Annotated in this window: 46 protein-coding genes, 1 tRNA gene and 2 pseudogenes (2 of these 49 cut by a window edge); 34 read left to right on the forward strand and 15 right to left on the reverse strand. The window is 43.7% G+C overall.

The features are described from left to right. Positions 1-1868 carry the 3' portion of an endonuclease gene (locus tag CO230_RS05705; RefSeq protein WP_228438202.1) on the forward strand. Its footprint begins 4 nt before the window's first position, so 1868 of the gene's 1872 nt are visible here — the last part of the coding sequence; its start codon lies beyond the left edge, outside the window; it ends in the stop codon at positions 1866-1868. Positions 1869-1871: 3 nt separating this feature from the next. Here the strand turns inward: CO230_RS05705 and CO230_RS05710 are convergent, their stop codons facing one another. The 3 genes from CO230_RS05710 to CO230_RS05720 form a co-directional block, all read right to left on the reverse strand. After that, on the reverse strand, positions 1872-3245 hold the full coding sequence (locus tag CO230_RS05710; protein WP_122027712.1) for a helix-hairpin-helix domain-containing protein: 1374 nt from the start codon (positions 3243-3245) through the stop codon (positions 1872-1874). 88 nt (positions 3246-3333) lie between these two features. Beyond that, positions 3334-3672 carry a MerR family transcriptional regulator gene (locus tag CO230_RS05715; protein ID WP_122027713.1) on the reverse strand — a complete coding sequence of 113 codons (339 nt, stop codon included), beginning with the start codon at positions 3670-3672 and terminating at the stop codon, positions 3334-3336. Positions 3673-3704: 32 nt separating this feature from the next. After that, a complete protein-coding gene (locus tag CO230_RS05720) occupies positions 3705-5012 on the reverse strand; it encodes a DEAD/DEAH box helicase (RefSeq protein WP_122027714.1) in 1308 nt (435 codons plus the stop codon). A 221-nt stretch (positions 5013-5233) separates the two neighbouring features. Here CO230_RS05720 and rpsA point away from each other — a divergent pair, with 221 nt between their 5' ends. Further along, the gene (gene rpsA / locus CO230_RS05725; protein ID WP_122027715.1) at positions 5234-7021 is read left to right on the forward strand and encodes a 30S ribosomal protein S1; all 1788 of its coding nucleotides are present in this window, start codon (positions 5234-5236) and stop codon (positions 7019-7021) included. 522 nt (positions 7022-7543) lie between these two features. Here the strand turns inward: rpsA and rplS are convergent. Further along, on the reverse strand, positions 7544-7897 hold the full coding sequence (gene rplS, locus CO230_RS05730; protein ID WP_122027716.1) for a 50S ribosomal protein L19: 354 nt from the start codon (positions 7895-7897) through the stop codon (positions 7544-7546). 461 nt (positions 7898-8358) lie between these two features. Here rplS and CO230_RS05735 point away from each other — a divergent pair, with 461 nt between their 5' ends. From CO230_RS05735 to argB, 8 genes are all read left to right on the forward strand, one after another. After that, the gene (locus CO230_RS05735) at positions 8359-9060 is read left to right on the forward strand and encodes a CoA transferase subunit A (protein ID WP_122027717.1); all 702 of its coding nucleotides are present in this window, start codon (positions 8359-8361) and stop codon (positions 9058-9060) included. Between the two features lie 133 nt (positions 9061-9193). Beyond that, positions 9194-9847, forward strand: a complete 654-nt coding sequence (locus CO230_RS05740) for a CoA transferase subunit B (RefSeq protein WP_122027718.1) — start codon at positions 9194-9196, stop codon at positions 9845-9847. Positions 9848-10007: 160 nt separating this feature from the next. Next, positions 10008-10631, forward strand: coding sequence for an N-acetyltransferase (locus CO230_RS05745; RefSeq protein ID WP_122027719.1), 624 nt, complete (start codon positions 10008-10010; stop codon positions 10629-10631). Beyond that, positions 10619-11809, forward strand: a complete 1191-nt coding sequence (argG, locus tag CO230_RS05750) for an argininosuccinate synthase (RefSeq protein WP_122027720.1) — start codon at positions 10619-10621, stop codon at positions 11807-11809. The genes CO230_RS05745 and argG overlap by 13 nt, the downstream gene beginning before the upstream one ends. Position 11810: 1 nt before the next feature. Next, a complete protein-coding gene (gene argC, locus CO230_RS05755; protein WP_122027721.1) occupies positions 11811-12785 on the forward strand; it encodes an N-acetyl-gamma-glutamyl-phosphate reductase in 975 nt (324 codons plus the stop codon). Position 12786: 1 nt separating this feature from the next. After that, the gene (locus CO230_RS05760; protein WP_122027722.1) at positions 12787-13926 is read left to right on the forward strand and encodes an aspartate aminotransferase family protein; all 1140 of its coding nucleotides are present in this window, start codon (positions 12787-12789) and stop codon (positions 13924-13926) included. A gap of 2 nt (positions 13927-13928) precedes the next feature. After that, the gene (locus tag CO230_RS05765; protein ID WP_122027723.1) at positions 13929-14882 is read left to right on the forward strand and encodes an acetylornithine carbamoyltransferase; all 954 of its coding nucleotides are present in this window, start codon (positions 13929-13931) and stop codon (positions 14880-14882) included. After that, a complete protein-coding gene (gene argB / locus CO230_RS05770; RefSeq protein WP_122027724.1) occupies positions 14882-15670 on the forward strand; it encodes an acetylglutamate kinase in 789 nt (262 codons plus the stop codon). Before CO230_RS05765 ends, argB begins: the two co-directional genes overlap by 1 nt. 57 nt (positions 15671-15727) lie before the next feature. Here argB and CO230_RS05775 read toward each other — a convergent pair whose 3' ends face one another. Next, complete coding sequence (locus tag CO230_RS05775; RefSeq protein WP_122027725.1) at positions 15728-17074, reverse strand: IS5 family transposase; 1347 nt, start codon at positions 17072-17074, stop codon at positions 15728-15730. 227 nt (positions 17075-17301) lie between these two features. Between CO230_RS05775 and CO230_RS05780 the strand changes: the two genes are divergently transcribed. From CO230_RS05780 to CO230_RS05795, 4 genes are read left to right on the forward strand one after another with little or no spacing between them, the layout of a single operon-like run. Beyond that, entirely contained in the window at positions 17302-18192 is an 891-nt protein-coding gene (locus CO230_RS05780) for a M20 family metallo-hydrolase (protein ID WP_317124761.1), read from the forward strand. A gap of 2 nt (positions 18193-18194) precedes the next feature. Continuing rightward, complete coding sequence (gene argH / locus CO230_RS05785; protein WP_122027727.1) at positions 18195-19508, forward strand: argininosuccinate lyase; 1314 nt, start codon at positions 18195-18197, stop codon at positions 19506-19508. A gap of 3 nt (positions 19509-19511) precedes the next feature. After that, positions 19512-19973, forward strand: a complete 462-nt coding sequence (locus tag CO230_RS05790) for an Lrp/AsnC family transcriptional regulator (RefSeq protein ID WP_122027728.1) — start codon at positions 19512-19514, stop codon at positions 19971-19973. Positions 19974-20020: 47 nt separating this feature from the next. Further along, complete coding sequence (locus tag CO230_RS05795; RefSeq protein WP_122027729.1) at positions 20021-20377, forward strand: cupin domain-containing protein; 357 nt, start codon at positions 20021-20023, stop codon at positions 20375-20377. Between the two features lie 40 nt (positions 20378-20417). On the opposite strand, the gene CO230_RS05800 is transcribed toward CO230_RS05795, so the two are convergent. Genes CO230_RS05800 through CO230_RS05810 form a run of 3 tightly spaced genes read right to left on the reverse strand, consistent with a single transcriptional unit; the run spans position 20418 to position 22798 of the window. Next, positions 20418-21026 (reverse strand): HAD family hydrolase, encoded by a 609-nt coding sequence (locus CO230_RS05800; RefSeq protein WP_228438203.1) that lies wholly within the window; start codon positions 21024-21026, stop codon positions 20418-20420. After that, positions 21026-22354: a Na+/H+ antiporter NhaC family protein gene (locus CO230_RS05805; RefSeq protein ID WP_122027731.1), complete on the reverse strand. Its 1329-nt coding sequence runs from the start codon at positions 22352-22354 to the stop codon at positions 21026-21028. Before CO230_RS05805 ends, CO230_RS05800 begins: the two co-directional genes overlap by 1 nt. A gap of 9 nt (positions 22355-22363) precedes the next feature. Further along, positions 22364-22798, reverse strand: coding sequence for a type I restriction enzyme HsdR N-terminal domain-containing protein (locus CO230_RS05810; protein WP_122027732.1), 435 nt, complete (start codon positions 22796-22798; stop codon positions 22364-22366). 4 nt (positions 22799-22802) lie between these two features. Here CO230_RS05810 and holA point away from each other — a divergent pair, with 4 nt between their 5' ends. The 10 genes and pseudogenes from holA (at position 22803) to CO230_RS05860 (ending at position 35574) form a co-directional block, all read left to right on the forward strand. Then, a complete protein-coding gene (gene holA, locus CO230_RS05815) occupies positions 22803-23840 on the forward strand; it encodes a DNA polymerase III subunit delta (protein WP_122027733.1) in 1038 nt (345 codons plus the stop codon). Positions 23841-23974: 134 nt separating this feature from the next. Next, entirely contained in the window at positions 23975-24916 is a 942-nt protein-coding gene (gene trxB / locus CO230_RS05820; protein WP_122027734.1) for a thioredoxin-disulfide reductase, read from the forward strand. 15 nt (positions 24917-24931) lie between these two features. After that, positions 24932-25294 carry a fluoride efflux transporter CrcB gene (crcB, locus tag CO230_RS05825; protein WP_122027735.1) on the forward strand — a complete coding sequence of 121 codons (363 nt, stop codon included), beginning with the start codon at positions 24932-24934 and terminating at the stop codon, positions 25292-25294. Positions 25295-25405: 111 nt separating this feature from the next. Next, positions 25406-25490: transfer RNA gene (locus CO230_RS05830), tRNA-Ser, on the forward strand. 592 nt (positions 25491-26082) lie between these two features. After that, complete coding sequence (locus CO230_RS05835) at positions 26083-27003, forward strand: helix-turn-helix transcriptional regulator (protein ID WP_122027736.1); 921 nt, start codon at positions 26083-26085, stop codon at positions 27001-27003. Positions 27004-27402: 399 nt separating this feature from the next. Further along, positions 27403-29853 (forward strand): annotated as a pseudogene (locus CO230_RS05840) (type I restriction-modification system subunit M); the annotation flags it as partial. Continuing rightward, positions 29847-31067 (forward strand): restriction endonuclease subunit S, encoded by a 1221-nt coding sequence (locus CO230_RS05845; protein WP_122027738.1) that lies wholly within the window; start codon positions 29847-29849, stop codon positions 31065-31067. The pseudogene CO230_RS05840 and the gene CO230_RS05845, both read left to right, overlap by 7 nt. Before the next feature lie 212 nt (positions 31068-31279). After that, complete coding sequence (locus CO230_RS05850) at positions 31280-31666, forward strand: GxxExxY protein (RefSeq protein WP_122027739.1); 387 nt, start codon at positions 31280-31282, stop codon at positions 31664-31666. A 162-nt stretch (positions 31667-31828) separates the two neighbouring features. Then, complete coding sequence (locus tag CO230_RS05855) at positions 31829-34879, forward strand: type I restriction endonuclease subunit R (protein WP_122028907.1); 3051 nt, start codon at positions 31829-31831, stop codon at positions 34877-34879. Further along, positions 34879-35574 (forward strand): M48 family metallopeptidase, encoded by a 696-nt coding sequence (locus CO230_RS05860; protein WP_122027740.1) that lies wholly within the window; start codon positions 34879-34881, stop codon positions 35572-35574. Before CO230_RS05855 ends, CO230_RS05860 begins: the two co-directional genes overlap by 1 nt. 161 nt (positions 35575-35735) lie before the next feature. Here CO230_RS05860 and CO230_RS05865 read toward each other — a convergent pair whose 3' ends face one another. From CO230_RS05865 to CO230_RS05885, 5 genes are all read right to left on the reverse strand, one after another. Next, the gene (locus CO230_RS05865; RefSeq protein WP_122027741.1) at positions 35736-36260 is read right to left on the reverse strand and encodes a DNA-3-methyladenine glycosylase; all 525 of its coding nucleotides are present in this window, start codon (positions 36258-36260) and stop codon (positions 35736-35738) included. A 627-nt stretch (positions 36261-36887) separates the two neighbouring features. Then, positions 36888-38693 carry a translational GTPase TypA gene (gene typA / locus CO230_RS05870; RefSeq protein ID WP_122027742.1) on the reverse strand — a complete coding sequence of 602 codons (1806 nt, stop codon included), beginning with the start codon at positions 38691-38693 and terminating at the stop codon, positions 36888-36890. A 159-nt stretch (positions 38694-38852) separates the two neighbouring features. Further along, complete coding sequence (locus CO230_RS05875; protein WP_122027743.1) at positions 38853-39089, reverse strand: YdcH family protein; 237 nt, start codon at positions 39087-39089, stop codon at positions 38853-38855. Between the two features lie 141 nt (positions 39090-39230). After that, on the reverse strand, positions 39231-40910 hold the full coding sequence (locus CO230_RS05880) for a M56 family metallopeptidase (RefSeq protein ID WP_122027744.1): 1680 nt from the start codon (positions 40908-40910) through the stop codon (positions 39231-39233). Beyond that, positions 40910-41275 (reverse strand): BlaI/MecI/CopY family transcriptional regulator, encoded by a 366-nt coding sequence (locus CO230_RS05885; protein ID WP_122027745.1) that lies wholly within the window; start codon positions 41273-41275, stop codon positions 40910-40912. Before CO230_RS05885 ends, CO230_RS05880 begins: the two co-directional genes overlap by 1 nt. Positions 41276-41512: 237 nt before the next feature. Here CO230_RS05885 and ychF point away from each other — a divergent pair, with 237 nt between their 5' ends. From ychF to CO230_RS05930, 9 genes and pseudogenes are all read left to right on the forward strand, one after another. Then, positions 41513-42604, forward strand: coding sequence for a redox-regulated ATPase YchF (ychF, locus tag CO230_RS05890; RefSeq protein ID WP_122028908.1), 1092 nt, complete (start codon positions 41513-41515; stop codon positions 42602-42604). Positions 42605-42787: 183 nt separating this feature from the next. After that, positions 42788-43534: pseudogene (locus CO230_RS05895) on the forward strand (SDR family oxidoreductase). A gap of 23 nt (positions 43535-43557) precedes the next feature. Continuing rightward, on the forward strand, positions 43558-44103 hold the full coding sequence (locus CO230_RS05900; RefSeq protein ID WP_122027746.1) for an NADPH-dependent FMN reductase: 546 nt from the start codon (positions 43558-43560) through the stop codon (positions 44101-44103). A gap of 131 nt (positions 44104-44234) precedes the next feature. Further along, positions 44235-46886 (forward strand): cation-translocating P-type ATPase, encoded by a 2652-nt coding sequence (locus CO230_RS05905; protein WP_122027747.1) that lies wholly within the window; start codon positions 44235-44237, stop codon positions 46884-46886. 196 nt (positions 46887-47082) lie between these two features. Beyond that, positions 47083-48141 carry an AI-2E family transporter gene (locus tag CO230_RS05910; protein ID WP_122027748.1) on the forward strand — a complete coding sequence of 353 codons (1059 nt, stop codon included), beginning with the start codon at positions 47083-47085 and terminating at the stop codon, positions 48139-48141. A 95-nt stretch (positions 48142-48236) separates the two neighbouring features. Next, positions 48237-49019: a TIGR00266 family protein gene (locus CO230_RS05915; protein ID WP_122027749.1), complete on the forward strand. Its 783-nt coding sequence runs from the start codon at positions 48237-48239 to the stop codon at positions 49017-49019. Positions 49020-49222: 203 nt separating this feature from the next. After that, positions 49223-51106: a DNA topoisomerase IV subunit B gene (locus tag CO230_RS05920; RefSeq protein ID WP_122027750.1), complete on the forward strand. Its 1884-nt coding sequence runs from the start codon at positions 49223-49225 to the stop codon at positions 51104-51106. Between the two features lie 3 nt (positions 51107-51109). Continuing rightward, complete coding sequence (locus tag CO230_RS05925) at positions 51110-51592, forward strand: hypothetical protein (RefSeq protein WP_162989990.1); 483 nt, start codon at positions 51110-51112, stop codon at positions 51590-51592. Between the two features lie 5 nt (positions 51593-51597). Then, a complete protein-coding gene (locus CO230_RS05930) occupies positions 51598-54201 on the forward strand; it encodes a DNA gyrase/topoisomerase IV subunit A (protein ID WP_122027752.1) in 2604 nt (867 codons plus the stop codon). 41 nt (positions 54202-54242) lie between these two features. On the opposite strand, the gene CO230_RS05935 is transcribed toward CO230_RS05930, so the two are convergent. Both CO230_RS05935 and CO230_RS05940 read right to left on the reverse strand, forming a co-directional pair. Then, a complete protein-coding gene (locus tag CO230_RS05935; RefSeq protein ID WP_122027753.1) occupies positions 54243-54518 on the reverse strand; it encodes a PDZ domain-containing protein in 276 nt (91 codons plus the stop codon). Between the two features lie 122 nt (positions 54519-54640). Continuing rightward, positions 54641-57202 (reverse strand): BamA/TamA family outer membrane protein, encoded by a 2562-nt coding sequence (locus tag CO230_RS05940; RefSeq protein WP_122027754.1) that lies wholly within the window; start codon positions 57200-57202, stop codon positions 54641-54643. On the opposite strand from CO230_RS05940, the gene CO230_RS05945 reads away from it, so the two are divergent. Then, positions 57188-57671 carry the 5' portion of an RNA methyltransferase gene (locus CO230_RS05945; RefSeq protein WP_122027755.1) on the forward strand. Its footprint extends 248 nt past the window's final position, so the window shows 484 of its 732 coding nt (coding positions 1-484); the start codon lies at positions 57188-57190; the stop codon falls past the right edge of the window. The genes CO230_RS05940 and CO230_RS05945 overlap by 15 nt on opposite strands.

The following is a 57671-nucleotide window of genomic DNA, read 5'->3' on the forward strand; positions in this document are numbered from 1 at the left end:
AGAGATTTTTACTGTATGCGCTTTTTATACCTTTTATAGGATTTGCACAGGCACCCGCCGGATATTATGATGCCGCTACCAGCCTTACCGGATATGCTCTAAAGACCAAACTTTCTGAAATAATTTCTACCAAATACATCAGTTGGCATTATGGCGACCTGCAACAGATGTACAACCTTACAGACCTTGACCGGTATTACGACCACGACGCGGAAAACCAGACGTATTTGTTGGATATTTATTCTGAAATACCTAATGGTCCGGATAACTACGAATACACATCCAACCAGATGATTGGTTCTGCAAATGCCGAAGGACTGGGCTGGAACCGCGAACACATGATGCCGCAAAGCACTTTTTACAGTAATTATCCCATGTATTCGGATCTGTTTTTCGTAATTCCTACCGATGCACGCATCAATCAACTCCGCAGCAACTATCCTTATGGCATGGCTGGTTCACCAAATTACTACACCTTTTCAAACGGTTCTAAAATCAGTAGGAACAGTACGCCGGGTTCGGGTTATACGGGCCGTGTATATGAGCCGATAGATGAGTTTAAAGGAGATATTGCCCGCAGCTTGCTTTATTTCGCGGTGCGTTATGAAGCTAAACTAAGTTCATTCAACTATTTTACGGGGACTACGGCTGCCAATGATATGAGTCCGCTTGACGGTACGAATGAGAGAGCTTTTGAAAACTGGTATTTGGCGTTATTGCTGCAATGGCACGAGCAAGATCCGGTGTCGCAAAGGGAAATTGACCGTAATAATGCGGTTTTTTCGCTACAGAAAAACCGGAATCCTTTTATAGACCATCCGGAATGGGTGCGCCAAATATGGAATCAAACCCTTGATGCTGTTGCGCCAGGTGCGCCGATGAATCTTACCGCCAATAAAGTGAGTGCCTATTTCGTAAATTTAAGTTGGGATTCGCCCTCGGACAGCGATGTTCTGGGTTTTAAAATCTATCAGAATGGCACGCTGATTAATACAACCAAAGATAGGAATGTCATTATTGATCGGTTATCGCCATCCACTACATATAATTTTACCGTTAAGACCTATGACGCCAGTTATTTGGAATCTGCGGAGAGCCTTGTGCTGCCAGTCACCACAATTGATCATGATGTATTTGCGAAAGACCTGATGATTACCAAATATCTGGAAGGTTCAGATGCCAGCAACGCTCTGGAAATTACCAATAAGACAGGACATACAGTTAACCTGAATAGGTATAGACTCAGCATACAGTTTTATAACAGTACCAATGCGAACTATTATTTCCCGGCACCTTACGAATTAGAAGGTGTTATCGCGCATAACGAAACATTGGTGATCCTTAACCCTTATGCTAAATTTACATGTATAACGAATGATGATGCACGTTTTGTAACGGCCGCGCCACAACTTACATTTACCGGAAGCCAGTATTTGGAACTCCGCTATCAATCTACCACAGTTGATGCGATTGGATTCAAAAATACGGACAATTATGCGACGCTTGCCAACAAGTCCTTATACAGAAATACTGCGGTGAATCATCCAAACGACACCTTTACTTCCACGGAATGGCAGGAATATCCTTTAGATTTTTGCGAGAATCTAGGCGTTTTAGCTGCCAGCCCAATAACACCCATTAAAACCAGATACAAGGTTTACCCAAATCCTGTAGAGAATGTACTGACAATTGAAGGTCATCATTTGAAGCGGATACACAAGGCTGTGATATACGATGCGTCTGGTAAAATGATCCGTCAAATCAACCAGCCTTTCACTTCAAAAAATACATTAAATATTGAAAATCTGGCACCTGGGATTTATTTACTTCAAATAAATGACGTTACACTGAAGTTCATAAAGAAATAAGTCTCATGATTCCTTAATATACCATTTCATGCGGGTTTCATATTCAGGCTTCAATTTCAGGAGTTTCCATATCTTTTTATCATTCGGGTTGGTGGTTCTGTAGAAAATAATTTTATCAGCCGAATATTTAAAGTAGGGGTGGTTCTTCAGCCATTCTTCCGGCGCGTCAGTTAGATGATATTTCTCGATTTTCGAGTTGTCGAGTCGTGCGATTTCTACAAGTTTCTGCGCAAGATCTTTATTGATGTCATAAGTATCTACAATTTGTTGCCGGTTCATAAACCCACCCAGTTTTTTACGGAAACTCAGCAGCATTGCCGCGCTTTTTTGATCGAAACCAAATTCAATAAGTTGCTTGTAAGTGATCTGATTAAGATCTATGGTCGAGAAATCTGTGGTATTCTGAGGTGTGGTTTGGCTGACAGCGGTTTTATTGACACTGGCTGAGTTTGGTGCGGGAACTTCTGTATTCAGTATAATAAATGGTTGTAGTTCCTCGAACTTTTCGGGTGAAATCACAAAGCATCTCTTAATATCTTCCAGCGATTTAAAGCTGCCTTTAAGTTGGCGCTCTCTGTAATTGACGATGACCTGAGCCTGTTTTTCTGAAAAACCCAATGCCCGCCAGCCTGCCGCATCCAATGCATTCGGATTGAATGGCTGATGCTTCAACTTCGGTTGTTGTTTAGAAGAGGTTGTAAATCTTGCCGTGTTATCCGCAGACTTTTCCGGCAAAAGCAGGTAAGGCTCCATTTGCCGATATTGGTCTTCGCTGATCATGTAGCATTCACTGAATTTTTCTTTACTAAGGAAACTGCCGCCCAAGAATTTCTTGTATTTTAATATTGATGCGGACTGCCGTGGTGTAAATCCCATACGCATAAAATCTTGCTGCGTAAAATCATCAGGATTGAATTTTCCCTGTATATGAAGTTTTTTAGCGGTGCCTTGCGACGTGCTGCTGTATGGTTGATAGTTGGCAAAAGAAGTAGAATAGCGGCCTCTGTTTTCCTCCGGTAGTAATATATAAGGTTCCAGCTCGCTGAATTTCTCGGCTGAAATGGCATAACATCTTTCGAGTTGCTGTTTAGATGAAAAGCTGCCGCCAACCATATTCTTGTATTTCAAAATAGTAGCTACCTGCCGCTCAGAGAATCCCAATTTCTGCCATTCCTCTGCCGATAGTGCATTCGGATTAAATTCTTCCAGTGATATATGCTCGCTTTCAACGTATTCAATATTATGGATGTCTTCCGGTGGTTGTTCCTGTTTCTCTTTTGCATTGAAATATAAAAAACCGGAACATAAAATTGCCCCGGATGTTGCTAAACCGAAAAAATAATTTTTAACCGCTGAAAACTGGATGGGTGAGCGCATAGGAAAATTTTGCTTAAAATTACCCTGATGTGCTGGCGCATAAACGTTTAAATCACCTGATTTATAATGTTAATTAACCCTTTTTTCTCTACTGTTTTTCAACTAGGGAGTCTTTCAGTTTCTGTAATTCGGCTTTTACAAACTCCAGCCTATTGATGATGGAAACCGTTTCGGAGATTTTGCCATTAGTCGCCAATGCTACTCGGGCGCCATCTAGTGTATAGCCTTTTTCTTTTACCAAATGATAGATGATCTGGAGGTTTTTGATGTCTTCCGGCGTAAAATAGCGGTTGCCTTTTTTGTTTTTTTTAGGTTTGATCACCGGAAACTCCTGTTCCCAATACCGGATGAGCGACGCGTTTACATCAAATGCCTTGGCAACTTCGCCGATGGAGTAATACAGTTTGTCTGGTAAGTTAAGTTTCATAAATAAAGCCGTTGTTTAAAATCCGATGGTTTTTAATAAGCGATTTCGATCTTTACTTTTTTGCCTTTCAGTTTTTCCGTATTTAAGGTCTGTAGCAAATTTCTCACTTTTTTCCCTTCTACCGCCACATACGAAGTGGTATCTTTAACTTCGATAAGGCCAATGTCTTCTTTATTCAAACCACCTTTTTTAATCAGATAGCCTACAATATCTACTTTATTGACTTTGTCTTTCTTTCCGGCACTGATATAAATAGTCTCGAATGGCGTTTTTCCCGGTATTTTATAATCACCAACCAGGGGTTCAATCGCTGTGTCAGCTTTAATGAACGGAAAGTGTTCATCCTCGGTCATGATGAGGTATGCAAAACCTTTCGCATTCATCCTGGCGGTTCGGCCGTTTCTGTGGATGAACGCATCTTCTTTCGGCGGTAACTGGTAATGAACGATGGATTCTACTTCCGGTACGTCCAAACCACGTGAAGCCAAATCGGTTGTAATTAAGATCCTGGCGGAATCATTCCGGAATTTCAGCAGCGCCCGCTCTCTCTCATCCTGCTCCATACCACCATGGAAGGTTTCGCGTGCGATGCCTTTTTCGCGTAACAGCTCCGAAATCCGGTCCACCGCGTCGCGGTGATTGCAGAAGATAAGCGTTCTTTTATTACCGATTTTACACAGAAGTCTAAATAATGTATCGAGTTTTTCTTCAGGTGTGGTTATTACTTTTTTGAGTTGGATATCCGGTTTTGTCTCCTGAAGTTTCAGGAAATTAATGGTTTTTTCGTCTTTCAAACCTACAAAATCCGGAATTTTTTCCATCGCAGTGGCAGAAGTAAGAATACGCTGCGCAGAAGTTGAAAGCGATTGGATGATGAAACCCATGTCTTCTTCAAAACCCAGTTCAAGCGCCTTGTCAAACTCATCTAAAACGACAGTTTTAACAGTTTTTGGCGCAAAGTTCCCGCTCCGGAGATGATAGGCGATCCTGCCCGGTGTTCCGATTAATACGGCAGGCGCTTGGATGAGGTTATTTACTTCAGTCCTTTTATCATGGCCGCCATAGCAAACTGATACTTTAAAATCGGTCCCCATCGATTTGAAAACCTGCTCTATCTGCAAGGCCAGTTCGCGTGCCGGTACCAGGATCATCGCTTGTATGCCCGATGCTCCCTTGTCAAGATTCCGTAAGACCGGAAAAAGAAAGGCCAATGTTTTCCCTGAACCTGTGGGGGATAAAAGTACCACATCGGTTTGGTTATCAGTAGCTTTATAGGCAGATTTCTGCATTTGGTTAAGTTCCTGAATCTGTAGTTTGTGGTAAATTTTGTCTAAATCCATACTGCAAAGGTAAATCAATTGGCGCGCGTTTTAAAATTACGGGCAAACTTTATAATTTATAGCTTTAAAATACTGATTATTAGGAAAATTTGCTTACTTTTGCCACACTTTTTGTGGAATCATTTGGCGAAGCTAAAACATTAACAACTAACTTCTTCCGTATTTTTCAGCTGCCACATTAAGCCAAAACTGAAAGAGAAGGAATACAAATTATTTATTTTATGTCAGAAACGACAGACAAAGCAGAGGTTCTTTTGAACCAAAACGTAGCACCGGAACAGTTTGATTGGGATTCTTTCGAATCAGGTCTTGATGCGGACGCCAGAAAAGAAAAGAGCGATCTGGAAGAGATCTACAACGGATCACTTAACAACCTGAGCGACAATGATGTACTTGTAGGGAAAGTGGTAAGACTTACCGACAAAGAAGCGATTGTTGACATCAACTTTAAGTCTGAAGGGGTAATCTCTCTTAATGAATTCCGTTACAACCAAGGCCTTAAAGTAGGTGACGAGGTAGAGGTAATGGTGGACAGAAGAGAAGACAAATCCGGACAGCTACAGCTTTCTCATAAAAAAGCCAGAACCCTGAAAGCTTGGGATAAAGTAAACGAACTTCACGAAACAGGTGAAATCGTTAACGGTTTCGTAAAATCAAGAACTAAAGGCGGTATGATCGTTGACGTACACGGTATCGAAGCGTTCTTGCCAGGTTCTCAGATCGATGTGAAGCCTATTAAAGATTACGATCAGTTCGTAGGTAAGACAATGGAGTTCAAGGTGGTGAAAATCAACCCAGAGTTCAAAAACGTTGTTGTATCTCACAAAGCGCTTATTGAGGCTGACCTTGAAGGCCAGAAGAGAGAAATCATCGGTCAATTAGAAAAAGGACAGGTTCTTGAAGGAACTGTTAAAAATATCACTTCTTACGGTGTATTCGTAGACCTTGGTGGTGTAGATGGATTGATCCACATTACAGACCTTTCTTGGTCTAGAGTAAACCACCCATCTGAAATCCTTTCAGACGGTGAGACTGTTAAAGTGGTAATTCTTGATTTCGATGACGAGAAAACAAGAATCCAATTAGGTATGAAGCAACTCGAGCCACACCCATGGGATGCGCTTTCTGCTGACCTTAAAGTTGGTGACAGAGTAAAAGGTAAAGTAGTGGTTCTTGCAGATTATGGTGCATTCGTAGAGGTTGCTCCTGGTGTAGAAGGACTGATCCACGTATCTGAAATGTCTTGGTCAACTCACTTGAGAAGTGCTGGTGATTTCGTGAAGGTAGGTGATGAAGTAGAAGCTGAAGTATTGACTTTAGACAGAGAAGACAGAAAGATCTCTTTAGGTATGAAGCAACTTAACCAAGATCCTTGGTCTAACATCGAAAGCAAATACCCAGTAGGTTCTCAGCACACAGGTACTGTAAGAAACTTCACCAACTTCGGTGTATTCGTAGAACTTGAAGAAGGTATCGACGGATTGATCTACATCTCAGACCTTTCTTGGACTAAGAAAATCAAGCATCCATCAGAATTCTGCAACGTTGGTGATAAACTGAACGTAGTAGTTCTTGAGTTGGATACTGCTGCCAGAAGACTTTCTTTAGGTCACAAGCAGCTTCTTGAAAATCCTTGGGATAAATTCGAGACTAAATATGCTGAAGGAACGGTACATGCAGGAAAAGCTACTGAAGTTTTCGACAAAGGAGCCCAAGTTCAGTTCGAAGATGCAGAAGTTGAGGCATTCTGCCCATCTAGATTGTTAGAGAAGGAAGACGGATCTAAGATCAAGAAAGGTGAAGACGCTCAGTTCAAAGTGATCGAATTCAACAAAGAATTCAAAAGAGTGGTAGTTTCTCACACTGGTATCTTCAGAGACGAGGAGAGAAAGAACGTAAAAGAGCAATCTAACAAGCCAGTAGGTTCTTCAAGCAACGAAGAAAAATCTACCCTGGGTGATTTAGATGTACTTGCTGAACTTAAAAAGAAAATGGAAGGCGGTAACTAAGCCAATCCATTCTTAATAAATGACGCCTCTGTAACAAGAGGCGTTTTTTTTGACCAAAAGTTGTCCTCAATGCATATTTACCTATACATCAGATGCCAGACTAATGGAGGAGAATAGAAATTCACTGTTGAAAGTTGCGCAGTAATTTTAAAGTTTTCGTTTGGTGTTGCTAACTACAACAACTAAAATGCGACCTGAATAATCAGAAATCGGCGGTTTTGATAGGGCGTTCATCATTCAGAAGTATGGACTTTCCACCAGAAGTCTCCAACGGTTAAGGCATTACACTAAACGAACCGATGGGAGAAGCTTTGGTCTGAATTTCTTTAATGTTAATAAACCGGATGGCGAAATACCTCTGTAGCCATTGGCAGCGTGCGTGCTCTTCTAAAACTTTACTCAGCAGTTACAGAGTAAAATAACTTCAATCATCAACTGCTTGTAACGTAAAGGCGTTTTTAACAACTAAAAAACCCATCAAAATTTTGATGGGTTTTCTTAATTATAATGAAATAGTCTGAATTATTTCTTGTAAGCAGCGTCTTTAATTCTCGCTTTTTTACCTCTAAGGTTACGGAAGTAGTAGATTCTCGCTCTGCGAACTTTACCTCTTCTGTCCACTTCAATTTTCTGAAGCGCAGGCATGTTGATTGGGAATACTCTTTCTACACCTACATCACCACTCATTTTTCTAATGGTAAAGGTTTTTGTAAGTCCGGTCCCTCTTAACTGAATCACAGTTCCTTTAAAGAACTGGGTTCTTGTTTTCGCGCCTTCCTTAATTTCGTAATACACAGTGATGGTGTCACCGGCTTTGAATTCTGGGAACTCTTTTTTAGCAATGTACTTGTCTTGTACGTACTTTAATAAATCCATTTTTTTAATAAAAAATTTTTGTCAAGCCAAACAACATTCACGTCCTTCGTCAGAGGTTGATTAACAGGCTGCAAAAATAAGATAAATAATATTATCAGCCAACAGTTTGCGAAAATTTTCTTCAGTCTTTGTTTAATTTGAGAGGGTAAACTGGCTTTGAGGCATATTTTCTGTTGACGTCCTTCGTGGAAGGGGCTTCCGCTTTGTCACCATGTACTTTTGGGCGTGTCCCTCATTCGGTCATTCCGGTCGCGCCGCCTGCGGCGGCGCGACCTCCATTCCCTTCTTCAGGCCGGGCTGTTCGCTATATCTTTTATAGTTGGCGGCGGCAAAGCCGCGCAACTATAAAAGGATGCCGCTTCCATCCCTCACGCAGCTCTACGCTGAAATCCAGCCAATTACTCCAACACCCAAATTTCAAAAATAAATCCTAAATTTAGTAACGAAAAATCAAAGATAAAATGATCGACAAAAGAGTAAATAACGCCCAAGAAGCCATCGAAGGAATTACCGACGGCATGACCCTTATCATCGGCGGCTTCGGACTGTGCGGTATCCCCGAGAACACCATTAATGCGCTCGTAGAAAGCAATGTTTCATCCCTTACATGCATATCAAACAATGCGGGAGTTGATGATTTCGGTTTGGGACTGCTTTTACAAAAAAGGCAGATTAAAAAGATGATCTCCTCATACGTCGGCGAAAATGCCGAATTCGAAAGACAGATGCTTTCCGGCGAACTCGAGGTAGAACTCACTCCACAGGGCACTTTGGCTGAAAAATGCCGCGCTGCACAACATGGCATTCCCGCTTTCTACACACCTGCGGGCTACGGCACCGAAGTCGCTGAAGGCAAGGAAACCAAAGAGTTCAACGGCAAAATGCACATCCTCGAACATGCTTTTGAAGCTGATTTCTCCATCGTAAAAGCCTGGAAAGGCGACCACGCCGGAAATTTAATTTTTAAAGGCACCGCCCGAAACTTCAACGCGCCCATGGCCGGAGCCGGCAAAATTACAATTGCTGAAGTAGAAGAACTTGTAGCGCCCGGTGAACTTGATCCGAATGAAATCCACATTCCGGGAATCATGGTGCAGCGCATCTTCCAGGGAGAAAAATTCGAGAAAAGAATAGAACAACGCACGGTCCGCAAACGCGCGTAGATTTCGCTGATATGAACTGAAGCTATTTTCAAATTACAACATGTCATCCTGAGCGCAGCGAAGGACCTCTTTGCGCAGCAAAGCACATTTTCACATTCCAACATTTCAACTTCCACATTTTCAATTCGTAGTTATGCTTACAAAAGAACAGATAGCACAAAGAATATCCAAAGAACTTAAAGACGGTTACTACGTAAACCTCGGAATCGGAATTCCGACATTGGTCCCCAATTACGTCCCACAGGGGATTTCGGTAGAATTTCAAAGTGAAAACGGCGTGCTCGGCATGGGACCGTTTCCCTTTGAAGGTGAAGAAGACCCGGATCTAATCAACGCCGGAAAACAAACCATCACCACACTGCCGGGCGCTTCATTTTTCGATTCGGCATTCAGTTTTGGGATGATCCGCAGCCAGAAAGTAGATCTCACCATCCTCGGTGCGATGGAGGTTTCCGAAAACGGCGACATCGCCAACTGGAAGATCCCCGGCAAAATGGTGAAAGGAATGGGCGGCGCCATGGATTTGGTAGCTTCCGCTGAAAATATCATCGTTGCCATGATGCACGTCAACAAAGCCGGCGAAAGCAAAATCCTTAAAAAATGTACACTTCCACTCACGGGTGTCGGTTGCGTCAAAAAAGTAGTTACCGAACTCGCTGTTTTGGAGGTGACACCGGATGGTTTCAAACTTCTTGAGCGTGCGCCGGGTATCTCGGTGGAAGATATCATCAAAGCTACAGAAGCTGATCTCATCATCGAAGGTGAAATTCCGGAGATGCAGTTTTAAAACCATTTAATTAAATAATATGAAGCGTAGATTGTTTATCTGCGCTTTTTTGTTTTTACCAAAGTTTTCTTCTGAATAAGACTACATAATTATAAAATAATCTCATTAATTCTTGTATTTAAGATAAATTATCTAATTTTGCCGCCTATTTTAGATATACGTGGAATTTAATAATGATTTTACAGTTAAAGTTGCCGGTACAGAAGAACTGAAATTCATTCCGGTCATTCTTAATGAAATAGAAGAATCCGCAAAGGAACGCGGAACCGGGATCGCAAAACGCACAGCTTCTTATCTTGAAGAAAAGATCAACGAAGGAAAAGCCGTGATGGCCTTCTCTAAGGAAGGTGAATGGGCGGGTTTCTGTTATATTGAAACATGGAGTAACAAAACTTATGTTGCCAACTCCGGACTTATTGTGGCAAGAAAGTTCAGGAAAGAAGGCTTGGCCCGAATGATTAAGAAGTTCATCTTCGATTACTCGCGTCAGCAATATCCCGACGCAAAACTCTTCGGACTGACCACAGGACTGGCAGTGATGAAGATCAACAGTAACCTCGGCTACAAACCCGTTACTTATTCGGAATTAACGCAGGACGATGTCTTCTGGAGCGGTTGCCAAAGCTGTGTGAACTTCAAGATTTTAAAAAGCAAAGAACGCAAAAACTGTCTCTGCACAGCCATGCTTTACAACCCAAATGATATCACAGCGAGTGAGCCCGAAAGTAGCCACAAGCTGTTCTCTAAATTCAAAAAAATAAAAACAATCTTATGGAAAAAGTAGTTTTAGCCTACAGTGGCGGACTCGATACTTCTTTTTGCGCCGTGTATCTTTCTAAAGTTAAACAGTTGGAAGTGCATGCGGTAATGGTGAATCTGGGCGGATTTTCCGAAGAGGAAATCAAAAAAACGGAAGAGCGTGCTTACCAGTTGGGCGTGAAATCTTTTCGGGTGATTGATGACGCTGAAAACTATTACGAAAAATGTATTAAATATCTGATTTTCGGAAACGTGCTTAAAAACAACACGTATCCGCTTTCTGTAAGTTCCGAAAGGGTTTTCCAGGCAACCGCGATTGCTGATTATGCCAAGAAAATCGGTGCGAAAGCCATCGCTCACGGAAGTACGGGGGCCGGGAATGATCAGGTTCGGTTCGACAGTATTTTCCAGATTCTTTTACCCGAAGCTGAAATCATTACCCCGATCCGCGACCTTAAACTTTCGAGAAATGAAGAAATTGAATTCTTAAAGGAAAACGGTTTTGAGATTAACTTTGAAAAGTCTCAATACTCCATCAACAAAGGACTTTGGGGAACCTCAGTTGGTGGAAAAGAAACGCTGACCTCCAATTTATCACTGCCGGAAAAGGCTTATCCGACTCAGATTTCCAAAACTGAACCTGAAGAAGTATCTATCACTTTTGAAAAAGGCGAAATTACTGCGGTAAACGGTGAGAAATTTTTAAAACCTATTCAGGCGATTCAGAAAATCCAGGAAATTGCGCAGGCTTTCGGAATTGGACGCGACACGCACGTTGGCGACACCATTATCGGCATCAAAGGCCGCGTGAGTTTTGAAGCCGCCGCACCTTTAATTATTCTGAAAGCGCATCATTTACTCGAAAAACATACGCTGACGAAAAGCCAGTTGCTGCTGAAAGACCAACTGAGTTTAACGTACGGAAACTATCTCCACGATGGATTAGTTCTGGATCCGGTGATGAAAGACATCGAAACTCTTTTCGAAAATTCCCAAAAAGCCGTGAACGGAACAGTGAAAGTTCTGCTCAAACCATATCATTTCAGTCTGATTGGCGTGGAATCTCCAAACGACCTAATGTCTTCAGAATTTGGAACTTACGGCGAAATGAACAAAAAATGGACGGAAGCTGACGTCAAGGGTTTCTCAAAAATATATTCGAATGCGTTGAGCATTTATCACCAAGTAAACAACGGAAATTAACATGGAAAAAATAAAAGCAGGCATCGTGGGCGGAACAGGTTTTACAGCCGGCGAACTCATTCGCATCCTCTTGTATCACCCGAACGCGGAAATCTCTTTTGTAACGAGTCAAAGCCTTCAGGGTGAATTTATCACCGACGTTCACAAAGATCTATTTGGCGAAACCATGCTGAAATTTGAGAATTTAGCCCAACCGGCCGACATTATTTTCCTTTGTCTTCCGCACGGCGAAAGTAAAAACTGGCTCATCGAAAACGAAAAACGCATCGCGCCGGAAACCAAGATCATCGATCTTGGAAACGATTTTCGTGTGGATGAAGAATGGAATGATAAAAAATTCATTTACGGACTTTCAGAATTTAATCGTGAACAAATCGCGAAAGGTTTATACATCGCAAATCCCGGATGTTTTGCAACCGCCATTCAACTCGGAATTTTGCCCATTCTGAAAAAAGAAAAGATTGAAAAAATTCATTGTGTGGGAATCACCGGTTCCACAGGAGCCGGAAAAGCTTTACATCAAACACTGAATTTTAACTGGCGCAGCGAGAATATTTCTCCGTATAAAACCTTTACCCATCAGCATATCGCCGAAATTGAAAAAACTATTTCGCTGATTTCCGATACCAAAACCGAAATTAATTTTGTCCCTTGGCGCGGCGATTTTACACGCGGAATTTTCGTCACGTTAATGATGGAAAGCGATCTAAGTCAGATCGAAATCGATGAAATTTACCGTTATGCTTACAAATATTCAAAATTTGTCTTTGTTTCAGCGAGCCCCATTGATTTGAAACAGGTTGTAAATACCAACAAAGCGGCCATCTACATTGAGAAAGTTGGGAAGAATCTGGCGGTACATGTCGCGATTGATAATTTATTGAAAGGAGCTTCCGGACAGGCGATCCAGAACATGAACCTAATGTTTGGCTTCAATGAAAAAGCCGGACTTAACCTTAAACCATCTGTTTTTTAAGATGAAATTATTTGATGTATATCCGCTGATGCCCGTAAATATTGTGAAGGCGGAAAATTGTAAACTTTGGGACGAAAAGGGGACTGAATATCTTGATTTTTACGGTGGTCACGCGGTAATTTCGGTGGGACACGGACACCCGCATTACGTGGAAAAAATTAAAAATCAGCTGGACAAGATTGGTTTTTATTCCAATTCAGTCATCAATAAACTGCAGGAAGAACTGGCGGAAAAACTCGGAAAAGTTTGCGGTTACGAAGATTACAGCCTCTTCCTTTGTAATTCCGGCGCAGAAGCGAATGAAAACGCGCTGAAAATTGCGTCTTTTACTTCAGGAAAAAAGAAATTCATCACGTTTAAGAATTCTTTTCACGGCCGTACTTCAGCCGTAGTTGCGGCAACCGATGATCCTTCGATTGTCGCGCCGGTAAACGAAACCGACAATTTTATTTTTTGCGATTGGAATAATGCTGAACAGTTCGGGCAGCTTTTTTCTGAAAATCTTCCGGATTTGGCCGGAGTAATTATTGAAGGAATTCAAGGTATTGCGGGTATTCAGATTCCTTCGCGGGAAATGATGACGAAGATTTCCGAACTGTGCGTTGAAAACTCAGTATTCTTTATTTCTGATGAAATTCAATCGGGGTATGCAAGGAGCGGAAAATTCTTTGCGCATCAGCATTTCGGTGTAAAACCCGACATCATCACTACTGCTAAAGGAATGGCAAATGGTTTCCCCATCGGCGGTGTTCTCGTTTCACCAAAAATTCCGGCAAAACATAAAATACTCGGTACTACTTTTGGCGGAAATCATCTGGCTTGTGCCGCGTCAATCGCAGTTTTGGAGATTATTCAGAATGAAAATCTGATTGAGAAATCTTTTGAGAAAGGCGAATATTTAATTCAAAAATTAAAGGAGATCTCTCAGATCAAAGAAATTCGCGGTAAAGGACTACTAATCGGAATTGATTTTGAAATTCCGGCATCTCAGGTTTCAAAAAAACTCAGGGAAGAATTTAAAATCTTTGTCGGAAGCGCGTCAAATCCTTTAACCATGAGGCTTTTGCCACCGCTTACGATTTCTTATGCCGAAATGGATTATTTCATTTCTTCTTTAAAATCTGCCTTAAATTCTATTTAAAAATGAAAAATTTTACATCAGTACACGATATATCAAATCCGGAGGATCTCGTTCAGGAAGCCTTGGAACTAAAAAAAAATCTTTACGGTTTCAGTGATTTAGGGAAAAACAAAACGCTTGGATTGGTGTTCTTGAACCCAAGTTTAAGAACGAGAATGAGCAGCCAAAAGGCTGGAATGAACCTCGGGATGCAGGTGCAGGTCATCAACGCCGGCCAAGACGCCTGGAACTGGGAATTTGCGGAAAACGCGGTGATGGATGGTTCTACCGTTGAACACATCAAAGACGCGGCGAAGGTTTTGAGTGAATATTGTGATGTCATCGGACTAAGATGTTTTCCGGGATTAAAAGACCGCAACGAAGATTACAGTGAATTTGTGCTGAATTTATTCATTAAATACGCCACTGTCCCCGTAATTTCTCTGGAATCTGCGACACGCCATCCTTTGCAGAGTTTTGCTGATTTGATTACCATCCGCGAAAACTGGACTCAGCCGCACAAACCTAAAGTGGTTTTGTCTTGGGCGCCACACATCAAAGCGCTCCCACAAGCCGTGGGAAATTCGTTTGCGGAGTGGATGAATGCTGCGGACGTAGATTTCTGCATCGCAAATCCGAAAGGCTACGACCTGAGCAAAGATTTTTCGGGCGATGCAACAGTCTATCACAATCAGGAAGAAGCATTGAAAGATGCAGATTTCGTGTATGTGAAAAACTGGTCGTCTTTTGATAAGTATGGAACGATGCCTGAAGTAAAAGAAAACTGGCTTTTGGGCGAGCAATTTTTAAAAGCAAACCCCGAAACCAAGTTTATGCACTGCCTTCCGGTACGCAGAAATCTTGAAATGAGCGATGCGGTTTTAGATTCTGCGAATTCTCTAATTTATCAGCAGGCGAATAACCGGACGCTTTCTGCACAATTAATTATCAAGAAAATCCTCGAAAACTCGTTGTAATGGAAGATTTGTTCATCATCAAAATCGGTGGCGAAACGCTCAGTAGTAAAGAAACGCTGCAGAATTGTCTGATGGCGATTGCTGCGTGTGGGAAAAAGGTAATTTTAGTCCACGGTGGCGGCAAAAAAGTAACCGAACTCGCGCAGAAACTGGAGATTCCACAGCAGATGGTTGAGGGCCGCAGGATAACCTCCGCCGAAACGCTTGACCTTTGTACGATGGTGTACGCCGGACTCATCAGCAAAAATATTGTGGCGGGACTATCCGCGCAGAACTTAAAAGCCATCGGGCTTTCGGGTGCGGATCTGAATTGTATCCTTTCGAAAAAAAGAGATGCTTCGGTGATCAATTATGGTTTTGTGGGCGACATTGTGAGGGTGGATGAAACGGTTTTTGAAAGTTTTATCGGTCAGAATATTATTCCCGTGGTTAATTCTATCAGCATCAGCGAAGACGGCGAACTTTTGAATACCAATGCAGATGTAGTGGCGGCGGAAATCGCCAAAGCAATGTCATCCGCTTATAAAGTACACCTGATTTACTGCTTCGAAAAAAACGGCGTTCTGAAAGACATTACCGATGAAAATTCTGTGATTCCCGACATTTCAAAAGCCGAATTCACGCAGATGAAAGAAACGAAACAGATAGCCGACGGCATGATTCCCAAACTGCAGACTGCTTTCAGAGCGCTGTATCATGGTGTGGAGGAAGCGCGGATCATCAAAAGCGATGCGCTTTCAAGCTATTTCAATGACGAAAAACCGGGGACAAATATCAGTTTACATTAATGGAAGATTTAATTAAAGACGCTAAAAGTTTCCTCATTGAGCTTATTGAGTCGTTCCTTAACAAAACCCACTATTTAATTTATTTTTAAAAACAGGATTAGAAAACAGCATAATTTGTATCTTATAAAATAAGATAATAATTTTCTGTTTCAGTAGTTCCATCATTTTCTTCATGTTCCAAGCGGTTGCAGCTAGTAATGCATTGATTTGTGGTCCCGTTTCTCCCATGAAGTAATTTTTTGCCAGCCTAAAATCGGTTTTTAAATGTCCGATGATAGGTTCTATTGCCGCTCTGGTTCTAAATTTTTTGCGCTTTGTCTGCTTTTGATAAGCAGTGTCTTTTTTTCTTGGAGTGCTTGGGATGGAGATTTTCACGCCCTTTATTTCTGATTTTCCTCTGCCACCTCTATCGTAAAGGAGTTCTTTTGGGAGCTTTTGACCACCGGTTTCCATCTGTTCCAAAAGTGGTTCTATGGTGTGACCATCGTAAGGAGTTTGCAAAAATGCTTTAATCCCGAGAATGATTTTCTTGCCTTTGTTGGCGGTGGTTATCAAACCTACCTTATTCCCAAATTCATACTGGCTATGCGCTTTTCCTTTGGCAATACATCGGGTAAAAGGCTTGTGAATGCTGTAAATTTTATCGGCATCGTTTCTTTTTTGTGTGACAACCTTGGTGTACAATGTCATTAAATCTTTATAAAATTCTTGCTGTTCTGCATTAAAATTCCGTTGCAATTCACGAATCAGTCTCATGGCGATGGTTTTGAGCTGTCTTTGAGATTTCCTTGCCGCTTTTGCCCGCTTGGGATGTTTTCCGTTGTAGGTGTTGCGCACCATTTGTTTGCTGACTTTTGTGTAGCGTTGTCTTTGTTTTATGCCTTCATTTCCGGCTATTTTGTTGCAATAATCAATCACTTTTTTGCACAATTTTGCATCGGTAGGAAAAGAGGTATTATTCTCCTGAACGGTAGTATCGGACAAAACAAAATTTGAGGTGTTCGTCTTGGCATCGTGCATTCTTACGCTGTAGGCAAAGATTTTTTCGATACCTTTTTCGCCAATTCTTTTTCGGAAATGAACAAAATTACTCGGGTCACAAGGAAATTCGTGTTCAAAGAAAACCCTGCCACAAAAATGCTGCATATAAGGATTCATGATCCAGGCTTTTTCCAACGTCTCATCGCCCAAATTATACAAATGTTTCAGTAGCAAACAACCCACCATAAACCGAATCGGATGGCTCGGATTGCCCACTTTGGAATACAAGGGCGAAAATTCTTTCTCAAAATAATTCCAATCTATTTTTTCTGAAAGTAGAACAAGTTCATGCTCGTGGTCAATAAAATCCACCAACATTGGGCGGAATAATTCTGGCTTCTTTTCTGGATTTTTCCCCAACATATTTGCAAGGTTTTAAAGCTCTAAGATACAAATTCTTGCAATAAAAAACAAGCTATTTTAAACCCAAAATACTAATAATCAGTAAATTATAGGTAGCTTAAGGAGAGACTATTGAAACTCCTTCGCTCAGCAGGGAAGAAGAAAATACGGCGTTGGTCATTGAGAAATATTTAAACCTTAAAAATATTCAGTTTCAGAGAAAATGCAATAATATTTGGGCGAAGAATTTGTATTTCGACGAAAGTCTGCCGACAATCCTGCTTAATTCCCATCACGACACGGTTAAACCTAACTCCGCGTACACGCTCGATCCTTTCGAAGCTGTACAGAAAGATGGAAAAATTTTCGGACTGGGAAGCAACGACGCCGGCGCAAGTTTGGTGAGTTTATGGGCGGTCTTCACACATTTTTATGCACAGAAACTTAAGTATAACTTAATTTACGCAGCAACGGCGGAAGAGGAGATTTCCGGTGCGAACGGGGTGAAATCAATTCTCGAAGATTTAGGAAAGATTGATTTCGCCATCGTTGGCGAACCTACAAAAATGGATTTGGCTGTGGCGGAGAAAGGATTGGTCGTTTTAAACTGTGTCGCGAAAGGTACAGCCTCGCACGCCGCGCACATCAACGATGATAATTCAATCTACAAGGCGATGCGCGATATTCAGAAAGTTCAGCATTTTGAATTTGATAAAGTTTCGGAAGTGCTTGGAAAAGTAAAAGCCACTGTAACCATTGTCAATGCAGGTTCACAACACAATGTGGTGCCCGATCAGACGCATTTCACCATAGATGTCAGAACAAACGAACATTATTCAAACGCTGAAATCGTAGAAATTTTTCAGAAGGAATTGGAGTCTGAAATTCAACCCAGATCTTTAGCTTTAAACTCGTCAAGAATTGATTTGGGCCATCCTTTTGTGTTGGCCGCGCAGCAGGAAAACTGCCGTTTATACGGTTCACCCACCGTTTCGGATCAGGCGCTGATGCCTTTCGATTCGGTAAAAATAGGACCGGGAGATTCTACGCGTTCCCATACAGCAGACGAATTTATTTACGAGAACGAACTCGGTGACGGCATCGAAAAATACATTAAAATCCTCTCTCATATTCTTTAAACATGGAAAATAAAAAACTTTGGGCAAAAGACTCCGCCAACCAAGATCATCTGGAAATCATTGAGAAGTTTACTGTAGGTAAAGACAAAGATTTCGATGTCTTACTGGCACAATACGATATCTTTGGTACGAAGGCGCATTGTAAGATGTTGGCTAAAATTGGCTTTTTAACCGATGAGGAAAATGATCTCATACAGAAAGAACTGGATGAGATGTATCTTTTGGCAAAGGAAAATAAGCTTTTTATAAACGATGGAGTAGAGGATATCCACAGCCAGATCGAATTTAACCTTACCCAAAAACTCGGCGATGCGGGAAAGAAAATTCACACCGGAAGATCACGGAACGACCAGGTTTTACTCGCCATAAAATTATATTTATCGGCGGAAATCAAAGAGATCGCGAAACTGTCTAAGATTTTATTTGAACGCTTAATTACGCTCGCAGATACACACCAAGCCATCTTGATGCCGGGTTATACGCATTTTCAAATCGGTATGCCTTCCTCTTTCGGTTTGTGGTTCAGCGCGTATGCGGAATCTCTGTCTGAAGATCTCGAAGTTTTAGCGGCTGCTTTATCGGTTACTCAGAAAAATCCGTTGGGTTCAGGAGCAGGTTTCGGATCATCATTTCCACTTGACAGAGATCTCACCACCAAGGAACTGAATCTGGGGAAAATGAACATCAATTCGGTGTACGCACAAATGACGCGCGGAAAATCGGAAAAAATCACCGCGATGGCGATGAGTACTATGGCCGCAACTTTGGGGAAACTTGCGTACGACATCTGCATGTTCAGCAACCAAAACTACGGTTTCATCACTTTTCCGCCTGAACTGACGACCGGAAGCAGCATTATGCCGCATAAAAAAAATCCGGATGTTTTTGAACTTATCCGTGCAAAATCAGCGCGGATTCAAAGCCTTCCGAACGAACTTACATTGCTTACCAATAATCTCCCGTCCGGCTACCACAGGGACTTTCAGCTTACGAAAGAAATTTTGTTCCCCGGAATTCAGGATTTAAAAGACTGCCTGATTATTTTTCAATTTATGCTGAAGCATCTCCTCGTAAAAGAAGATATTTTGAAGGACGAAAAATATGATTATCTTTTCAGCGTCGAAAAAATCAACGAACTGGTACAGCAGGGTCACAGTTTTCGGGAGGCTTACCGCGAGGTCGGAAACTCCATTGAAAATGGCTCCTACAATTACCGGAATGATGATTTAAAGCACACCCACAAGGGCAGTATGGGAAATTTGTGCCTCGATGAGATTTCCGATAACTTTAGGGAAATCTTTCTGAAATTCAAATAATTTATGAAGACATTAGACAATACAGATTACAAGATTCTTAATTTCCTGCAAGACGATGCCACTATTTCTGTGAAAGAACTGGCTGAAAGAATAGGACTTTCCTTCACCGCTACTTATGAAAGGGTGAAATCGCTTAAACACCACGGGATCATCCGTAAAAATGTGGCGCTGATAAATGCGGAACTCGCAGGGTTTGAAATTATGGCCTACTGTAATATTGTACTGAAAGAGCAGTCTAATGAAAAACTTCGGGAATTTGAGCAGAAAATAAACGCGGAACCGCAGGTGTTGGAAGTCGTAAGTGTTTCAGGTCAGTATGATTACATGATAAAGGTAGTCGCAAGGAATATCAAGGATTACAATAATTTCATGACGACGGTAGTCGCGAATATTCCCAATATCGGGCAGTACCACAGCAACATTGTACTGTCGGTGATTAAAAATGATACTAAATTTACTTTTTAAATCAGGTTGGTCCTGATTTTTTTAATTTTGTTAAAACCAAACAAGCGATGTCAAAATATAAAATACAGAAATCTGCTTTCGTGGTTCCTACAACCGATGGCAAAATCATTAAAGAAATCTGGGGAAATTCCACGGAAACATCCGGCATTTCCATTGCGCACATGGTAGCACCGCCGAACTGGACGGAACCGCACCAAACCCCGGAATTTGATGAGTTTACCTACATCCTTAGAGGTAAAAAACAGTTTGAGATTGATAATGAAGTGGTGGTGTTGAGTGCTGGCGAAAGCATCTGTATTGAGAAAGGCGCACGCATCCGCTACAGCAACCCGTTCGATGAGGAATGTGAATATATATCGGTGTGTTTGCCCGCGTTTTCAGTGGATTTGGTACACCGCGAATGATGGTGGATTTCGGGGCGGCGGCGAAGCCGCCGCTCCGAAATCAAAAGTCCACACCGAGGTTCCGCAGTTCCTGGGCCAGATCCGTATTTTCAGTGATATGAACCGTGATGAACCCAAGCGATTTTGCGGTTACGATGTTTTTAGCGTTATCGTCAATGAATACCGATTCTTCGGGTTTTAACTCATAGCGTTCCAACAGTACCTGCCAGATTTTCGGGTCGGATTTTATGAGTTTTTCCGTGCCCGAAACCACTATTTTTCCTTCAAAGATGGAAAAGAAATCATGGTGTTCATACGCGTACGAAATCGTTTCTGCCGACCAGTTCGTGAGGCCGAAAAGTTGATAACCGGTAGTGGCTAATTGCCGGAGCACCGCTACGTTCTGCGGGATATCGGCTTTCAGCATTGTAGTCCAGTTATCATAATACGCCCGGATTTCCCGTTCCCACTCCGGATGTTTTCCGATCAAGAACTCAGTGCCTTTTTTCAGTGTTCTGCCGCGGTCCTGCTCGGCGTTCCATTCATCATGCGCGATGTTTTTAAGGAAGAACTCCATTCTTTCATCATCATTGAAGTAATCTTTAAAGAAATACCGGGGATTCCAGTCCATGATCACGCCACCGAAATCGAATATGAGGTTTTTAATCATTATAATGTTTTAAACTTTACGAGAAGCCGAACAGCATATTTCTTTCCATATTTCGTAGTGAAAATACTGATGAGGGTGAAGATAAGCAGGATATGAAGATAGTATGCGTGCTGCACCAGCTCAGGATAGTTCATCTTAAATCCGCTCAGCGATATCAGAATGAGGATCTGCGCGCCATAGGGAATCAGACCCTGTACGTAACACGAGAATATGTCGAGCACCGAAGCGCTCTGCTGTGGCCTCAGGCCGTATTTGTCGCTGATTTCCTTGGCCACTTTACCCGAAATGATGATTGAAATGGTATTATTGGCCACACACAGATTCGCGGCCGAAACCAGACCGCCAATTCCAAGTAGCGCGGTTTTCTTTGAGTTGATGATTCTGCTGATATTTTTAAGTAAATACGCGATGCCGCCTGCTTTCTCTACCAAGGCCGCCAAGCCGCCCGTAAGAAGTGACAGCAGAAATATTTCAGTCATACTTGTAAAACCTTCATATGTTTTCTTTGCAAAGCCGATAAAATCAAAACTGCCGTTCCCAAATCCCAGAATTCCCGCAAACACCAAACCCGCGAAAAGCACCACAAAAACATTCAGGCCCACCAGCGAAAGCACTACCACCAAAATATACGGCAGTATCAGAATTAAATTGAAATCCTTAAATTTCTGCACGCTACCAGAAGATTCCTGCGCAAAACCCATCGCCGTGAGAATGATGATGGCAACCAAAGCCGCCGGCAAAGCAATTTTAGAATTATACCGGAACTTATCTTTCATCTGGCAGCCCAAACTCTGTGTGGCCGCAATCGTAGTATCGGAAATAAGCGAAAGATTGTCACCGAACATCGCGCCGGCGAGTAAACATGCGCCTATCAACCCGAGCGGTGAATCACTTTTTTCAGCCAGTGCGATCACGATTGGGCCAAGCGTAACAATTGAACCTACCGATGTCCCGGACGCAAATGACAGAAATGATGCGATGACAAAAACCCCGACCGGAAAATAGGCTGGTGAGATGTAATTTAAACCCAGATTCACAATCGAATCCACGCTCCCGGTAGCCTCGGTAACTGTCGCAAAAGCTCCGGCCAGCAAGTAAATGATGCACATGGTAAGGATTTTACCGTCGCCGCAGCCTTTCAGGAAAGTATCGACTTTTTGGTTGATCGTGCCTTTTAGTAATATGAATGCTGTTGCAATGCCAATCACCGCAGCAACAGGGGACGGAAGCGCGTAGAAATCGTCATAATAAATCCCGAAACCTAAAAATACAAGTACGAAAGCAAGCAGCGGAACAATGGCTATGAATGGAGCGTTAATTTTTATCATGCCGCAAAATTAGTGTTTAAAAGGTGAAAAAAAGTAATTATTGTCTACAAACTTCGCCAAAATGTGGTGTTGCCCGTTGCTTAAAATGATTTCTTCAGCGTTGATTACGGCGTTGTAGCGGGCCACCTGTTCAAAGGTTTTTTCGGTAAGTTTTATGTTCGGCGCTTTGCATTCAATCAAGATCTTTGGCCGCGTTTTCTCGGTGACCAACAGGTCGAGCCTTTTGGTGGTGCTGTTTAGTTCCAGCTTTTTTTCCAGTATCAACGAGGAGAGGTTACGCTTCTTTTTATGGTGGAAATAGTGTACCCAGTGCTGCCGTACCCATTCTTCCGGTGTCAGCAATACCCACGTTTTGCGTACAAGGTCATAAATAAATAACTTATCTTTGTCACTCCTGATTTTAAAGTCGAAGCGATCCTCAAAATTGAGTTCCGGAAGTTGCATTTTTATGAAAGAATTAGATTTAATCCTCAAAAGTATCAAAAATAAAGAGTTATTGCCGATTTATTTTTTTCATGGCGAGGAACCTTATTTTATAGATGTAGCGCTGAAATCTTTTGAGAATGATGTTTTGGAAGAGGATGAGAAAGCCTTTAACCAAACGGTGGTCTATGGCAAAGACACCACTTTTGGCGAGGTACTGTCCCTGGCGCGGCAGTTTCCGATGATGGGCGACCGCCAGGTGATCATCCTGAAAGAAGCACAGGAAATCAAAATGACCGAAAAAGACGCTGAAGCACTGAAAGCGTACGCTGAGAATCCGGTCCCGTCCACTGTGCTCATCATTGCACATAAATACAAGAAAGTAGATGCCCGAAAAGCTTTTGCCAAAATCCTCAGCAAGAACAAAATGCTCTTTGTCAGCGACAAGATGCGCGATTACGAAGTGCCGAAATGGATTGAGCAGGAACTTAAGAATATTGGTTTAAAATCAAAACCGCACATCCCGGCGTTGCTGTCCGAATATCTGGGCACCGATCTTTCAAGAATCTCCAACGAGTTGAATAAACTGAAGATGATCCTGAAAGACACCGATATCCTGGATGAAAAGATTATTGAGACACACATCGGCATCAGCAAGGATTTTAATATCTTCGAACTTACCAAGGCGCTGGCAGGCAAAGAAGAGGCACGCGCCATGCGCATTGCCTATTATCTGGGCAAAAGTCCTAAGCAAAACCCTTTCGAGATGATGATGGGTTCGCTGTACAGTTTTTTCTCTAATCTGATCATGTATCATACGATGGCAGGCCAAAACCCTAAAGCCATACAGGAAGAATTGCGGCTGAACTACTATCAGGCACAGGATATGGCGGCGGCGGCCCGCAAATACTCCTTGAAACACAGTACGAGGATCATCTCTGTGCTGCGCGAATTCGATCTGAAAAGGAAGGGCCTGGGTGCCGTGAACATGGATGAAACCGAACTGATGACAGAAATGGTGTACAAAATCCTGCATGTTGGCGAACTGAAAGTGAGAACCTGAGTGCTTTAAAACCTTCAGTCAAAATAAAAATTCCAGTGATTGAAATTATTCATCACCAAAATATACGGCGGGCCAAAATAATTCCCGACTTTTGAACATTCAAAAAATTTTAACTAAATCATTAAGATTACTCAATGGAACAGAATATTTTAGACTGCGTGATCGTAGGTTCCGGGCCATCCGGTTTTACCGCTGCCATCTATGCAGCCAGAGCAGACCTGAAACCTGAACTTTATACAGGACTGGAGCCTGGCGGACAACTTACCACCACTACCGAGGTGGATAACTTCCCGGGATATCCGGAAGGCGTCACCGGGCCACAGATGATGATAGACCTGCAGAAACAGGCGGAAAGATTTGATACCAAGGTACATTACGAAATGATTACCAAGGTAGCCTTCGCTCAGGAAGAGGGTGGCATCCACAGACTGTGGGCGGGTAACAAAGAAATCTTGGCAAAAACAGTCATCATCTCTACCGGTGCCACCGCAAAATATTTGGGCCTGGAAGATGAGAAAAAATACGCCGGTGGCGGAGTTTCTGCGTGTGCGACTTGCGATGGCTTCTTCTACAAAGGTAAGGATGTGATTGTAGTAGGTGCTGGCGATACTGCCGCTGAAGAAGCTACCTATCTTGCGAAACTCACCAACAAGGTAACGATGTTGGTACGCAAGGATACCTTCCGTGCCTCGAAAGCCATGGTGCACCGTGTGAATAATACCCCGAATATTGAGGTGAGGTTCAATCATGAACTCATAGGTATCGAAGGTGAGAACGGACTTGTGGAACGTGCGGTGGTCATCAACAATCAAACGCAGGAAACGGCAAAGATTACTGTAGAAGGTATCTTCATCGCTATTGGTCATAAACCGAACACGGATGTATTTGCCGGACAGGTTGATCTGGATGAGAACGGGTACATCAAAACCATCCCAGGTACCGCAAAAACCAATTTACCGGGTGTATTTGCCGCTGGTGACGTGCAGGATCATATCTACCGCCAGGCGATCACCGCTGCGGGCAGCGGATGTATGGCCGCCATGGATGCCGAAAAATATCTGGCGGAACTGGCATAACATAAGAAGGTGCAGATGAAAAACCTGCTGTGCATCTTCATAGGAGGCGGTTTCGGGAGCGTACTGCGTTTCCTGATTTCCGATTATACACAGAAGTTCTGTAGAGATACCACTTTTCCGGTGGGGACTTTTGTGGTGAATGTATTGGGATGCCTGCTGATTGGTATTTTCATGGCCCAGCTGAAGATGGATCAGCATTTGAAATTCTTGCTGATAACAGGATTCTGTGGAGGTTTTACGACTTTCTCAGCGCTGTCAGCCGAGAACGTGGCACTTTGGTCCAACGGGAATTATTTGGTGCTGGCAGTTTATAGCCTGTCAAGTGTTATCATAGGATTTGGTGCGGTATATATCGGCTTGAAAATAGGGAGTAATTAAATTTTTCTCTTTGAATATTAGCTTATTAAAAGATTTATGCAAAAATCATTTGGTAACTAATTAAAAGCGTTTTATATTTGCACCACTGAAAACGGGAAACCTTTTCAGATTGGAGGAATGGCAGAGTGGTCGATTGCGGCAGTCTTGAAAACTGTTGACTGTAACAGGTCCCGGGGTTCGAATCCCTGTTCCTCCGCCCAAGTTTTTTATAACCTACTGTAAATCAGTAGGTTTTTTGCTTTTATAGATTTGCTATCCCCTTGGTTCCCACTAATTAAAATTTGAAAAAAGCCCTGATATGCAGGCACAGTTATAAATCTGCTTTTTGCAATATCTAACCTTGTCAAGGTTCTGAACCTTGACAAGGTTGACAAATTGACAAAATTGCTTGTAAAATAACCCCAACCGATTTTGGAATGGGGGCTATTACTTTATAGTGCTGCCATATAAACTCCCTATTTTCGTAATTTTTTACTCACCACCACAGCGAAGAATAAAGTCATTGTCCGCTATTGTCCGGTTTTGTCTGTCGGTGTCCTTTTATGCCCGTCTAAGTCGGCACCAAAAGCAGTTTTGTTGCAGGCTTGTTGCGGATTTGTTGCGGATTGCTTCGGAAAAATGGCCAATTTGGGAACAAGGATGGGAGAAGACCGGAAGGAAAGCCGAGGAGAGGCGCAGGCCGTGATATGGTTTCTGTGTCGTCTTTATCACTTTAATTAAAAAAATAAACGGGCAAACCGACATGTCCGGTCGCTTTATCAGGTTATCTTTACACAAAATAATAAACGATGGCAAAAATTGAACAGATGCTTCGGCTCAAATTTATCGAAGACTTTCTGCGCAGCCGCGGAAATCGGGGAGCTTCTTATGAAGAGATTCTGGAATACCTTACCGACAAATATACACAGAAAGACATCCCTGCGGATCAGCTCAAATTTACGAAACGTACCTTCCTGCGCGATAAAGCCGCGATTGCTGAAGTGCTGCATACCGACATCATATACCGCCGCGCCACGAATACCTATGCGATTGATTCCGATCTGGAGGATGATATGCAGGAGCAGGTCTTCGATAATCTGCTGCTGGTGGAAGCCTATCGCGAGTTGAAAGGGAAGAAGAACATCATGATTTTTGAGCAGCGGAAATCGCGCGGTTTGCAGTGGCTGCATGGGTTGGTGCACGCCATTACGCACCACAAGATCATCACGCTGCAGTACACCAAATTCTGGGAGGGAATACCTTACAAAAAAACGCTGCAGCCTTTTGCGCTGAAGGAGTTCAACAACCGCTGGTATCTGCTGGCGCAGGAACGTAATGATGATAGCGGATTCCTCAAGACCTTTGGTCTGGACCGCATCTCAATGCTCAACATTTCCACTTCCTCCTTCAAACCCAAAGATCATGATGTAGAGCAGCACTTCAAACATTCATTCGGCATCATTTCAACCCTGGATCAGTCGCCATCGCAGATTATACTGTCTTTCGATGCCGAACAGGGCCAGTATATCAAAACGCTTCCGCTGCACCATTCCCAGGAAATCCTGGTTGACGACGAAGACGAACTGCGTATCAAACTCACCCTGGTACCCACCTACGATTTTGAACGTGAAGTGCTTTCGCACGGCAACCGCGTAAAGATCATCGCGCCTGAAGACTTTAGAGATCACATGAAGGCCGAAGTCACCGCGATGCTTGGGAGTTTTTCCTGATACTAGTTATGTCTTTGACTTAATCCGCGTCGATTTTTTCTCTTCCACGTAGAAGTTTTTCCTGATACTAGTTATGTCTTTGACACCTACCATCGTGCAATCGGAGAAGGGAGCGGTTTGACTGCGGAGCTTCGCAAGTGGGTTAAAACAACCAATTACTGAGAAATTTCAACTTTTGTAAATAGTTTGACCCATCTGTTCCACAGATGACGGAAAATAATTAGATTTGTTACCTTACCTAAAATACATGATGAAACTAAACTGTACAGTATCTTCCCGAAGATTATACCTTAAAAGCATCTTCTGCTGTGCACCCTACTTACGCTAAAATTACGCTCTATTTAATAATCACTACTCTTTAATGGCCATTAAAAATCCGAATTATACAGCTCCCTCTGGGCTTCCTGTGATGAACTCCGCGGCGGTATGGACGCCTCCCAATACAAAGATTATGTACTTACGATGCTTTTCGTGAAGTACATTTCCGATAAATATAAAAACGATCCTTTCGGTGCCATCACCGTTCCTGAAGGTGCCTCGTTTGATGACATGGTCGCGCTGATCGGCAATCCCGAAATCGGCGACAAGATTAACAAGCAGATCCTGAACCCAATCAAGGAAGCCAACAAACTCAATGAGTTTCCTGACTTTAATGATGAGTCGAAACTCGGAAAAGGCAAAGACCTCGTGGATACCGTTTCAAACCTGGTGCGGATCTTCAATGATCCGAGTCTGGACTTTTCGGCCAACTCTGCGGAAGGCGATGATATTCTGGGCGATGCCTATGAATACTTGATGCGTCATTTCGCCACGGAATCCGGCAAGTCCAAAGGTCAGTTCTATACGCCGGCGGAAGTTTCGCGGGTACTGGCAAAAGTCATCGGCATTACGCCAAATAATTCCACCCACCAGACCATGGCGTATGATCCGACCTGCGGTTCGGGTTCCCTGCTGCTGAAGGTAATGAACGAGGCCGGAAAAAACATCGATCTCTACGGTCAGGAAAAAGAAACGACGACTGCCAACCTCGCGCACATGAACATGATCCTGCACGGCGCTGAAACGGCAACCATCATTGCCGATAATACGTTGTCGAGGCCGTTTTACAAAGAAGCCGACGGCAGCCTAAAGAAATTTGATTATGTAGTGGCCAATCCACCCTTCTCGCTGAAAAGTTGGAGCAACGGTGTGAATCCCGATAGTGATGAGTTCAACCGCTTTGCGCTGGGTGTGCCGCCGGAAAAAAACGGCGACTATGCCTTTCTGCTGCACATCATCAAGTCGCTGAAATCTACAGGAAAAGCTGCGGTGGTTCTGCCGCACGGTGTTTTATTCCGTGGAAATGCTGAAGGTGAAATCCGTAAGAACATTCTGAAAAAAGGCTATATCAAAGGTATCATCGGTTTGCCGGCCAACCTCTTTTATGGTACCGGTATTCCGGCCTGCATCATCGTGCTCGATAAAGACCATGCCGCGCACCGCAAAGGCATCTTCATGATCGACGCGAGCAAAGGTTTTGTGAAAGACGGCAACAAAAACCGCCTGCGCGAGCAGGACATCCGCAAGATCACGGACGTATTTACCCAACAGGCCGAAGTACCCAAATACAGCCGCATGGTCTCGATGACCGAGATTGCGGATGCGAAGAATGATTACAACCTCAACATCCCGCGCTATATTGACACGCAGGAAGCCGAGGACATCCAGAATATTGAAGCCCACCTGCAGGGCGGCATTCCGCTGGCGGATATTGAAGCCCTGAAAGCCTACTGGCAGGTGTTCCCGAACCTGAATAAAGATCTTTTCTCGACTTTGCGTGAAGGTTTTGTGGAACTTAAAGTGCCGGCGCAGGAACTCAGGCAGCGCATCTTTGAACATCCTGAATTTAAAGCCTTCAACAAGTCGGTGCAGCAGGATTTCGATCACTGGCTTAGTAAGCAGGAAAAGATCTGGCGCGAACTCGCGGAAGGCAGTCATCCCAAAGAAATCATTGACACCGCCAGCGCGGAACTGCTGGAAACTTTTAAAGACAATACCCTCATCGATACCTACGACCTGTACCAGCATCTGATGCAGTACTGGAACGAGGTGATGCAGGACGATGTATATTCCCTAGCGATGGACGGCTGGAAAGCGGGTAACGAATACCAGCGCCTCGTCATCAAGGCGAAGCCCGACAAAAACGGCAAAACCAAAGCCGATAAGGAAGTCGCTGGACTGGCCGGACTGGAAGGCCGCATGATCAGTCCGCAGCTTTTGATTTCCATTTATTTCCAGGAGGAGCAGGCAGAAATTACCGCGCTGGAACAGGAAGCGGAAAACGCCAAAGCCCGGATGACCGAAATTGAGGAAGAGCAGAATGCCGAAGACGGTCTGTTTGCCGACTTGGAGAAAGTAAACGCGGCGGAAGTGGGCAAACTGCTGAAAGTTATGAAAGGCGATAAAAAGTCCGGCAAAGCCACCGCGCTGGCCATGGTGGCTGAAGACGCACCCGAATATGGCACCGATGCCACCGAATTGCTGGAGGACTATCTGGAACAGGACAAAGTGGCGAAAGATGCCGCAAAAAAGATAAAGGAACAGCTTGCCGCGCTTGAAAAAGCCGTGGAAGCAAAATATCCGACCTTAAGCGAAGCGGATATTAAAGAACTTGTCATTACGCACAAATGGCAGGCGCATCTGCAGCAGGCCTTGCAGCAGGAGCAGGCACGCATCAGCCAGAATCTGACGCAGCGCATTAAGGAGCTGGCCGAGCGCTATGCCACGCCGCTGAGCACACTGGAAGCTGAGGTACAGGAAGGCGCTGCGAAAGTGAACGCACATCTTCAAAAAATGGGTTGGGTATGGTAAAGGGCATGAAGCAGACAGAGATTGGGATGATTCCGGAGGATTGGGAGATTGCTAAACTAAAAGATATAGCGGATTTTCAAAATGGATTAGCCCATGAAAACATCGAGAGTGAATTTGGTGAATTCATAGCTGTCAATTCAAAGTTTATTTCACAAGATGGTAAGGTGTTTCGAAAAGTGACAAAGCAACTTTTGCCGTTGTTTAATAACGATTTATGCATTGTCATGAGCGATATACCTAACGGAAAAGCTCTTGCAAAATGTTTTCTTGTCGAAGAGGACGGCAGATATACTTTAAATCAAAGGATTGGAAGGATTTCTCCAATAAAAGATTGTAGCAAGTATTTGTTTTATACTTTAAATAGGAATAAATATTTTCTTGGTTTTGATAGTGGAAGTGGACAGACAAATTTACGAAAGGATGAAGTTTTAGCGTGTCCGGTTCTCCTTCCGCCCCTTCCGGAGCAGGAGGCCATTGCCGCGGCGTTAAGCGATGCCGATGCGTGGATAGAAAGTCTGGAGCAGCTTATCGCCAAAAAACGCCTCATCAAGCAGGGCGCCATGCAGGAACTGCTGACGCCGAAAGATGATTGGGAAGTGAAGATAATTAGAGAAATTGTTGCTACTCCTGTAACTGATGGTCCACACGAAACACCATTTTTTTTGGATAAAGGAATACCTTTTTTATCTGTAAATAACATCGTTGACAATAAAATTGATTGGAGTGATTTGAGGTATATAAGTGAAGTAGATGATATAAGGTTTTCTAAGAAATGTAAACCTAGAAGAGGTGATATATTACTAGGAAAGGCTGCCTCTGTTGGTAAAATTGCAATTGTTGAAAGTGACTATAATTTTAATATTTGGTCTCCATTAGCCTTAATAAGAATTGATGAAATTTCAAATAAATATTGTTTTTATTATTTACAAACAACAGACGTCTTAAATCAAATTAAATTCTTTACCAATACATCATCCCAAGGAAACATTGGAATGGGTGATATTGAAAAAATTGAGATAAAATATCCAAAATCCCTTTCCGAGCAAACGCGCATTGCCACCATTTTATCGGATGTGGATGCCGAACTGGAAGCCTTGGAGCAGCAACTCCACAAAGTCCGCCAGATTAAACAGGGCATGATGCAGGAGTTGCTGACGGGGAGAATACGTCTGAACTATGATTCGTGTGAGGACTATGATGGTTACAGTTTCTGAACTATGATTCGTCTGAGAACTATGATGGGCTATGATGGTTTCTGAACTATGATGTGAATGAATACTTTGATGGACTATGATGGGGTGATGTTATTTATCATAGTATTCATAGTCATCATTTCATCATAGTTCAAAGACAAGATTCATCCTAGTTCAAAGACAGGAATCATCACAGTTCAAAGACACAAATAAAAAGAAAAAATACAAATGTCATGATTAACGAGCAGTACAAACATTCGGAGCTTACGGGCAAGATCATCGGTTGTGCGATAGAGGTTCATAAGCATTTGGGCAATGGATTTCAGGAAGTTGTCTATCAGCGTGCGCTGGCGATCGAGATGCGGATGCAGGGGCTGGAGTTTGAGCGTGAAAAGGAAATGGCCTTACGCTATAAAGGACATTCCATTGGCACCCGCCGTGTGGATTTCTTTGTGGAGGGACTGATTATGGTGGAATTGAAAGCGATCATTCAGCTGGAAGATGTGCACCTGGCTCAGGCCATCAATTATCTGGAAGCCTACGGCATGGAAGTCGGCCTGCTGATTAATTTCGGAAGTAGAAGGCTGGATTTTAAGAGGGTGATGAAGCCGGGGTCTTGAACTATGATTATTCTGAAGGCTATGATGGACTATGATGGTGTGTTTTTCAATGATATTGAAATTTATCATAGTTTTCATAGTCATCATTTTATCACAGTTCAAAGACAAGTATCATCACAGTTCAAAGACACAGACAAAAAGAAAATATATAATTTTACAAGCATGATCAATCCTATCGAACGCATCACCCAAAACCGCATTATTAAACTTTTCACGGAAGAGTTGGGTTATACCTTTTACGGCAACTGGGAAAAGCGCGGGCACAACTCCAATGTGGAGGGCGAAATCCTGAAGCGCAATCTGCTGAAGAGAGGCTATTCTGAAACGCTGACGGATAAGGCGGTGAAGGAAGTCTATGACATGGCGACCACCAATGCCGGCAACATCTATACCCGCAATAAAGCCATGTATTCGCTGCTGCGTTATGGGGTGAAGGCCAGGCCGGAACTGGGGGAGCAGTTTGATACGATATTTCCGATCGACTGGCAAAACTGGGAGCAGAATGAATTCGGTATCGCGGAAGAGGTGACACTCACCAAAGGAGAGCATACCCGCCGGCCGGATTTGGTTTTGTACATCAACGGCATCGCAGTTGGTGTTCTGGAACTTAAACGCGGCACGACCGATGTGGCGGAAAGTGTGAACCAGTCCATCTCCAACCAGAAACTGCTGTTCAATGAGTGGTTCTATACCACGGTGCAGCTTATTATGGCCGGCAACAACACCCAGGGCCTGCGTTACGGCACCATTGAGACGCAGGCAAAATATTATCTGGCCTGGAAAGAAGATGAAGACGATAACGAAGGCTACAAACTGGATAAATACCTGAAAAAACTCTGCGACAAAGAAAGACTTACCGACCTGATCTACAACGGGGTGGTCTTTGACGTAGGCATCAAGAAACTGCCGAGGCCACATCAGTATTTTGGATTGAAGGCGGCGCAGGACTTTGTAAAGAGAAAAGAAGGCGGAATTATCTGGCATACCCAGGGCTCCGGGAAATCACTCATGATGGTGATGCTCGGCAAATGGATTCTGGAGAATGTACCGAACTCGCGCATCGTGATCCTGACCGACCGTACCGAACTGGACGACCAGATTGAACGCGTCTTCAAGGACGTTGGCGAGACCGATGTAGCAAAGACCAAATCTGGCAGAGAATTGTTGCAGTTCCTGACCTCCTCACGGCCAAGGTTGGTCTGTTCCCTCATCCATAAATTCGGCAACCGAAATGAGACCGATTTCGATGCGTTTATCAAAGAATTGGAAGATAACCCGGTGCAGACTCAGGGCGAAATCTTTGTTTTCATAGATGAATGCCACCGTACCCAGAGCGGCAAACTGAATCAGGTGATGAAAGCGGTATTGCACAATGCGGTATTTATCGGTTTTACCGGGACTCCGCTGTTGAAGCAGGACAGAAAGACCACGATGGAAGTCTTTGGCCGGTACATCCATACCTATAAATTCAACGAAGCGGTGGAAGACGGAGTAGTGAAAGACCTCATGTATGAAGGTCGTTCCATCGAGCAAAACCTGACTTCCCAAACCAAAGTGGATCAGTGGTTCGAAGCGAAAACGGCAGGACTAAATGATTTCCAGAAAAACGAACTGAAGAAGAAATGGGGCACCATGCAGAATGTCCTCAGTTCCAAAAGTCGTATGGAAAAAATCGTAGCGGATATCCTCATGGACTTCACCACGAAACACCGGCTGAAATCACAGATGGGGAATGCCATTCTCGTGGCATCGAGCATTTATGAGGCCTGCAAATACTACAATCTCTTCCTGAATACCGAACTGAAAAACCGCTGCGCCATCATCACTTCCTATAATCCGAATGCCAGCGATGTTTCGCTCGAAGATACGGGTGCCGACAATGAAACTGATCGGGAGTATATTTATAATACCTACACCCAGCTACTGAAGGAAGTGAGCCCCAGCGGCAACAAATCCAAGACGGAAGCTTATGAGACAGAGAGCAAAGAGCAGTTCAGAAAAGAACCTGCCCGCATGAAGCTGCTGATTGTGGTTTCCAAACTGCTGACTGGATTTGATGCGCCGCCGTGCTCCTATATCTACATCGACAAGAAGATGCAGGACCATACGCTGTTTCAGGCCATCTGCCGCGTTAACAGGCTGGATACTGAGGACAAAGATTATGGGTATATTGTAGATTATATGGAACTTTTCGGCAATGTGACCGATGCGATCAATGTCTATACATCTGAACTCGACTCCGAAGGTTTTACCAAAGAAGATGTAGAAATACAGCTCAAAGACCGACTTAAAATCGCCACTGACCGTCTGATGACGGCATTGGAAACAGTGGAGAGCATCTGCGAAAATGTTGCACCGCCTAAAAGTGATCTGGAATATATCCATTATTTCTGCGGAAACACCGAGAATCCAGAAGACCTGAAGGCCAATGAATATAAACGGATGGCGCTGTACAAGGCCATTGTGGAATACATCCGCGCTTACGCCGGACTGAAGGCTGATTTTGCCAATACTTCATTCAGCGATGCGGAGATCAAACGATTCCATCGAAAGATGGAGGATTACCTGAGTCTGCGGGAAATCATCCGGAAAGCCAGTGGTGAGACCATTGATCTTAAGGCGTATGAAGCCGATATGCGGTTTCTGATTGATACGTACATCAGGGCGGAAGAATCAGAGAACATCTCACCGTTTGAAGATAATTCCCTGCTGGATTCGATAGAGACCAATATGGATAAAGCCATTGACACCTTACCGCCGGGGATAAAAGGAAGCCGCGAAGCCGTCGCAGAAACCATTGAAAATAATGTGCGGAGTAAGATTGTTGAAGAGCACCTTCTGGATCCAAAATATTTTGACCAGATGTCTGTGCTGCTTCAGGAACTCATTGAGCGCAGGAAAGCCGAAACCATCTCTTATCAGGAATATCTGAAGCAAATGGCAGAATTGATCCGTCAGGTCAATCAGGGTAAGCGTGACGATATTCCGAGTTCCATCAATACCAAAGGAAAAGTAGCTTTATATCACACGCTTGAAAACGAAGAACTGGCGTTGGTCTGCGACCGTGCGGTCCAGTACGCCAAACAAGAAGGCTTTCGCGAAAACCTTGCCAAGCAAAAACTGGTAAAGAAAGCTATTTTTGAGGTCGTGAAAGATGTCAACAAAGTGGAGGAAATCTACAAAATCATTGATGCCCACAAAGAGGATTACTGATGAAGACCGAAGTGCTGCAGATTGGTTCCGTAGAAATTGAGGTCAGGTTTAAGCCAATTAAGAACCTTCACCTCAGTGTGCATCCGCCGTACGGGCATGTGACTATTTCGTCTCCGGAGATGTATGATCTGGAGAAGGTGAAGATCTATGCAGCCACCAAACTCGGCTGGATCAAAAAAGAACAGAAAAAGTTCCTGACGCAGGAACGCGAAGAACCACGTGACTTCATCACACAGGAAAGCCATTATTTTCTTGGTACCCGATACCTTCTAAAACTTATACCCGCCACAAGAAATAAAGTAGAACTTAAAGGGAAGAAACTGCTTCTATATACGATTGATCCTACTAATCCCAAACTGAACAGAAAAATATTATACACATTCTACCGTCGCGAACTTCGGAAGAAAATTTTAGAATATGTCACGATTTACAGCCAGGAAATGGAGCTCGATGTTCCTGAGTTTAAAATCCGCACTATGAAAACCAAGTGGGGCAGCTGCGCCACCGATTCCGGAAGACTTTGGTTCAATATCGAACTTGCCAAGAAGCCTCTGGATTGTATTGAATACATCGTAGTGCACGAGATGGTGCATCTGATAGAACGAAATCACAATAAGCGTTTTGTGCTTCTAATGGACCAGTTTTTCCCGAACTGGCAGGTACAGAAGAAAGTATTGAATGAGTTGCCTTTGTGACTTGTAGATAATTAAAAATGTTGAATAAATGAGTGTCCCATTTTGACGGCTATTGATAGTTTTACTGAAAGATTTCGATATGCGTAAAGAAACGCTCCGAAGACTGCGTGAATTAAACCTGAAACTAGCTGCGGAAATGTTCAATGCAGATTTATTTGTCCCTACCTCGCTGGCTTAAGCATGAACCGCCACGGCATATTTTTCCAGATTTCACCTGCATAATCTACTCCCACGCGCGGACCTGTGGTCACCACGCCGTCTAAATCCGAGTTTTCAACCCACAAGCGGTCAGATGTTGCCAGGTCTTCGCCGTAAAAACTGCGGTCCAGTTCAAGGAGGGTTCCTATCCGGCCGGGTCCGGTGACCTGCTCGATGCCGCGGATCAGTACAGCTTCCGGTACGCCTGCCACGCCCGTGACGAAATTCAGCAGCCAGTATTTGCCGTAGATCAGATATACATAAATGCTGCCGCCCTCGCCGAACATCAATTCTGTGCGTGCAGTTTTGCCTTTGCTCGCGTGGCTCGCCAGATCATCGGCTCCGAAATAGGCTTCGGTTTCCGTGATTTTCGACCGTATTTCACGTCCGTCTTCGAAGCGGCGTACCAGCGTTTTGCCGAGAAGGTCCTGCGCGAGATAAACTGAATTGTTATTTCTAAAATAATTTTGTGGTAAACGCTGCGTCATATTTGGTTTTAATTCTGATTATTACGGAAGGCCTTTCTTTAATTTTTTTTCTCAATAACCCTCAAAATCCGTACCCATACCATGAAGCCCTACAGCTGCACGGCGGCCTGAGTAGTTCGGAGCAATCTGATGCAACACTAAGCCAGGAGCAAACAGTCGCAACTATTCTATGTGCCCTCTGCACACGTAGTCTCCATTAAAAATCCCTTTGTGGTTAAAAGCGACATCAGCCACCGAAGAAAACTGTATGACTCGAGGAAAGTCTGATTGATGTAATTTTGAAAATTACTGAGGGTATATAGAATGAAGGTTAACCGTATGCATTGAATTCTTCTTTTCCGTTGTGAGATTTCGTTAATTAATGTACCTGTTCATGGGAGAGTAATATAATTAGATTACTTAGGCATCAAAATATACAGCCGTAGTTAAATCAGTATTTATCATTCCTCTCTCAATTACCGCTGGGTGGCTTTCCATTAATCTAACCGGTCTGTGGTTTCTGCCACGCTTTCTAAGCGCAGGCGAAGCTAAAGCCAGAAGCAAAAAAATCCGTTCAGTCAACCTGAACGGATTTTGTATATGATAGCACTTAAGTGTCCCAACTAAAGGCCAGCAGCTCTCAGTAACTTATCCTTTAGCCACTCTTTCAATACGTTTTCTCTCTTCCTCTGAAAGGACTTTCTTACGCATTCTGATGAAGTTTGGCGTTACTTCAATTGCTTCATCGGCTTGGATGTATTCCATGCATTCTTCGAGCGAGAACAGGATCTTCGGCGCTACACCGGTATCTTTATCCTTACCTGCCGCACGCATGTTGTTGAGCTGCTTGGCTTCCACGATGTTCACCACCAGGTCGCCAGGCTTGTTCTGTTCGCCCACAATCATCCCTGCGTACACTTCTTCACCCGGATCCACGAAGAACTTGCCGCGGTCTTGAAGTTTGTTGATAGAATATTCGGTGGCAGGTCCCTGCGTCTTGCTGATGAGTACACCATTGTTACGTCCCGGGATAGCACCTTTGAACGGTTTGTATTCTGTAAAACGGTGCGCCATGATGGCTTCACCGGCAGTAGCGGTAAGCATTTGGGAACGCAGTCCGATCAGACCTCTGGAAGGGATCTCAAATTCCATGTGTTGCATCTCTCCTTTGGTTTCCATGATGTGAAGGTCGCCTTTTCTTTGTGTAGCCAGGTCAATCACACGTGAGGCGAACTCTTCCGGCACGTCAACTACAAGCGATTCGTAAGGCTCGCAGCTTTCACCGTCGATTTCTCTTAGGATCACCTGCGGCTGGCCGATCGTCATTTCATACCCTTCACGGCGCATCGTTTCAATCAACACCGAAAGGTGCAGGATGCCACGACCGAATACAAGGAAGGTGTTGGCATCTCCGGTCTGTTCTACACGCAGTGCAAGGTTTTTCTCTAATTCTTTTTCAAGCCTTTCCTTAAGGTGGTTGCTGGTCACATATTTACCATCTTTCCCGAAGAATGGCGAATTGTTGATAGAGAACGTCATGTTCAGCGTAGGCTCATCAATGGAGGTTCTTGGCAATGGTTCAGGATTTTCCATATCCACGAATGAATCACCGATCTGGAAGGCATCGAAACCTACCACGGCACAGATGTCGCCCGCTTGCACTTCAGATACTTTCTTCTTACCAAGGCCTTCAAATACATACAGTTCTTTCACTTTACCTTTGGTGATCTTGTCGCCATCCTGCGCCAGACCGATCCACTGGCTCTCTTTAAGGCTACCACGGATCACCTTTCCGATCGCGATACGGCCAAGGAAAGAGGAATAGTCAAGCGAAACGATTTGCATCTGCAGGTTGCCTTCTTCCACTTTAGGTTCCGGTACATATTTCAGGATACCGTCAAGCAATGGTAGAATGCTGTCTGTAGGCTCCAGAGAGGTGTTGAACCAGCCCTGTTTGGAGGAACCGTAGAAGGTAGGGAAGTCCAGCTGCTCTTCAGTCGCGTCCAAGTTGAAGAACAGGTCGAAAACCTGATCATGCACCTCGTCGGGACGGCAGTTTGGTTTATCTACTTTGTTGATGACTACCATCGGCTTCAGGCCAAGCTCAAGGGCTTTCTGAAGTACGAAGCGGGTTTGTGGCATCGGCCCTTCGAAGGCGTCAACCAGCAGTACCACGCCATCAGCCATTTTAAGTACACGCTCTACCTCACCACCGAAATCGGCGTGACCGGGCGTATCAATAACGTTGATCTTCGTATCTTTATAAGTAACGGAAATGTTCTTTGAAAGAATGGTGATACCACGTTCACGTTCAAGGTCGTTGTTATCCATAATCAGTTCACCTGATTCCTGGTTTTCGCGGAAGATATTGGTCGCGTGGATGATTTTGTCAACCAGTGTGGTCTTGCCGTGGTCAACGTGCGCAATGATTGCGATATTTCTAATGTTTTGCATAATCGTTTTTTGACGGTGCAAAAGTAAACTTTTTTGCGGAATAAATGCGTTAATGCTAACGCTTTATCAGAAATAAATACATAAAATTGAGGAAAGTATAAATGGCAAACAAAAAGCGGCATTCGCCGCTCCAAAAAAAGTATTAATCAATAAAAAAAGTTAATTATGCCGTAGGTAACTGTAAAGGTCGTCCTTCAGGTGTACGCGTTTTTTGCGCAGGTCCGTAAGGTGTTCGTCGGTGGTATGATTTACTTCGCCTTCTTCGTAGTGCTGAATGAGTGCGTTTACCTCTTCATAATTCACGTACATCTTCTTAAAGTTATTGTCATTCAGCTTCAAAGCATTGATTTTGCTTTCGAACTCCGGAAATTCTTGGGTGAGGTGGTGGTTTTCCATGACTTTTAAATTTTTAAGATTTTTAATACATTAAAGTTACGTAAAATAAATATCTGGAAGGTTATGAGAATTATCACTTAATATTGAAAGAATAAAAGCCGAAGATATTCTCCGGCTCTTGGGCAATCGCTATTGTAATGGTTATTTTTTGCTTGTAATGTGGATTTCGCCTCTGCCATCTTTTTTATAGACGTGCATCGATTCAATGTTTTTAGGCTCTATTTTGTCCATCTCTGCCTTCGATATCGTTTTTCCGTCCAGATAGTAAATCACATCCTCTTCGGCTTTACCGCGCAGCAGGTTGGCTTCCGTCGCCCGGCGGGCAGCTTCCTTAGCTTCCTGTGCTGCGTTTTTGAGTTTCGACTGAAATTCCGGCGCGTTCACCTTCTGTTCCATTTCCTTCGCACGGAGTTCAGTTTCCCTGATCTTTAATTGAAAAGCGGGCGAGTTGATTTGGTCTGCTGCGTCTTTGGCTCTTTTCTCAGCCTCACGGAGGCGGTTCCTGAATTCGGCGGAATTTACCATAATGTCTGTTCTGTGGGCTTTTTCCTGTGCTTCTTTAATTTTACGTTTAAATTCTTCAGACTGATAGTATGGACTGGAGATTCCGACAATATTTTCAGCGTTAAAAACTTGTGCACTATAAACTTTGAATGCATTTTTAAATTCCTCATTTTGATAGACCCGGTTCATTTCTTCACCCAGCCGATTCATTTTCTTCTCAAACCTTTTGAATGCCGTACTTTCTACCTTATTTTTAGACTTCAGTCTGGCAAGTACAGCATTTGTTTTCTGTATTTGCTGGCTGATTTTACGGGCTTCTTTACTTTTTGCCTTCAAAACTTTATGCTCTGCCCGTAGATTCGGCACCACAGGAAATTCTGGTACTGGTGGAGGAGCGATAATGGTGTCATTCACAACTTGTGCATATCCTTCGAGCTGTTGATTGGTGAGATTGATTTGTTTATTCTCCGCATTTACCATATACATAAAGGTAAGTACGAAAACAAGTGGCAAAGCCGCGATCCTGCGCACATAGCTGAACTTGGTTTTAGGTTTCTGTAACATTTTTAATCGTTTTTTGAGGTTAGAACTCAGCAGCGGACTCGTGGCGGGAAGCGGTTTTCCGGAAAACGCGCTGCCCAGCAGCATCCGCGCAAATGCTGCCGTGTCCGAATGCTGAATGGTTTTATGGTCCGCGAGGTATTCGTGGATTAATGAGATTTCTTTTCGAATCAGGTAAAAGAAAGGGTTGAACCAGAAAAGGGCAGTGATGACTTCAGCCAAAACCCGGTCAAAGGAGTGTTTCTGCTCCATATGCACGATCTCGTGCTTCAGGATTTGCCGACCAAGGTCCGACTGTATAAGGATAGAATCTTTCCAGAATAGATTCCGGAAAAATGAAAACGGCGCTTCTTCCAAGTCGGTCTGGTAAAAGCTGATGCTTTCAAAAGTCTTCTTTGGATATTGTTTCTTAAGCTCAGCGATCCGCCAGATACTATATGCAAATCTTAGCAGAAAGAACACAGAAACCAGTCCAGCACTGTAAATAAAAAATTCAGAATTAAAGAAATCATGACTTAAATCGGTGTTTGAATTAGTCTTGCTTAAAGCGTTTAATAACAGATAAATACCGCTGTTTACTTCAATGGTAAAATAAGATACTTTCATCAGCGGCAACAGCACACTCAGTACCAGAATCCCGAGCAGATAGAACCGGTTGTAGTGGTGGAAAGTCCTGTCCTTTAAGAACAATTGATAGTACAAAAACATTACACCTGAGGCGAGAATTACTTTTCCGAAATAGAGCAGCGCTTCCATTATTTTTTGTTTTTGAGTTCTTCAAGCAGCATCTCGAGATCTTCGACGCTGAGTTCTTCTTTTTCAACCAGGAATGAAACCGCGTTGCGGTAAGAGCCTTCGAAATAGTTTTTCACCAGGCTTTTCATTGATTTTCCGCTGTACTGCTCACGCGCTACCAACGGAAAATATTCGTGCTGGCGGCCAAAAACCTTATAATCGACGAAATTCTTTTCCTTTAAAACTTTGAGGATTGTCGAGATCGTGTTGGTGTGCGGTTTCGGCTCGGGAAACTTTTCAAGCAAATCTTTAAGGAAAGCCTTCTCAAGATCCCACAGATACTGCATCACCTGTTCTTCTGCTTTCGTAAGCTGTTGTATTTTCATTATCACTAAATGTTTAGTGATACAAATGTAGGATTTAATTTCATACTTACAACTATTTTTATAGGTATAAAGTTGAATTTAAGATAACATCCTGTTAATTAATATTAAAAAAATAAATTAAATATCTTATCAATGCCTTAAAGTTCGCTTATCATTTTTGCTTAAAATCATTATCTTTGCACACTTTTAAAAACATAACTGCAAGCCGCCCAAAGCGAATTGCCAAATGCAAAATATATGAAATGTGGAATCGTAGGTTTGCCGAACGTAGGTAAATCAACCTTATTTAACTGCCTCAGCAACGCCAAAGCACAGTCGGCCAACTATCCTTTCTGTACCATTGAGCCCAATTTGGGTACAGTTTCAGTTCCGGATCAGCGTCTCTTCGAACTCGAAAAACTCGTGAATCCTGAAAGAGTTTTGCCCGCTGTGGTGGAAATTGTTGATATCGCCGGTTTAGTTAAAGGCGCGAGCAAAGGCGAAGGTCTGGGTAACCAGTTTCTTGCAAATATCCGCGAGTGTGAAGCGATCATCCATGTTTTAAGATGTTTTGAAAATGGCAATATCGTACACGTGGAAGGTTCCGTTGATCCGCTGCGCGATAAAGAAATCATCGATATCGAACTTCAACTTAAAGACATCGAAACCATTGCAAAAGCTGTTGAAAAAGCAAAAAAATTCATTAAATCGGGCAAGAAAGAAGATGTGCTGACTTACGAAACGCTTCAGAATCTGCTTAAATTCGTGGAAGACGGGCGAAATGTGCGCGAGTTTCCAATGGATGATTTCAGCACAGAAATCATTGCCGATATTCAGCTTTTGACAAACAAGCCCGTGCTTTACGTTTGTAATGTGGATGAAAACTCAATAAAAAACGGCAACGAGTGGATCGCTAAGATCGAGGAGATGGCGAAAAAAGAGAACGCCGAAGTGGTGGTACTTGCCGCGCAAATCGAAGCGGACATCAACGAGCTTGAAACTTTCGAGGAAAGACAGATGTTCCTTGAAGAACTCGGTCTTGAAGAGCCGGGTGTCAACCGACTCATCAGAAAAGCTTATGACTTGCTGAAACTTCAAACCTATTTCACGGCTGGCGTGAAAGAAGTTCGTGCGTGGACCATCGGGCAGGGCTGGACAGCGCCACAGGCTGCCGGCGTCATCCACACCGATTTCGAGAAAGGCTTTATCCGTGCCGAAGTAATCGGTTACGAAGATTTCGTGAATTACGGTTCCGAAGCCAAAGTAAAAGAAGCCGGAAAGATGCGCGTAGAAGGTAAAGAGTATATCGTGAAGGACGGCGATGTGATGCACTTCAGGTTTAATGTGTAAAATTATTCAATATCTGTCAAATAAAATCCGCTTTACTGAAAGGCGGATTTTTTTATTAATCTTTTGTTAAATTAACATACCTCAATGGAATGGGCATTTATTTGGTGTAATTTTTAATTTAATCGAAAAACAAAGTATTATGTCAAATTTAGATGGTAAAGTAATTATCGTTACGGGCGCGCAATGGGACTGGGACTGGCGGCAAGCAAGGTCTTAGCGTCGAAAGGTGCGCATATCGCACTCGTAGATTATAATGAGGAAGCTCTCAGTAAAGCGAAGGCTGAACTTGAGACGGAATATCCCAACTCACAATTTCTTGCGGTAACCGCCGATGTCTCGAATGAAGATGCGGTGAAAAACTATGTGCAGAAAACGGTGGAAAAGTTCGGTAAGATTGACGGACTCTACAACAATGCCGGCATCGAAGGTAAGTAGGCCCCAATGGTTGAGTACGATTTGGATATATTTAAAAAAGTCATCGATATTAACCTGCTCGGTGTTTATTTCGGTATGAAATACGTCATCCCTGAAATGCAGAAGAACGGTGGCGGTAAGATTGTGAACATAGCCTCGGTAGGCGGGATTCGTGGGGTGCTAAACCAAACGCCTTACGTTGCGACCAAGCACGCCGTAGCCGGTATGACCAAAAATGCCGCGGTGGAGTACGGCCGCGACAATATCTTAACGAACGCCATCGCACCCGGCGCTATCCTTACACCGATGGTCGAGGAAGCCTTCCGGCAGGTAAATCAGGATGATCCACAGGCGGCACTGGATGAATATGCTGCACGGAACCCAACCCGCAAACTCGGCAAAGCAGAAGATATCGGAAATTTGGTAGCCTTCCTCCTCAGCGACGAAAACGGCTATATTTCTGGTCAGGTGATCGCGATAGATGGTGGCGAATCAAATATGTATGGTAATCCCTAATGCAAACTTCAAAACAAAATAGTATGGCAAAGAAAATAGCAGTGCTGGTAGGATCGCTACGCAAAGAATCCTACAACAGAAGAATCGCCAACGAAATGATTCGGCTGGCGGACGGTAAACTAGATATGGAGATCGTTGAGATCGGTCACCTGCCGCTTTACAATGAAGACTTGGACCACAATCCACCACAGGAATGGATAGATTTCCGGGACGAGATAAAATCCGCAGACGGTATTCTCGTTGTATCACCGGAGTATAACCGAACGATTCCGGGTGCCCTGAAAAACGCGATTGACGTTGGCTCACGTCCATACGGCAGTTCGGCCTGGCCAGGGAAACCCGGTGCCGTGGTGACATCCTCTGTCAGTGCTTTAGGTGGTTTGGCCGCCAATCATCATATCCGCCAGGCGTTTGTGTTTGTGGATGTGCCCCTGATGCAGCAGCCCGAAGCCTACATTGGCAACGCTTCGCAACTTTTTAAACATGATGGTAATACACTTGTGGAAGATACACAGACGTTCCTGCAAAGTTTTGTAGATGCATTCCAGCAATGGGTTGAAAAATTTTAGTCTAAAAGAAATATTATATAGACCTCATTCCGAAGAGAATGGGGTTTTTTGTTTTCATGTAGGCAAATGATGTTTCTTAGCCAAATTATTCCTATATTTAAGCTAATTTCAAACTTATAAAGACAATAAAGATGTGGTTTACAAAATCTGTTGATGACACCTTGAAAGAACTTCAGGTAAATCCTTCCACCGGTCTGACCGATGAGGAAGTACAGAAGCGCAAATCCCTTTATGGTAAAAACCGGCTTGCGGCTAAGAAGAGAAAATCAGTGTTTCAGATCTTTATCTCCCAGTTGAATGACTGGCTCATATACGTTTTGTTCGCTGCTGTGATCATCACTTTTTTGATGGGCGAATACATAGATTCGGTCATCATCATTACGGTTATTCTCATTAATGCAGGCATCGGTGTCTATCAGGAAGTAAAGGCGGGTAAAGCGATTGAGGCACTGATGAAGATGTCTTCACCAAAAGCACTGGTGCGGAGGAATGGCCACACTACTGAAACCGACAGTACCGAGCTTGTGCCCGGTGATATTGTGATCCTTGAAGCTGGTAGGATAGTGCCGGCGGACCTTCGGCTGCTCGAAGCCGCAAATCTACAGACAGAGGAATCAGCGCTCACCGGAGAGTCCGTGCCAGGCGAAAAAGAAGCAGATGCGGTATATCACGATGGTGCCACCCCCTTGGGAGACCGTAGAAATATGGCTTTCATGTCCTCGGTAGTTACCTACGGCCGTGGTATAGGTGCCGTAGTCGCCACAGGCATGCAAACCGAGGTCGGAAGAATCGCCCATCTTATCAATCATGAAGAAACATCAAAAACGCCGCTCGAACAGAAGCTGAACGCTCTTGGTAAAACACTCGGCAAAATGGCTGTGGGCGTATGTGCGTTCATATTCGTACTATCATGGTTTCAGGGTAGGGATCTGGCAGAAATGTTCCTTACGGCGGTTTCATTAGCGGTCGCTTCAATACCTGAAGGGCTCGCGGCCATTGTCGCTGTAGTACTGTCTGTGGGTGTTACGGCCATGTCGAAAAAGAATGCCATCATCCGTCAACTCCCTGCGGTAGAAACGCTGGGTTCAGTTAATGTCATCTGTTCTGATAAAACCGGTACGCTAACGATGAATAAAATGACGGTCACACAGATCTATACCACAGATGGATTATTAAATGTCGAAGATCATACGGACGGAAAAGTCTCACCCGAAGCAGAGCTTTTAGCCAAAGGCATGATCCTTTGTTCAGATGCAACGCTGCACCAAGGCGAGGCTACCGGTGATCCCACAGAAGTCGCCCTGTTGGCTTTAGGAGACAATATTGGCATTAACCGTACCGAACTTGCAAACGATACACGCAGGTTGAATGAAAAAGCCTTCGACAGTGACCGCAAGATGATGTCGGTACTCATAGAAGATAAAGAGGGGCATTACAGCGTATATACCAAAGGCGCACTTGGCAGCCTGAAAAAAATTGTCACGCATATATACGATGAAGGCCGAAACCGCCCGATTACACAAAACGATCTGGATCAGATCACCCGTACGGCGCGCGAAATGTCAGGCCAGGCGTTACGTACGCTTGCATTGGCATACAAACCGGCTACCAAGGATCTAAAACCCGAAGAAATGGAAGAGGATTTGGTTTTTGTAGGCCTCACCGGGATGATGGACCCTGCTAGGGATGAAGTGAAACCATCGGTGCAGCAGGCTAAGGAAGCCGGCATTAAAACAGTGATGATTACCGGTGACCACCGAGATACTGCCTTGGCTATTGCACAGGAACTTGGGATTGCGCAACACAGCGGCGAAACCATCACTGGGCCGGAACTCGACCAGTTAAGCGATGAAGGGCTGAAAAACAAAGTGAATGATTACACCGTCTATGCCCGCGTGTCCCCTGAACATAAAGTGAAAATTGTTCGGGCGCTGAAAGCCGGTGGGCATGTAGTTTCGATGACCGGTGATGGCGTGAACGACGCACCCTCCCTGAATGCAGCAGATATTGGTGTCGCTATGGGGATTACCGGCACCGACGTGGCCAAGGGAGCAGCCGATATGATCCTTACCGATGATAATTTTTCAACCATCGTAAAGGCGATTGAGCAGGGACGCAATATTTACAGTAATATCCGAAAGTCTGTGATATTTTTGTTAACGTGCAATCTGGGTGAGGTGATTGTGATGTTTTTGGCACTGCTGTTAGGTTGGGCTTCACCGTTGATTGCTACACAATTGCTTTGGATTAACTTGATTACCGATTCGCTGCCGGCCATCGCGTTGGGTATGGACCCCGGCGATCCTGATGTGATGAAAGAAAAACCACGCGCTGCGGACGAAAGTTTTTTTTCGCATGGTGCAGGTCTCCATGCGGTCCTCGGTGGAATGTTTATCGGGCTGATTACGCTTTTTGCATATTGGTATGGCTATGCCGAACTTGGATACAGCCCGTTTGATGAAAACATTCCGGAGGAAGTAGTGAAAAACGCGCAAACACTCGCATTTATGGTGTTGGTATGTGCGCAGTTATTTTATTCATTGGGGCTTCGTAACATGAAAAAGCCACTGTATAAGATGAGGATTTTCGGGAACAGATACCTCATCGGCGCTATCTTGCTTGGCGTAACCCTTCAGTTACTGGTGTTGTGGGTGCCTGTACTCCGTGATGCCTTTAAACTCCACATGCTCGATCAAAAAGGCTGGATAATGGCCATTGTCCTTGGCATTTTACCCCTCGCAGCACTTGAATTATACAAAATAATTTTTGTGCGTGGGAGGTAAAAAGTTGGGATGAATATTACAAACAGAACTGGGACATGTTTTTTAAATAATTTAGATCCATCATATTTCCGCTGGTCAATGTATCAGGATACTTACTACCTAAAGGGTAGATAAAGAGTAGATTAAGAGTATATAGTGGGTACCTAATGGGTACACTTAAATGTGTATTTTTGCTAAAACCTTTTAACCGGCTGTCATGCAGAAACTCTTTGAAAAAATCAATATACAGAAAGCACTGCTTTTTCTATCGCTGATCACCATTCTCATCATTTTGGTGGAACTGAAATATTTCCTCTCAGGGTTTTTAGCCGCAGTTACGCTGTATGTGCTCACGCGCAAGTTTTACCACCGACTTACGGAAGTGAAGAAATGGAAGAAAAACCTTGCGATCTCACTCATTATCTTTTTGATCATTATCACATTTGCCGTACCGCTGTGGATCATTCTAGAAATCCTGATCCCGAAGATTAACGAGTTTGTCAGCGACCGACAGGCTATTGTAGAAAAATACACCGCCGTACGCACCTTCCTCGAAAACAACAAATACCTTAAAAGTTTTGATTTCCACTTAACCAATGAACAGATCCTGCAAATCGTTAACCGCGTCATTTCTTACATTCCTTCAACGCTAAACTGGCTTGGACAAACATTTGCCAACATTTTTGTGGCTTTGTTTATCCTATATTTCATGTTGCGGCAATCACGCCCGATGGAGCAGAAATTCAAGGAACTGCTGCCATTATCGCGCGACAGTAAAAAATATTTCATTCATGAAAATGCTGCTCTAATTCGCTCCAATGCCTACGGCATCCCGGTGCTCGGTTTCAGCCAGGGCGTTATAGCGATCATCGGATATTATATCTTCGGGGTGGATAATGCCATTTTCTGGGGTTTGCTTACCGGCGCGGCCTCTATTGTCCCTGTCGTAGGTACCATGCTTATCTATCTGCCGATTAGCGTGTATCAGATCGCCAGTGGTGATGTGAGCGGCGGCCTGATGCTGGGGGCCTACTGTCTCGTGCTTGTGGGTGGGATTGATAATGTCCTCAGATTTACACTTCTAAAGAAAACAGCCGACATTCACCCTTTGATTACCGTGTTCGGGGTCTTGTTAGGGTTACAGATTTTCGGCGTGATGGGTTTGGTTTTCGGGCCGGTTTTACTCTCTCTGCCTGGAATTCTTTATAGAATGTTTGAAATGGAAAGAAGTTTTAAAAATCTCGAAGAACACAGGAATGAAACCGCGGAAAATTAAACCTAACCTTTAAAGTTTTTTGGGAAAACGTCTGGAAAACGCTGTAACGTAATCACGTTTACTTTTACTAATCTGTAGAATTTAACATTAAAAAAATGAACAACCACGAAATCGACTACAAAATTCACGGCGAAGAAATGCAGTGCGTAGAAATAGAACTTGATCCTAATGAAAGTGTAATCTCCGAACCCGGCAGTTTCATGATGATGACCGATGGAATACAGATGCAGACCATGTTCGGTGATGGCAACGAAAAAGGGTTCATGGGCAAAATCTTCTCGGCCGGAAAAAGGATGCTTACAGGCGAAAATCTCTTCATGACTGTATTTACAAACGTTTCTTCCGGAAAAAGACAGGTGTCGTTTGCAGCGCCGTATTCGGGTAAAATCATCGCACTCGATCTGTCTGAACTCGGCGGAAAAGTGATTTGTCAGAAAGACTCATTTTTGTGTGCGGCCAAAGGTGTTTCAGTGGGAGTTGAGTTGCAGCGCAAGCTCGGGACCGGACTTTTCGGTGGTGAAGGTTTCATCATGCAGAAACTCGAAGGCGACGGCATGACCTTCGTGCACAGCGGCGGACACGTAATCGAAAAAACCTTACAACCCGGCGAAATCCTGAAGATCGACACCGGTTGTATCGTAGCATTTACCAAGGAGGTAGATTATGATATCCAGTTCGTAGGCGGCATCAAAAATACCATTTTCGGAGGTGAAGGCTTGTTCTTTGCACAGCTTCGCGGCCCGGGGAAAGTTTGGATTCAAACGCTGCCAATTTCCAGGCTCGCCGGACGAATCCTACAGTTCGGCAACAGCAAAAAAGGCGAGGAAGGCAGTATGCTGGGTGGTCTCGGCCGTATGTTGGATGGTGATGGTTTCTAATCAACTGTTGGTTATACAATACAAAGTTCGTTTCGCAACCTGTGAAACGGACTTTTTTAATTTCAGCTGCTTGCAGCCATACCGCTGAAAACAAATATGATGAATAAAAACCGAACCTAAAATCTTCCTAAAAAATTTTAACTGTACCGTTAGATTCACTATTTTTGTGAATTGCTGCTTTTTTAAAGGCTCGCAGCTTAAATATGATCGAAAATAACAGTGTAAACTATTCCGAAGACAACATCCGTACCCTCGACTGGCAGGAGCATATCCGCATCAGGCCGGGCATGTACATCGGTAAACTGGGCGATGGCTCCTCTGCCGACGACGGCATCTATATTTTGCTTAAAGAAATCATTGACAACTCGATTGACGAGTTTGTGATGAAAGCCGGCAAGCGTATCGAAATAAAAATTGACGAAGGTAAAGCCACAATCCGCGATTATGGCCGTGGAATCCCACTTGGGAAAGTAGTGGATGCCGTTTCAAAAATGAACACCGGCGGAAAATATGATTCTAAAGCTTTTAAGAAATCTGTCGGTCTGAACGGAGTCGGAACCAAAGCGGTGAACGCTCTTTCAGAATTTTTCCGCGTAAAATCTGTACGTGAAGGAAAAGTAAAAATAGCGGAATTTTCAAAAGGGCTCATCACCAATGATTTCCCCGAAGCTGAAAGCAGCGACCGGAACGGAACGGAAATTACCTTCGTGCCCGATGCTACCATCTTCACACATTTCAGGTTCCGCAAAGAGTACATCGAGAAGATGCTCAAAAATTACTGCTACCTGAATCCGGGACTTAAAATCATCTTCAATGGAGAAACATACTTTTCCGAAAATGGCTTGAAAGATTTATTACAGGAGGAAATTGAAGGCGAGATTCTGTATCCGGTCGTTCATCTGAAGGACGAAGACATCGAAGTGGCTATCACACATTCCGACAAATCACAATCGGAGACCTATTTTTCCTTTGTCAACGGTCAGAATACCACGCAGGGCGGAACGCATTTGAATGCTTTCCGTGAAGCGTACGTGAAAACCATCCGCGAATATTTCAATAAAAATTTTGAAGCTGCCGACATCCGTAAGTCGATCATTGCTGCTGTGGCAGTAAAAGTTATCGAGCCGGTTTTCGAATCGCAGACCAAAACAAAATTGGGTTCAAACGAAATGGAACCGGGCAAGGAAACGGTGCGGACTTTCGTGACAAATTTCCTCAAGAATAAGCTCGACAACTTCCTGCACCAAAATCAGGAAATTGCCGAAGCCATCCACCGCAAGATTATCATTTCCGAACGCGAAAGAAAGGAACTTTCCGGCATACAGAAACTGGCGCGTGAAAGAGCCAAAAAAGTTTCGCTTCACAATAAAAAACTGCGCGATTGCCGCCACCATTACAACGACCAGAAAGCCGCGCGTAAAGCCGAAACGATGATCTTCATTACCGAAGGTGATTCGGCTTCGGGTTCTATCACAAAATCGCGGGACGTGGAAACGCAGGCCGTTTTTTCATTGAAAGGTAAACCGCTGAACTGTTACGGATTAACGAAAAGGGTGGTATATGAAAACGAAGAATTCAACTTATTGCAGGCGGCTTTAAACATTGAAGATTCACTGGAAGATCTGCGTTACAACCATGTCATCATCGCCACCGATGCCGATGTGGACGGGATGCACATTCGCTTACTGATGATCACATTCTTCCTGCAGTTTTTCCCGGATCTCATTAAAAACGGGCATCTTTACATTTTGCAGACGCCGCTCTTCAGGGTTCGGAACAAAAAAGAAACCCGTTACTGCTATTCTGAACAGGAAAGAATCAAGGCATTGAACGAACTTGGGAAAAACCCTGAAATCACCCGCTTCAAAGGTTTGGGAGAGATTTCGCCGGATGAGTTTAAGCATTTTATCGGTAAAGACATTCGATTAGAGCCGGTAGTGATTGGTAAAGACCAAACCATCGACCAGATTCTGGAATTTTATATGGGTAAGAACACCCCTGACCGCCAAAATTTCATCCTCGAAAATCTGGTAGTGGAAGATCCTGATATTGATAAGAAAGAAGTGCTGGCTGACGCCGAAATGTAACCTATGAAATTCAGCAATTCGCACAAGGCACCACTATATAATTCCATCATCATCGTTCCCATGCTGATATTGCTGATGGGTAGTGGCGCATTTTTACTTGGTGTTAATACATATGGGTTGTTGGGCACGTCACTTTTCATGGGTATGATCATCGTCCCAGTCGTACTTCTGTTGATTGTTAGTCTGCGGGGCAGGCAGATATTCGAGTATGACAGTGAGGGCGAAACACTGAATCTTTCGAATAAAGGCAGTCTGTTTCGGGGCAAATTTATTAATGATGAATTTCCGAAATACAAGCTGCAACATTATGAAATCGTAGATTTACTGGTTTTAAGAAGACTGTATATCACCATATCGAGCAAAAGAAACCGCCCGATAATTTTAAAATATGAAATTTCTTACCTCACACCAACACAGCTGCGCGAATTATGTAGCTGTTTGGATGAGGTGATTAAGAACAATCAGGAAAACAGGCAAGAGCCATAGAGTTGATGGAAGAACAGGAAAATCATGGACAGGAAACCCTGAAGAAAGTTTCGGGACTATATAAAGACTGGTTTTTAGATTATGCATCTTATGTAATTCTGGATCGTGCGATCCCGTCTATTTACGACGGTTTCAAACCAGTGCAGCGACGTATTTTACATTCAATGCGCGAATTGGAGGATGGCCGCTACAACAAGGTCGCTAATTTGGTAGGTAACACCATGAAGTACCATCCCCATGGTGATGCATCCATCACCGACGCGATGGTACAGATTGGCCAGAAAGAACTGCTGATCGACACACAGGGGAACTGGGGTAACATCTACACCGGCGATTCTGCTGCGGCCGCACGTTACATTGAAGCACGGCTGACGCCATTTGCGCTCGAAGTCGTGTTTAATCCCAAAACCACCGAATGGGCCAAATCCTATGACGGCAGGAATAATGAACCTATCGATCTGCCGGTGAAGTTCCCGCTGCTGCTGGCTTCAGGGGTCGAAGGAATTGGGGTGGGGCTTTCTACGAAGATCATGCCGCATAATTTCAATGAGCTCATCAGCGCGTCTATTGCGCATCTTAAAGGCAAAAGTTTTGAGCTGTATCCCGATTTTCTTACCGGTGGTTTGTTAGATGTCTCCAACTATAACGATGGGGAACGAGGCGGCAAACTTCGCGCACGTGCCAGAATCATCCAGAAGGACAAAAATACACTTTGTATCACAGAGTTGCCTTTCGGTAAAAATACCGGGGATCTTATTGACTCCGTGATTAAAGCCAACGAAAAAGGCAAAATAAAGATCAAAAAAATCGAGGATAACACATCGGATCAGGTAGAAATCAACATTCATCTGAACAATGATGTATCGCCCGACAAAACGATTGATGCCCTATACGCTTTCACCGATTGTGAAATCCCCATTTCACCCAACGCCTGCGTGATCGTAGGGGATAAACCCGAGTTTTTATCGGTTTCCGAAATCTTAAGACGAAACACCACGCACACCGTATCGTTACTGAAAAAAGAACTGGAAATCGAACTGAACGAGCTTCAGGAAAAATGGCACTTCGCCAGCCTCGAAAAGATTTTCATAGAAAACGAAATCTATCAGGAAATTAAGGGTAAATCTTCAAAAGAGGAAGTTTACAGCGCGGTTGGTAGTGGTCTAGAACCTTTTACAGCAAATCTACTACGCGCCGTCACTACAGATGATATCGTGAAGCTCACCGAATTGCCGTTTATGCGGATTTCGCGCTACGATCAGGATAAAGCGGTGGAGAACCTGCTGGCTCTTGAGGGTAAGATAGAACAGGTGAAACATCATTTAGCCAACCTGATTGCCTATGCGATAGATTACTTCACCGGTATCCAGAAGAAATATGGCAAAGGCCGCGAACGGCGTACCGAGCTCCGCATCTTCGATACCATTGATGCTACCAAAGTAGCGGTGGCCAATGAAAAATTCTATGCCAATTTCGAGGAAGGCTTCATCGGGACTTCATTAAAAAAAGACCAGTACCTGTTTGACTGCTCGGATATTGATGACATCATCACCTTCCAGAAAGACGGTACCATGAAAGTGGTGAAAGTAGAGCCGAAAACATTTATCGGTAAAAATATTGTGCACGTGGCCGTATGGAAGAAGAACGACAAACGCACGGTGTACAATATGATCTACCGCGAAGGCAAAGAAGGTCCGTATTATATGAAACGTTTCTCGGTTACAGGCGTTACCAGAAATACCGACTACAAACTGGCTTCAGATAAAAAAGGGTCGGAAATGCTATATTTCTCCGCCAACCCCAATGGCGAGGCCGAAGTCGTGACTGTCCTTTTAAAGCCCAACGCCAGAATCCGAAAGAATAAGATGGAAATCGACTTCTCAGAAATCGGTATCAAAGGCCGCGATTCCAAAGGGAATTTGGTAACCAAATATGCGGTGAAGAGGGTGGACCTGAAGGAAGAAGGCCATTCTACACTTGCCCCGCGCAAAATCTGGTTTGATGAGACCGTTCGGCGCTTGAACGCGGATGCACGTGGCCGACTGCTGGGCACTTTTAAAGGAGATGATAAAATACTTACCGTAACAGCCAGTGGGGAAGCTAAACTCGTAAGTTTTGATCTGATGAACCGTTTTGATGATCAATATCTGATCCTTGAAAAGTGGAATCCCGAACAGCCATTGACCACCATTTATTATGATGGCGAAAAGCAGATTTACTTTATCAAACGTTTCCTGCTTGAAAACACGACCAACGTACAGGCATTCATGCCATCAGATCATCCAAAATCATTTATTGAACAGGTTGTTTATGCCAACGGCGCCACCGCCGAACTGGTATTTGCCAAAGAAAAAGACAAGCAGCGCGAGCCGGAAACTATTAATATGGATGAATTTATATCCGTTAAAGGCATTAGAGCGATTGGCAACCAACTTACCAAGCACAAAGTGAAATCCATTAACATAACGATCCCTGAACCTAAGGAAGAAATGAATCCCGGTTTTGATGTAGTGGAAAGTACTGAAGGACACATCAGTTTTATTGATGAAGATGTGAAAGAAGAGGATTTCCCAGATGAAGGAACGATTGGCAGTCTCTTCGATGAATGATTTTAAAAATAAAAGTCGCCCGACCAGGCGACTTTTCTGTATCAGAATTTTACGTTAACAGTGAGTTCTTCCCCATCCCGCAGGACTGTAATCGGCAGTTCATCACCCGGATTCACCTTTGACAGGCAGTTCATGTACGAATAGATCTCAGTCACTTCGCAGCTGCCAATGCGCGTCAGCACATCACCAGCCCTGATGCCGGCAAGCGCTGCCGGGCGGTTTTCGGATACGCCGTCGATGAGCATCCCATCTTTGGTATCTGCATAATTTGGCATAATGCCGAGTGTTACTTTAAACTGTGGTAATTCGTTGTTCATTGTTCTTTTTGTTTAACTTTTAATATTTGAATAGCCATTTGTTAGCCGCCCAACCTGTAACTAAGTTCGTGCCTTTTCAAGCGTATGTAAACAAAAAAGCCACAGAAAGCTGCGGCTATAGATTAAAATGGATATCCAAAGGCGAAATTCAGCACAGGCTTCCAGGTCTCACCGAGTACAAAACGCTCACCCAAAGGTCGGTTCGGGTCATAGACTTTATAAGCGGCATCCAACCGAAGTGTGATATACGCGACATTGATACGAAGTCCGACACCGGTGCCCACACCCATTTGCGAAATAAATTTACGGAACTTAAACTCATCCCCGAAGCCACTGTCTTTCAGACTCCAGATATTACCTGCATCAACAAATGCGGCACCCTCGAACATTTCGGTAAGCGGCATGCGGTATTCAATATTTGTGGTCAGTTTCACATTATCCATTGCGTAAGACCTAATTTTTTCATCAAGCTGCGAATCCGCCGGACCCAAACCACCGAACACCCGCCACGCACGGATGTCATTTGAGCCACCATTAAAATAAGACCTCACAAAAGGCATCGTGGAAGAATTTCCGTATGGGATACCAATGCCGATAAACTGTCGTAAGGCCAACGTATGCCTATCATTAAAGAAAGTAAAATACTTCCGCACATCCACATCGAATTTTACAAACTGTGAATAAGGAATGTCAAATATCGTATTTGAAGCTTCAGATACCAGCGCATCATCATTTGTCCTGTTTTTGAACGCGCTGAAAACGTTGCCGGCCAGTTCAACTTTGGCATTCAGGTAAAAAGGGTTCGGGCGGTCTTTCTTACCGATTTCATTATAAATTAAATTATAAATAAGAGAAGAAATCAGCACGTCCTGTGTTTGCCGGTCTTTGTTCAGGAGCGATTGCCGGAACGTGTTGTATTGCGAGAGCGGTTCGCCAGTAAGTGAGTTCTGGTAATTACTGTCGTTGAGAATGATTGAAGAAAACTCATCAGAACTGATGGCTCCGTTTTCAAAATCATTGAAAAGACCCGGCGAATAATGCTGGAAAACGATGTTGCGTACCACTGCATCAGCCGGGAAGAAATCATAGTAACGGTCCTTATTCCGCGTTAAACTGAGCTGGATATTAAAAAGTGACAGCCGGTGAGAAATGATGTCGTTCACATTCGCGAAATAATTAAGGCTGGTATTGAAGCCGATTCTCCCTAAACCGATGTTGTTCTGCACTGAAGTCCCGAGGATGACAGAACTGGTAGGAGAGTATCTTTTCGGAATCAGCTTCCACGACTTGAATGGTAACATCAACCGCGGGAAACTAAGGTTTCCCTGGGCGGAAATTTCGTATGCGATCGCTCTTTTATCCGTGTTTTTAGTATCCACCACCGATCCGAAAATACCTGAAATACTGGTGGTAAGGTTTTCAGCGCCGCCAAAAATGTTTCTGCTCGTCAAATCCACCGATGGTGATACCCCAAAGTTCAGTATCTGAGAGTAGTTCAGGTCTGTGGCGATCCGCAGGTCGTATTTCGGCAGTGGGGCCAGGTAATAACTTACATCCAGAATGCTGTCGTTGCCTTTGCGCAAGATCTCATCGTACCGCAACACGCTGAAGTTGTTCATCGAGGCGATGTTCCTTTTGGTAAGGTCCAGATTGCGCTGTTGGTACACTTCGCCTTTTCTTAAAATAATTGGTCGCCACAGCGACATGGTTTTATACTGGTCATCAAGTTTATAGAAATTGATGCCGAGCAGAGAATCCTTTACCGTATCTACCGAATCCGAGAGTTTCTCGAGATAATGCACTTTTATATCGCCAATAGTGGTAAGGCGATAGGGCGTATCTGCTGAATCGCGGTGGATATCCATTGTCAGCGGTACCTGCTTCCGGCTTTGTAACGTGTCTGCGGTGAAGTAAATCTGCTCATTGTTGTTGTTGAATTTATAATACCCACGCTCTTTCATCAGATCACCGATGCGCTTCACTTCTTGCTCCAGAGTGCTTTGGTCTAGTGTTTGCCGACTTTTTATCAAACTTTTTGATAGGTCCTCTTCATAAATCTGCCTGATGTTCTTATCCGGGATATTGTAATAATAATCGCTGATAACCGTAGGGTCGCGGTGGGTGATGAGATAATTGGCCTGGGCTTTTTTCGCAGCAGAATCCAAATCATGCGTGTATTTCACATCAGCATCCCAGTAACCACGATATACGTAGAATTTGCGTATCGAATTGGCGCTGGTCTCCGTCTTTCCCTGATCCAGGATTACCGGTGGTTGACCGATGTTGTGCATAAATCTTTCATAAAAAAGACTTTTGCCCACATACTCCGGATGGTTATATTTAATGAAAAGCGAATCGCGTAACTTCTGGTCCCTCATCTCTGAAGGATAAGTCATGTATTCATTAAGTATCGAGTCGTATTTTGGGTTCGTGGCATTATACATCCAAAGTCCTATCGGAAGCACGAAAAGTTGCTTCTTATTGGGCTTCTGGCTTACATAGCTGCCCACTTCGCTGTCGAAAAGTTTACCATCTTCATACCTGAAGTTATTTTTGGTAAGCAAATATTCCCCCTCTGGCACCTTTCTGGTCGTACTGCACGCGTAAAGCGCAAAAACAGCCATTGCAGATGAGGAAAATATATAATACTTTTGAAAATATTTTGATAAATGCTTACGGCTCATAAAATAAAAATATTACAGTCTCTTGACAGGAAGAAGTTCAGACAAAAATACAATTTGTTTTTGGTTGAAGGGAATAAAACCATTAAAGAAATCCCACACTCTCCTTACCAAATTATGGAACTTTATTCCGTAAATCCACAGGAAATAAATCATATTTTTAAAGATACTACCCAGGTTTCTGCCACTGAACTTAAGAAAATCAGTTTCCTGCAACACCCGAAAGATTCGGTGGCTGTATGTAAACTTCCGGAGGAGGCAGCGCCAACTGAAGTACCGATAGAAATAATTTTAGATGGCATACAGGATCCCGGAAATCTGGGGACCATCATCCGTTTGGCCGACTGGTTCGGCATCGAACAGATCAGGTGCAGCATTGATACTGCAGATGTGTACAACCCGAAAGTCATTCAGGCAAGCATGGGCTCATTTTTACGGGTAAAAGTAGTGTATGAAGATATAGCCGATTATT

The organism is Chryseobacterium sp. 6424 (assembly GCF_003692615.1).
Lineage (GTDB): Bacteria > Bacteroidota > Bacteroidia > Flavobacteriales > Weeksellaceae > Kaistella.

Coding starts and splice junctions, on each gene's coding strand:
- CO230_RS05845 (WP_122027738.1), top strand. CDS start 29,847: ATGGTAAAGGGCATGAAGCAGACAGAGATTGGGATGATTCCGGAGGAT.
- CO230_RS05855 (WP_122028907.1), top strand. CDS start 31,829: ATGATCAATCCTATCGAACGCATCACCCAAAACCGCATTATTAAACTT.
- argB (WP_122027724.1), top strand. CDS start 14,882: ATGGAAGATTTGTTCATCATCAAAATCGGTGGCGAAACGCTCAGTAGT.
- CO230_RS05900 (WP_122027746.1), top strand. CDS start 43,558: ATGGCAAAGAAAATAGCAGTGCTGGTAGGATCGCTACGCAAAGAATCC.
- argC (WP_122027721.1), top strand. CDS start 11,811: ATGGAAAAAATAAAAGCAGGCATCGTGGGCGGAACAGGTTTTACAGCC.
- CO230_RS05915 (WP_122027749.1), top strand. CDS start 48,237: ATGAACAACCACGAAATCGACTACAAAATTCACGGCGAAGAAATGCAG.
- holA (WP_122027733.1), top strand. CDS start 22,803: ATGAAAGAATTAGATTTAATCCTCAAAAGTATCAAAAATAAAGAGTTA.
- CO230_RS05910 (WP_122027748.1), top strand. CDS start 47,083: ATGCAGAAACTCTTTGAAAAAATCAATATACAGAAAGCACTGCTTTTT.
- CO230_RS05720 (WP_122027714.1), bottom strand. CDS start 5,012: ATGGATTTAGACAAAATTTACCACAAACTACAGATTCAGGAACTTAAC.
- CO230_RS05930 (WP_122027752.1), top strand. CDS start 51,598: ATGGAAGAACAGGAAAATCATGGACAGGAAACCCTGAAGAAAGTTTCG.
- CO230_RS05885 (WP_122027745.1), bottom strand. CDS start 41,275: ATGAAAATACAACAGCTTACGAAAGCAGAAGAACAGGTGATGCAGTAT.
- CO230_RS05835 (WP_122027736.1), top strand. CDS start 26,083: ATGGCAAAAATTGAACAGATGCTTCGGCTCAAATTTATCGAAGACTTT.
- CO230_RS05735 (WP_122027717.1), top strand. CDS start 8,359: ATGATCGACAAAAGAGTAAATAACGCCCAAGAAGCCATCGAAGGAATT.
- CO230_RS05710 (WP_122027712.1), bottom strand. CDS start 3,245: ATGCGCTCACCCATCCAGTTTTCAGCGGTTAAAAATTATTTTTTCGGT.
- CO230_RS05860 (WP_122027740.1), top strand. CDS start 34,879: ATGAAGACCGAAGTGCTGCAGATTGGTTCCGTAGAAATTGAGGTCAGG.
- rplS (WP_122027716.1), bottom strand. CDS start 7,897: ATGGATTTATTAAAGTACGTACAAGACAAGTACATTGCTAAAAAAGAG.
- CO230_RS05940 (WP_122027754.1), bottom strand. CDS start 57,202: ATGAGCCGTAAGCATTTATCAAAATATTTTCAAAAGTATTATATATTT.
- trxB (WP_122027734.1), top strand. CDS start 23,975: ATGGAACAGAATATTTTAGACTGCGTGATCGTAGGTTCCGGGCCATCC.
- CO230_RS05810 (WP_122027732.1), bottom strand. CDS start 22,798: ATGCAACTTCCGGAACTCAATTTTGAGGATCGCTTCGACTTTAAAATC.
- CO230_RS05795 (WP_122027729.1), top strand. CDS start 20,021: ATGTCAAAATATAAAATACAGAAATCTGCTTTCGTGGTTCCTACAACC.
- CO230_RS05740 (WP_122027718.1), top strand. CDS start 9,194: ATGCTTACAAAAGAACAGATAGCACAAAGAATATCCAAAGAACTTAAA.
- CO230_RS05880 (WP_122027744.1), bottom strand. CDS start 40,910: ATGGAAGCGCTGCTCTATTTCGGAAAAGTAATTCTCGCCTCAGGTGTA.
- CO230_RS05800 (WP_228438203.1), bottom strand. CDS start 21,026: ATGATTAAAAACCTCATATTCGATTTCGGTGGCGTGATCATGGACTGG.
- CO230_RS05865 (WP_122027741.1), bottom strand. CDS start 36,260: ATGACGCAGCGTTTACCACAAAATTATTTTAGAAATAACAATTCAGTT.
- CO230_RS05920 (WP_122027750.1), top strand. CDS start 49,223: ATGATCGAAAATAACAGTGTAAACTATTCCGAAGACAACATCCGTACC.
- CO230_RS05760 (WP_122027722.1), top strand. CDS start 12,787: ATGAAATTATTTGATGTATATCCGCTGATGCCCGTAAATATTGTGAAG.
- rpsA (WP_122027715.1), top strand. CDS start 5,234: ATGTCAGAAACGACAGACAAAGCAGAGGTTCTTTTGAACCAAAACGTA.
- crcB (WP_122027735.1), top strand. CDS start 24,932: ATGAAAAACCTGCTGTGCATCTTCATAGGAGGCGGTTTCGGGAGCGTA.
- argH (WP_122027727.1), top strand. CDS start 18,195: ATGGAAAATAAAAAACTTTGGGCAAAAGACTCCGCCAACCAAGATCAT.
- CO230_RS05775 (WP_122027725.1), bottom strand. CDS start 17,074: ATGTTGGGGAAAAATCCAGAAAAGAAGCCAGAATTATTCCGCCCAATG.
- ychF (WP_122028908.1), top strand. CDS start 41,513: ATGAAATGTGGAATCGTAGGTTTGCCGAACGTAGGTAAATCAACCTTA.
- CO230_RS05790 (WP_122027728.1), top strand. CDS start 19,512: ATGAAGACATTAGACAATACAGATTACAAGATTCTTAATTTCCTGCAA.
- CO230_RS05715 (WP_122027713.1), bottom strand. CDS start 3,672: ATGAAACTTAACTTACCAGACAAACTGTATTACTCCATCGGCGAAGTT.
- CO230_RS05905 (WP_122027747.1), top strand. CDS start 44,235: ATGTGGTTTACAAAATCTGTTGATGACACCTTGAAAGAACTTCAGGTA.
- CO230_RS05935 (WP_122027753.1), bottom strand. CDS start 54,518: ATGAACAACGAATTACCACAGTTTAAAGTAACACTCGGCATTATGCCA.
- CO230_RS05805 (WP_122027731.1), bottom strand. CDS start 22,354: ATGATAAAAATTAACGCTCCATTCATAGCCATTGTTCCGCTGCTTGCT.
- typA (WP_122027742.1), bottom strand. CDS start 38,693: ATGCAAAACATTAGAAATATCGCAATCATTGCGCACGTTGACCACGGC.
- CO230_RS05875 (WP_122027743.1), bottom strand. CDS start 39,089: ATGGAAAACCACCACCTCACCCAAGAATTTCCGGAGTTCGAAAGCAAA.
- CO230_RS05925 (WP_162989990.1), top strand. CDS start 51,110: ATGAAATTCAGCAATTCGCACAAGGCACCACTATATAATTCCATCATC.
- argG (WP_122027720.1), top strand. CDS start 10,619: ATGGAAAAAGTAGTTTTAGCCTACAGTGGCGGACTCGATACTTCTTTT.
- CO230_RS05850 (WP_122027739.1), top strand. CDS start 31,280: ATGATTAACGAGCAGTACAAACATTCGGAGCTTACGGGCAAGATCATC.
- CO230_RS05765 (WP_122027723.1), top strand. CDS start 13,929: ATGAAAAATTTTACATCAGTACACGATATATCAAATCCGGAGGATCTC.